This is a genomic window from Mesorhizobium sp. B2-1-3, from assembly GCF_006442495.1.
Taxonomy (GTDB): Bacteria; Pseudomonadota; Alphaproteobacteria; order Rhizobiales; family Rhizobiaceae; genus Mesorhizobium.
On the sequence record NZ_VFWL01000009.1, the window covers coordinates 170478 to 228148 of the forward strand.

Consider the following 57671-nt stretch of genomic DNA (forward strand, 5'->3'; position numbering starts at 1 on the left):
GAGCAGAAGCTCTACGACGAACTGATGCTGCGCTTCGACCATGAGGTGGTGCGCACCACCGGACCGGAATATGTGCAGGCCAAGCTCGCCGAACGCGACGAGCGCCATGCCAAGGCCGGCGAAAGCCGCTATCTGGTCGAGCCCAACGTCAAGGACGGCAAGGGCGGCCTGCGCGACCTGCAGACGCTGTTCTGGATCGGCAAATATTTCTACCGGGTGCGCACCGGCGAGGAGCTGGTCGAGAAGGGCGTCTTCACGCAGGCCGAATACCGCGAGTTCCAGAAGGCCGAGGATTTCCTGTGGGCCGTGCGCTGTCACATGCATTTCCTCACCGGCAAGGCCGAGGAGCGGCTGCATTTCGACATCCAGCGCGAGATCGCGGAGCGGCTGGGCTACACCACGCATCCCGGCCTGTCGGCGGTCGAGCGCTTCATGAAGCACTATTTCCTCGTCGCCAAGGATGTCGGCGACCTGACCCGCATCTTCTGCGCCGCGCTCGAAGAGGAGCAGGCCAAGCATGTGCCGGGCTTCAACCGCATCTTCCTCACCTTCCAGCGCCGCAAGCGCAAGCTTGCCGGCACGTCGGATTTCATCGTCGACAACCACCGTATCAACATCGCCGACGACCAGGTGTTCGAGCGCGATCCGGTCAATCTGCTCAGGCTGTTCTGGTTCGCCGACAAGCACGGGCTGGAGTTTCACCCCGACGCGCTGAAGCTGCTCACCCGCTCGCTCGGCCTGGTCAACAAATCGCTCCGGCGCGACGAGGAGGCCAACCGGCTGTTCCTCGACATCCTGACCTCGGACCGCAACGCCGAGCTCAATCTGCGCCGCATGAACGAGGCGGGGCTGCTCGGCCGGCTGATCCCCGATTTCGGCAAGATCGTCGCCATGATGCAGTTCTCGATGTACCACCACTACACGGTCGACGAGCATCTGATCCGCTGCATCGGCGTGCTGGCCGAGATCGAGCGCGGCGACGGCGAGAAGGTGCATCCGCTGTCGCATTCGCTGATGCCGGGACTGAGAAAGAGCCGCGAGGCGCTCTACGTCGCCGTGCTGCTGCACGACATCGCCAAGGGCAGGCCGGAGGACCATTCGGAAGCCGGCGCCCGGATCGCCCGGCGCATCTGCCCGCATATGGGACTTTCGACCACCGACACCGAAACGGTGGCCTGGCTGGTCGAGAACCATCTGGTCATGTCGATGACGGCGCAGACGCGCGATCTCAACGATCGCAAGACGATCGAGGACTTCGCCTCGATCGTGCAGTCCGTCGAGCGGCTGAAGCTGCTTCTCATCCTCACCGTCTGCGACATCAGGGGCGTCGGACCGGGCGTCTGGAACGGTTGGAAGGGCCAGTTGCTGCGCACGCTGTACTACGAGACCGAACTGCTGCTCACCGGCGGCTTCTCGGAAGTGTCGCGCGCCCAGCGCACGGCGGCGGCGCGCGAGTGCCTGGCCGAAGCGCTCGCCGGCTGGCCCGACAAGATCCGCAAACGCTATGTCGGCCTGCACTATGAGAATTACCTGCTGACCGTCGACCTGCCGGACCAGCTTCGCCACGCCGAATTCATCCGCGAGGCGGATGCGTCCGGCAACAAGCTTGCCACCATGGTCAAGACGCACCAGTTCGAGGCGGTGACCGAGATCACCGTTTTGGCGCAGGACCATCCGCGCCTGCTGTCGGTGATCGCCGGCGCCTGTGCGGCGGCCGGCGGCAACATCGTCGACGCGCAGATCTTCACCACCTCGGATGGCCGCGCACTGGACACGATCCTGATCTCGAGGGAGTTCGACCGCGACGAGGACGAGCGCCGGCGCGCCGAGCGCGTCGGGCGGCTGATCGAGGACGTGCTGTCGGGCAAGAGCTGGCTGCCGGAGATGATCGAGAAGCGCACCAAGCCCAAGCGCGGCGCCAAGGTCTTCCGGATCGCGCCGCGCGCCGAAATCCGCAACACGCTGTCGAACCGATTTTCGGTGATCGAGGTCGAGGGGCTGGACCGGCCGGGTCTGTTGTCGGAGATCACCGGAACGCTGTCCGACCTGTCGCTCGACATCGCGTCGGCCCACATCACCACCTTCGGCGAAAAGGTGATCGATACGTTCTATGTCACCGACCTCACCGGCCAGAAGATCGACAGCCCGTCACGCACCACCACCATCCGTAACCGGCTGACGGCGACGCTCGAGGGCACGGCCTCCGAACGCGGCAGCAGGACCAGGGCCGCCGCCGAGTGAGCGCCACCATCACTTTGTCCCAATCGCGCAGGCAGTCTCCAAACGCATGAGCCTCGTCAAGAAATTCGCTACGGTCGCTTCCGGCACGCTGATGAGCCGCGCGCTCGGTTTCGGCCGCGAGATGCTGATGGCGGCAGCACTGGGCACCGGGCCGGTGGCCGACGCCTTCAACGCCGCCTTCCAGTTTCCCAACACCTTTCGCCGGCTGTTCGCCGAAGGCGCCTTCAACGCCGCCTTCGTGCCGCTGTTCGCCAAGGAGATCGAGACGCACGGCACCGACGGCGCCAAGCGCTTTTCAGAGGAAGTGTTCGGGGTGCTGTTCACGGCGCTGCTGGCGCTGACCATCGCCATGGAACTGGCGATGCCGCTGATCGTGCGCTACCTGGTGGCGCCGGGTTTCGCCGACACGCCGGGAAAGTTCGAGACGACCGTCACTCTGGCGACGATCATGTTCCCCTATCTCATCTGCATGTCGCTGGCCGCCATGATGGCGGGCATGCTGAATTCGCTACGCCGCTATTTCGCCGCGGCGATCGCGCCTGCCTTTCTCAACATCATCCTGATCAGCGTGCTTGGCTATGCCTGGTATCATGGGCTGGATGCGCATGCCGTCGGCTTCAGCCTGTCCTGGGGCGTTCTGGCGGCGGGCCTCGTGCAGCTCGCCATCGTCTGGGTGGCGGTTCGCAACGCCGGCATCTCGATCGGTTTCCGCCGGCCGAAGATGACGCCGAACGTGAAGCGGCTCCTGATCCTGGCGCTGCCGGCGGCGATCACCGGCGGCATCACCCAGATCAACCAGCTGATCGGCACCGCCATCGCCTCGGCGCAGGACAGCGCCGTCTCCTCGCTCGCCTATGCCGACCGCGTCTACCAGCTGCCACTTGGCGTGGTCGGCGTCGCCGTTGCGATCGTGCTGTTGCCGGAACTGTCGCGGGCGCTGAAGTCGGGCAATCTGATCGAGGCGGCCAATCTGCAGAACCGCTCGGTCGAATTCACCTTGTTCATGACCTTGCCGGCTGCGGTGGCGCTCTGGGTCATGTCTGAGCCGATCGTGCGGCTGGTCTATGAGCGCGGCGCGTTCGCCGCCAACCATTCGACGCCTGTCGTGGCGGCGATCCTGGCGATCTTCGGGCTCGGCCTGCCGGCCTTCGTGCTGATCAAGGCGTTCACCCCGGGCTATTTCGCCCGCGAGGACACACGCACGCCGATGATCTTCGCCGCCATCTCGGTGGCGGTGAACGTCGCCACCGCGCTGACGCTGTTTCCGAGGATGGGCGCGCCCGGCATCGCCGTGGCCTCGGCGGTGGCCGGCTGGGTCAACGCGCTGATGCTGCTCGGGGTGCTGATCCGGCGCGGCCATTGGGGCCGCGACGTGCCTCTTTTGAAGCGCATTCCGCGTCTGGTGCTCTCGGCGGCGGTGATGGGCGTCGCCCTCTATTTCGCCGAACACTGGCTGAGCGCCAGGCTCGGCTCCGGCTCGCCGCTGGTCGTCAAGGCGACGACGCTGCTGGGGCTGGTGGCCGGCGGGGCGCTGCTCTACTTCGTCACGGCCTTTGCCAGCGGCGGCGCCGATTTCGGCATGATCCGCCGCAATGTGAAGCGCGGCTCAGGCAAAGCGACACCACCAGCCGTAAACGCCGAGCTGGACGAGTAGGCCGGGCAGCCCGACTGCAATAGCAGTCTTGATCGCAGCGTCATGTTCGTCCATAAGCGCGCCGTCGCAAGACTTTCGCCGCACGCGGTTTCCAGCCGCGTGATTGGCTCCGAAAAGTCTGCAACTTTTCGGAATCACGCTTATACGGCCCTCCACAAGCCACGAGGAAACCATGTCCGCCTTCAAGCCACTCGTCTTCTCCGGCGTCCAGCCAACCGGCAATCTGCATCTTGGCAACTATCTCGGCGCCATCAAGAAATTCGTCGCCCTGCAGGAGACGTCCGACTGCATCTACTGCGTCGTCGACCTGCATTCGCTGACGGCCCAGCTGGTTTATGACGACCTCAAGGACCAGACGCGCTCCATCACCGCGGCATTCCTGGCCTCCGGCATCGATCCGAAGAAGCACATCGTGTTCAACCAGTCGCGGGTGATGCAGCACGCCGAGCTCGCCTGGATTTTCAACTGCGTGGCGCGCATCGGCTGGATGAACAAGATGACGCAGTTCAAGGACAAGGCCGGCAAGGACCGCGAGAACGCCTCGCTCGGCCTGCTTGCCTATCCCTCGCTGATGGCAGCCGACATCCTGCTCTACCGCGCCACCCATGTGCCGGTCGGCGAGGACCAGAAGCAGCATCTGGAACTGACGCGCGACATCGCCCAGAAATTCAACAACGACTTTTCGGACCGCATCGCCGGTCTTGGCGTCGGCGTCGAGATGCAGGTCGGAGAGGAAATTGTGAACGGCTACTTTCCGATCACCGAGCCGGTCATCGGCGGGCCGGCGGCGCGCATCATGAGCCTGCGCGACGGCTCCAAGAAGATGTCGAAGTCGGACCCGTCGGATCTGTCGCGCATCAATCTGACCGACGATGCCGACGCCATCTCCAAGAAGATCCGCAAGGCCAAGACCGATCCGGAAGCCTTGCCGAGCGAAGTGGACGGCCTCGCCACCCGGCCGGAAGCGGAAAACCTGGTCGGCATTTATGCCGGTCTTGCCGACATATCGAAAGAGGCGGTGCTGAAGGAGTTCGGCGGCCAGCAGTTTTCGGTGTTCAAGCCGGCACTGGCCGACCTGGCAGTCGAAAAACTGGCTCCCGTCGCCGCCGAAATGCGCCGCATTTCCGATGACCGCGCCTATGTCGACGCGGTACTGCGGGACGGCGGCGAGCGCGCCGGCGTGCTGGCCGAAGCGACGATGAAGACGGTGCGCGACATCATCGGGCTGCTGCAGGACTGATCCGCATCCTTATGCCCCGCACCATACCGGCCAAAGACCGGCGGCTTGCCGCCGGTCAGCCGCAGTGGCAGATTGCGGCCGAAATGACATCGAGTAAATAGACATGGTCTCCAAACGCCTCAGCCGCGAAGCCGGACATCGCCGGAAGTTCCTGGCGATCATCGACGATACGCCCGAATGCGAGCGCGCCGTCGCCTACGCCTCGAAGCGGGCGCTGAGCACCAGCGGCGTGCTGGTGCTGCTCTATGTCATCGAACCGGACGATTTCCAGCACTGGCTGGGCGTCGAGAAGATCATGCGCGAGGAGGCGACCGCCACCGCACGCACCGCGCTCGACAGCTATGCCAACAAGGTGCGCCAGAAGCTCGGCATCGAACCGGAGATGGTGGTGCGCGAGGGCAAGCCCACCGAAGAGATCCACAAGCTGATCGAGGAAGACCAGGATATCGCCATCCTGGTGCTGGCGGCCGGCGCCGGCAAGGAAGGGCCCGGGCCGCTGGTCGGCGCCGTGGCCGGCAAGGGCGCCGCCTTCCCTATCCCGGTGACCGTGGTGCCGCAAAACCTGTCGGACGAGGAGATCGACAGCCTCGCCTGAAGCCCGCCAGGGATTTCGATCCCCAGCCAGCAAAAACATTCCGCCAGCCAGCCGTTCGGGCGACGCGTTTCGCTTGAATGTCCAGCCGATAGAGCTTATTTAGAATTATTCCAAACTATCTGCCCGAGACGGGCACGGAGACGGCCATGTTCATCCAGACCGAATCGACGCCAAACCCGGCGACGCTGAAATTCCTGCCCGGCAAGGAAGTGCTCTTGGAAGGCACCGCCGATTTCCGTGATGCCGACAGTGCGGCGACGGCCTCGCCGCTGGCCGGCCGGCTGTTCGAAATACCGGGCGTCACCGGCGTCTTCTTCGGCTACGACTTCATCACCGTGACCAAGGACGGGCCCGACTGGCAGCATCTGAAGCCAGCGATCCTGGGCGCCATCATGGAGCATTTCATGTCCGGCGCGCCTGTCATGGCCAATGCCGGCCCGGCCGCGGAGACCAGCCAGACCGGCGAGTTCTACGACAAGGCCGACGAGGAACTCGTCATCACCATCAAGGAGCTGCTCGACACACGGGTGCGCCCGGCAGTGGCCCAGGATGGCGGCGACATCACCTTCCGCGGCTTCGAGAACGGCACCGTGTTCCTGCACATGAAGGGCGCCTGCGCCGGCTGCCCGTCATCGACGGCGACGCTGAAGCACGGCATCCAGAACCTGCTCCGCCACTTCGTTCCCGAGGTCCAGCAGGTCGAACAGGTCGCCTGACCGTTCGCCTTCGCCGAAGGGGCGACGATTCTCAAATGCAAGCAACAAAAAACCGGGCCGAATTGCCCGGTTTTTTGTTGGGGACGTCCGTTGTTGCCTAGACGGTCCGCGTACGAACGGTTTTGACCATGAACCTCGCGGTCACGGTCAGAGAACGATGACCTTGGCGCCGACCTCGGCGCGATCGTAAAGGTCGATGATGTCCTGGTTCATCAGCCGGATGCAGCCCGACGACATCGCCTTGCCGATCGAGTTCCATTCCGGGCTGCCATGCAGGCGATAGCCCATGTCACCGCCCTTGTTGAACAGGTACAGAGCGCGCGCGCCGAGCGGGTTCTTCAGGCCCGGCTCCATGCCGCCGGCGAACTTGGCGAGTTCCGGCTGGCGCTTGATCATCTGCGATGGCGGCGTCCAGGTCGGCCATTCGCGCTTGATGGCGACATGGGCGGTGCCATGCCACTCGAAGCCCTCGCGGCCGACGCCGATGCCGTAGCGAATTGCCCGGCCGTCACCCTCGACGAAGTAGAGGAACTTGTTCTGCGTATCGACGATGATGGTGCCCGGCTTTTCCTTGGTGTCGTAGTTCACCTCCTGCCGGTGATACTTCGCGGGCACCTTTTCGATCGGGATGCGCGGCAGTTGGTAGCCGGCGTCGGTCACCGCGCCATAGTCGTTGGAGAATATCTGCCCGCCAATGGTGCTGCAACCGGCGAGTGCGGTGGACAGCGCCAGTGCGGCAATTACTGCAAGCGACTTCATGCGCATGAGGTGATCCGTGCCCCGCCAAACATCCGCGGCACGAGTCGGCCGCTTTCTTGCCATCATTCATGCTGGCATTTGCTTTGCTTGCCAAGTACGCGATGCCTATATGCAAGACCTCACCTGCCGGTAAGCCAGCAACTGCGGCATTTCGGCAACAGCCTTCACCGGATTGTGAAGGAAATTCAATGGCCATGACTCTCGGGCCAGCAGGAATCGAGGAACAACCATGAATGTCGGCGACGCCGCCCAGCGTTCCGGTCTGCCAGCCAAGACCATCCGCTACTATGAGGAAATCGGCCTGATCGCGCCTGCGCGTGCCGGCAACGGCTATCGCGACTATTCGGGCGACGACATCCATCGGCTGACCTTCCTGCGCCGTGCCCGCAACCTGGGCTTTTCCATCGACGATTGCCGCCAGTTGATGGCGCTTTACCAGGACCGCAGCCGCGCCAGCCACGACGTGCGCGAGATCGCCACCGCCCATGTCAGGGCGATCGAGGAGAAGGTGCGCGAGCTGCAGTCGATGCGATCGACCCTGCAGAAGCTCGTCCAGGCCTGCCATGGCGACGACCGGCCGGACTGCCCGATCATCGATGACATTGCGGGAACCGCGCCGCTCGGCGATAAAGCCGTCACGGTCGCATAGATCCGTGCCGGCCAGGCCCGACGCCTCTCGGCTACGGAGGGAGGATGCCGATGGCCTCGATGACTGTCGAACTGCACAATGTCGAAGGCACCGAAGCCGCCATGGGCTGGGCCGGCGGCCACACGATCGTCGTCGACCGGGCCGAGGGCAAGGCCGGCGGCATGGGCCTGGGCTTCAATGGCGGCCAGCTGCTGGCGCTGGCGATTGGCGGCTGCTTCTGCAACGACCTTCGCTATGTCGCCGACGAGATCGGCGTGAAACTCGGCAGGATCGCCGTCTCGGTGAGGCTTGATCTCGACGGCAAGCCCCTGCTGGCGACCGCAGCAAGGATGACGGTTTCCTGCGAGACCTTGGACGGGTCCGATCCCCAAAGGATCATTGACCGTGCCAGCGCGGTTTCGACGGTCAGCAACTCGTTGCGCCAGGGCGTGCCGGTTACGATCGAAACGACGGGGCCTGGTCGCTCATAAACGCCAGGACTTCTCCCGCGCCGTAGGTCGTCCCGCCACGTTCACCCATCACGGAAAGTGAAGGTGGCCATACGGTTCTCCGTGCCTGCTCATGCCATCGAGCACCCATTGATTTGGGTGGCCACCAAATGAGCGGTACGGGTTCAAATCGTGAACAAAATCTGGCATGGTCCCGTCATGCCAATCATCTCACCGATTCCCCTGAACCCGCTCATCGATGGCCGCCAGTCTGAACGCGCCATGCTGGTGCGGCGCGGGGTGCAGCGGCTGCTCCGCGAAATGGGCGCGCATGTGCTGCCCGAACTGTCCCTGGCGACCGGCCGCCGCGCCGACCTCGTGGCGCTGACCCGCCAGGGCGACATCTGGATCATCGAGATCAAGTCCTCGGTCGAGGATTTTCGCGTCGACCGCAAATGGCCCGACTACCGGCTGCACTCGGATCGCTTCTTCTTCGCCACCCATCCCGGCGTGCCGGCGGAGATTTTTCCCGAAGAATGCGGCTTCATCCTCTCCGACGGCTATGGCGCCGAGATTTTGCGCGAGGCGCCCGAGCACCGCATGGCGGCGGCGACACGCAAGGCGCTGATGCTGCGCATCGCGCGGGCCGGCGCGGCGCGGCTGCTGGCGGCGGAACTCGCCGGAGTGGCCGTGCCGGCGCTGGAGGGGGAGAGCGAATAGGCTGACAGGCAGGAGATAGAACGCAACCGACGGCGCCGCCCCTCATTGTCCTGCCGGACATTTCTCCCCGTATAGAGACGGGGAGAAAGGTGCTGTCATCGGCGATTCGCCAACTTATGGAAGAAAACGCCAAGGGGTCGCGTCACCCCTTCTCCCCGTCTCTATACGGGGAGAAGATGCCGGCAGGCAGATGAGGGGCAGCGCGACCTCGAAAAGAGTGCATTGAAGTCGCTGATACGCCCCTACTCCTCGCTTTCATCCACCTCAGTCGCCGCCGGCGCCATCAGCAGGACCGCCGCTCCGAGCAGCGCCGCGACCAGGGAGCCGGAGAGAATGCCGACCTTGACCGCGTCCTGCAGCGCCACGTCGTTGGCGAAGGCGAGCAGGCCGATGAACAGGCTCATGGTGAAGCCGATGCCGCACAGCAGCGAGATGCCGATCATGTGCAGCCAACCGGCATGGGCCGGCAGGTCGGCGAGACCGAAGCGGATGGCGAGCGCGGAGGAACCGAACACGCCGACCAGCTTGCCGACGACGAGGCCGGCGGCGACGCCGAGCGTCAGCGGCTCGAACAGCGCGCCGACGCTGAGGCCCGCCAGCGAAACGCCGGCATTGGCGAAGCCGAAGATGGGGATGACGACGAAGGGCACTATTGCGTGCAGGCCGTGCTCGAGCCGGTGCAGCGGCGAATGATCGAGATCGTGTTCGATGCCGGCGGTGCGTTCGAGCGGAATGGTCAGGGCCAGCGCCACGCCGGCAAGCGTGGCATGCACGCCCGACTTCAGCACCAGCACCCACAGGATCGCGCCGAGCACGAGGTAAGGCACGAGGCTCATCACCCGCATGCGGTTGAGCACGACAAGCGCGGCGATCACCGCGAAGGCGGCGCCCAAATAGGCAAGCGACAGACCGCTGGTGTAGAAGATCGCGATGATGATGACCGCACCGAGATCGTCGATGATGGCAAGGGCGGTGAGGAATATCTTCAGCGAGGCCGGCACGCGGCTGCCGAGCAGCGACAGCACGCCGAGCGCGAAGGCGATGTCGGTGGCGGTCGGGATCGCCCAACCGGACAGCGCGCCCGCGTTGTCACGGTTGATGGCGACATAGGCCAGCGCCGGCACCACCATGCCGCCGGCCGCCGCGATGCCGGGCAGCACCCTGCGCGGCCAGGTCGAGAGCTGGCCGTCCAGCATCTCGCGCTTGATCTCCAGGCCGACGAGCAGGAAGAACACCGCCATCAGTCCATCATTGACCCAATGCGACACGCTGAGCGGGCCGAGATAGGCGTGGAGGACGGCAAAATAGGTTCCGGAGAGCGGTGAGTTGGCGACGATCAAGGCCAATGCCGCCGCTACCATCAGCATGATGCCGCCGGCCGCCTCGCTGTCGAGAAATTCGCGCAAGACGGAAACCGGCCGCTGTTTCAAGTCCCGCATTTCACCCTCCGTTATGCCGCCTGTTCGGCAGGCTTATTGTCGAGGCCGGCGGCGCCCCTCATTGCCCTGCCGGGCATTTCTCCCCGTATAGTGACGGGGAGAAAGAGGCTGGCCGCAGCGTCGGCGCCTTTTTGCAACGCTGGTGGTTAGCGAAATCGGCGATGACAGCGCCCCTCTCCCCGTCACTATACGGGGAGAGGATGCCGGCAGGCAGGTGAGGGGCGGCGCCGAGTTCGACAATTGGATGCTTCCCCGTAAGCAGAAACCGGTCCGAAGGAATGCTCAGCACATCGCGCTCTAGCGCGGCGCGCGCTTGGCCAGGATGCGCTGCAGGGTGCGGCGATGCATGTTGAGGCGGCGCGCGGTCTCGGAGACGTTGCGCTCGCACATTTCGTAGACACGCTGGATGTGCTCCCAGCGCACGCGGTCGGCCGACATCGGATTTTCCGGGGGCGCGGCGCGCTCGCCGGCCGTGCGGGTTAGCGCGGCAAAGACGTCGTCGGCGTCGGCCGGCTTCGACAGATAGTCGACGGCGCCGAGCTTCACCGCCGTCACCGCGGTGGCGATGTTTCCGTAGCCGGTCAGGATGATCGCGCGGGAATCCTCGCGCTTCTCACGGATGGCGGCCACGACGTCGAGGCCGTTGCCGTCGCCAAGCCGCATATCGACCACCGCGTAGGCGGGCGGATTGGCGCGTGCCTTGCCGACCGCCTCCTCGACGCTCTCGGCCGTTTCGACCACGAACCCCCTGGTTTCCATGGCGCGGGCCAGACGGGTCAGGAACGGTTTGTCGTCGTCGACGATCAGAAGCGAGGTGTCCTCGCCCTCAACCATTGCGCCACTGTTTTCATCGCCTGTCATCGTCTTGAAATTCCTGCTGCCTTAATTTTACGCAGATATAGTTTTGCGTGGCGATTGTCCAATTTACGCGGTGTCAAACATCGTCGCGGGCGCCGATTCCGGGTTCAGGAAAACATTTCTGGGCCATGAAATCCGTACCATGGCGCCCTCGCCCAGTCCGCTCGAATTGCGAAAGTCGAGCGTGGCGCCCGATCGCTCGAGCAATGTCTTGGCGATGAAAAGGCCCAGCCCCAGCCCGCCGCCGGCCTCCGTGCCCTGGCGTGTCGACATATAGGGCTCGCCGATGCGGTCGATGATCTCGGGCGGAAAGCCGGGACCGTCATCGATGATCGAGAAGGTGACGGTGGCCTCGTCCCAGCTCCAGCGCACGGTGACGCTCTCGCGGGCGAAATCGACGGCGTTCTCCACCAAATTGCCAAGGCCGTAGATGACGCCGGGATTGCGGCGCCCGACCGGCTCGGGGCCGCTGCGCTCGCCGGGCCTGAGCTTGATCGAGATGCCGAAGTCGCGGTGCGGCGCGGTGACCTCCTCGACCAGCGAGGTCAAAGGCAGGCGGGACAAATGCGCCTCTCCCTCGGACGACAGGCTGGTCAGGCGCTTGAGGATCTCGCGGCACCGCTCGCTCTGGGAGCGCAGCAGCGTCACATCCTCCCCGTATTTCGCGTCCTTGCCGAGCGCCTTTTCCATCTCCTTGGCGACCAGCGTGATGGTGGCGAGCGGCGTGCCGAGCTCATGCGCGGCGGCGGCGGCCAACCCGTCGAGCGCCGACAGATGCTGCTCGCGCTGGAGCACCAGTTCGGTGGCGGCGAGCGCATTGGCCAGCAGGCGGGCTTCCGCGGCCACGCGGAAGGCGTAAATGGCGGTGAAGGCGATCGAAGACAGCACCGCCATCCACATGCCGGCAACATAGATGAAGGGCATCGCCAGCGGCGCGCCTTCATGCCAGGGCAATGGCAAGTGGAAGAAGACCAGCAAGGTCGCCGCCGTCATCACCAGCCCCCCAAGCACCGCGGTCAGGCGCAAGGGCAGCGACGTCGCCGAAATGACCACGGGCACCGTCATCAGCAGCGAGAACGGATTGGTAAGGCCGCCGGTCATGTAGAGCAGGCCGGCAAGCTGGAGGCTATCAAAGATCAGGATGCCGAAGGCCGCGAACGGCGTGAGCCGGTGCGCGGCCGGGAACCGAAAGGCAAGGAGCAGGTTCATCCAGGCCGAACAGGCGATCAGGGCAAAGCACAGGCTGACCGGCAGTGGGAATTTCAGGCCGTAGGCGACGAAAAGCACCGTCACGCTCTGGCCGACAATGGCAAGCCAGCGCAGCCGGATCAGCGTGTTGAGGCGCAGTCGCTGGCTCTGCTGGAAGTCGGGAGAACGCAATACATTGATCATGGCCATGAAATACAGCCGCGAAGCGGCGAGCGCTAGGTGGATGACGAAGCGATGGCGTTTGCGCCAATCGCCAAGCAACTACGTCCCGCGCGGCTTGGCGCGGCTGGTGGCGGCGGCGAGCAGCGGATTTTCCGGCCACACGTGCTTGGGATAGCGACCGCGCATGTCGGCGCGCACATCGGCCCAGGAGCCGCGCCAGAAACCGGGCAGGTCGCGCGTCGTCTGGATCGGCCGGTGCGCGGGCGACAGCAGTTCGAGCGTCAGCGGCACGGTGCCGCCTGCGATTGCAGGGTGCCGGTCGAGGCCGAACAGTTCCTGGACACGAACCGCCAAAACGGGCCATTCGCCGTCATAGCGGATCGGCACGCGACTGCCGGACGGCACGTCGAAATGGGTCGGCGCAAGCGCGTCGATCCGGCGCTGCAAATCGTGCGGCACAAGCGCCGTCAGCCCGGCCGGGACGACACCCGGATCGATGGCCGAGAAGGATGCGGCACCCGACAGGAACGGCAGCAGCCAGTCGTCGAGGCGATCGATAAGTGCCGTGTCGGACATATCGGGCCACGGCGCCCCAAGGCCGCGATGCAGCCAGGACAGGCGCTGGCGCAGCGTCTCGGCCTCCTTGCTCCAGCTCAGCAGCGAAAGTCCATGTTCGCGCAAGGCGTCAAGCATGGCGCGGTCGGCCTCATTGCCGGTTGGCGGAGGCAGCATGCGCTCGGCCAGCGTGATAGCGCCGAGGCGTACGGTTTCGCGCACGCGCACGGCGCGGCGCTCGCGATCGAAGCTCGTTTGCCTGCGGGTTTCGATCCTGTCCGCCAGTGCTGAACGAATATCGTCCTCGCTGATCGCCGCCGCCGCCGTGATGCGCGCATTCTGCGCCTTGCCCTGCAGATCGGCGACAACCAGAAACGCCTCGCCGGCAAGCGGATCGGCAGCATCGAGCATGGCACCGGAGCCGTTGGCCAGCACGAAACGCCCGCGCTCGCCGCGCGCCTTGGCGACCCGGTCCGGCCAGGCATGGATGAGGAGAGGACCAGCGCTGCCACCCTCCCCCTTGTGGGGAGGGTCGGCGCGTAGCGCCGGGGTGGGGGTGCGGCGCCAAAGCCCCCCGCCCCGCTCCGCTTCGCGGATCGACGTTCCGGGGCGAGCCACGGGTCTCGCCCGTCCTTCGGACCCCCATAAGGGGGAGGGTGAAGAGGCCTGCCTCGCCAGGCGTTCGGCGAGTTGCCGCGCGGCGGTGGCGCGCGGCGATCTTTCCTGGCGAAAGCGCATCAGCCGGCGTTCGAGATCGGCGCCGTCACCGCCCAACCCGCGCTCGGTCAGCAGCACCGCGAGCATGGCCGCCTCGCCGGCATGGCCGCCGCGGGCCGCCTCGGCGACCATATGCGCCAGCCGCACCGGCAGAGCGAGCTTGCGCATCGCGGCGCCCGCTTCCGTCAGCCGCCCCGCCTCGTGGACGGCGTCGAGCGCGCGCAGCAGCGCCCTTGCCTCGGTGAGCGCCGGGGCCGGCGGCGGATCGAGGAAGGCCAAGCTCGTCGGATCGGCGACGCCGAAGGCGGCGCAGTCGAGCAGCAGGCCGGAAAGGTCGGCCTCGAGGATTTCCGGCGGGGTGAAGGCTGGAAGCGACGCCGTCTGTTCGGCGCGCCACAGTCGGATGGCGACGCCGGCCTGCGTGCGTCCGGCACGGCCGGCGCGCTGGTCGGCGGAGGCCTTGCTGGCGCGCACCGTCTCCAGCCGCGTCAGGCCGCTGGCCGGCTCGTAGCGCGGCAGCCGCGACAGGCCGGAATCGATGACGACCCGCACGCCGTCGATGGTGATGGAGGTCTCGGCGATCGACGTAGCCAGCACCACCTTGCGGCGGCCCGCCGGCGCCGGCCTGATCGCCGCGTCCTGCGCCTTGCCGTCGAGCATGCCGTAGAGCGGCACGATATCGGTGTCGGCGCCGACCCTGCCGGCAAGCCGCTCGGCGGTGCGCTCGATCTCGCGCTGGCCGGGCAGGAAGGCAAGCACGCTGCCGCTTTCGTCGGCAAGAGCGTCGCGGATCGCCTTCGCCATGGCATCTTCGATTGCAGTGCCGGGCGGCCGTTCATCGTAGCGGATGTCGACGGGAAAGGCGCGGCCCTCGCTTTGGATCACCGGCGCGCCGGACAACAGCTTCGCGACTCGGGCGCCGTCCAGCGTCGCCGACATCACCAAGACGCGCAGGTCCGGCCGCAGCGCGCCTTGCACGTCGAGCGCCAAAGCGAGGCCGAAATCGCCGTCGAGCGAGCGCTCGTGGAATTCGTCGAAGATCACGGCCGAGATTCCGGGCAGTTCGGGATCGTCAAGGATCATCCGCGCCAGCACACCTTCGGTGACGACCAGTATTTTTGTCCGGGCCGAAGTGCGGTTCTCCATGCGCATGGCATAGCCGACGGTGGCGCCGGGCTCCTCATCAAGCAATTCGGCCATGCGGCGGGCGGCGGCGCGGGCGGCGAGCCGGCGCGGCTCCAGCAGCACGATCTTGCCCGTGCCCAGCCATGGCGCATCGAGCAGCGCCAGCGGCACCAGCGTCGTCTTGCCGGCGCCGGGCGGCGCCACAAGCACGGCGCCGTTGCCGGAGCCGAGCGCATGGCCCAGCGCCGGTAGCACGGCGGATACCGGAAGCTCCGGCAAGGCTTTTGTCGTCATCGCGCCCGCATATCAGCGCTCGTGGTCGCCATGCAACCGCATCCAGATCAAAGCCGGGTGCGCGAAAACGGGTTCCAGCGCACCGTGCCCAACCGTACTTCCTCGCGCACCATGGTGAGCAGGCCGGACCCGCCGACGACCGCGAGGCCGACCAGCGACAACCAGTCAGGATATTCCCGGAAGAACAGCGCACCGAGGATGACCGCCCAGACCATCTGCGAGTAATGCGTCGGCGCGATCCGGTTGGCGGGCGCGTATTTGACGGCCAGCAGCTGCAGCAATTGTCCGCATGCGGTGAAGGCGCCGGCCATTATCAGCCATGCAAGCTGCCTTGCGTCGGGAAGCGTGAACGAGGTAGCGGCGATGCCGATGCCGTTGAACAACAGGCCGTAGCCGATCAGCACGCCGAGCATGGTCGTGCGCTTTTCCTGCTTTGCCAGCGAGCGCATCAGGATGACGCTGGCGGCTGCCAGAAAGGCCACGCCAAAGGCGGCGAGGTGTCCAAGATTGAGTTCGCGAAACCCCGGTAGCACCACCAACATGACGCCGGCAAAGCCGGCGACCACCGCCAGCCAGCGCCATGGACCCACCTTTTCCTTGAGGACGACCGTGGAGAGGATGGTGACGCAGAGCGGCGCCAGGAAGACGAGCGCGTAGACTTCGGCCAGTGGAATGGTGGTGAAGGCATAGACGCTGAGCACGCCCGAGGCGATGCCGGCCCAGGCGCGCGCCTGCACCGCCCAGGGTCGTTTGGTGCGCCAGAAATCACGCCAACGCTCGTCCGCCGGCCGGGTGAAGAAGAGAAAGCAGCCGGCAAACAATATCGAGAAGAAACCGATCTCGAACACCGTGAACTGCCCACCCAGGCTTTTGACAACGGCATCGCTGCCCGAATAGCTTGCATAGGCGATCAGGGCGAGCAGGATTCCGTTCGTCACGTTTTTCCATTTCCGGGGAGAGAAGCGTTGAAAATACTGGCGCTCGGCGCGCATCCTGACGACATCGAGATATTCATGTTCGGTACGATGGCGGCCTATGCGGCGCAAGGCGCAGAACTGACTTTTGCCATAGCCACGGATGGTGCCAGGGGCGGCAATAGCGATCCCACGGTTCTCGCCCGTGTCCGTCGCGAGGAGGCAACGGCCGCGGCCGCGCTGCTCGGGGCGGCGCCGCGCTTCCTCGACTTTCCCGACGGCGGACTGGTGGCGGATAACGCGCTGATCGGCGCGCTGAAGACGCTGATTGGCGAGAGCGGACCGGATCTGGTGATTACCCATGCGCCCAACGACTATCACGCCGACCACCGCGCGCTATCGGACGCCGTGCGCATCGCGGCCTCGTTCGCCGTGCCGGTGCTGCATGCCGACACGATGGGCGGTACCGGATTCTCCCCGACCCACTATGTCGACGTCTCGGCCCACGCCGACATCAAGGCCAAGGCGATCCGCCTACACCAGTCGCAGGATCCGGAGCGCTTCGTCGACATCGCCCGCACGCAGAATTTTTTTCGCGCCGGCCAGTGCAACGGCGCGCCGGGATCACAGGCCGAAGCCTTCCGCTTCGAGCCGATGTTTCCGTTTGCAGACATTCGCGACCTGCTGCCGCCGGCGCCGCCGATCCGGCCGGTGATGGTGAGCACAAAAAGGATCGACTGACCCGGAAGACGGCTGCTCGATCGCGGTGACCATGCCCGACGACGAGACCACCGGCCGACGCGCCGGTGCACACGGCCACATGGGAACGCCCGGGCCGGACCGTTGCTTTTCTTCCCGGAGGGCCACGATGTCGCACCTTTGCGACCAGGACCGGACCGGATCAGACGAATTGAGGGAAGACATCGCCGGAAAAAACAGCATAGGCTATTGCCAAGACGGCAAATCTTCCTGGGGAGGAAACGGATGGCTTCACGCTATCACGAGGTCTATGACGGCTGGAAACGCGACCCGGAAAAGTTCTGGGCGGATGCGGCGAACGCCATCGATTGGTACACGCCTTACGACAAGGTGTTCGATGCGGAAGCCGGCGTTTATGGCCGCTGGTTTACCGGCGCCACCTGCAACACCTGCTACAATGCCCTCGACCGGCATGTCGCCGGCGGGCGTGCCGACCAGATCGCGCTGATCCATGACAGCGCCATCACCGGCACCGTGAAGACATTCACCTATGCCGAGCTCAAACGCGAAGTGGTGGCGCTGACCTCGGTGCTGAAGAACCGCGGCGTCGGCAAGGGTGATCGCGTCATCATCTACATGCCGATGGTGGCGGAAGCGGCCATCGCCATGCTTGCCTGCGCCCGCGTCGGCGCCGTGCATTCGGTCGTCTTCGGCGGTTTTGCCTCGCATGAGCTCGCCACCCGCATCGACGACGCCAGGCCGAAGGTGATCATTTCGGCCTCCTGCGGCCTGGAGCCCGGCCGCGTCGTCGCCTACAAGCCGCTGCTCGACAAGGCGATCGAAATATCACGCCACAAGCCGGACGCCTGCCTGATCCTGCAGCGCGACCAATTGCGCTGCGAGCTCAGGGACAATTACGACATCGACTATGCGGACTCGGTCGCGCGCGAGCGGGCGGCCGGCGCCAATGTCGACTGCGTTCCGGTGCTTGCCACCGACCCGCTCTACATCATCTATACGTCAGGCACGACCGGCCAGCCCAAGGGCATCGTTCGCGACAATGGCGGCCACATGGTGGCGCTCGAATGGACGATGGAAAACGAGTTCGGCGTCAAGCCCGGCGAAGTGTTCTGGGCGGCGTCCGACGTCGGCTGGGTGGTCGGCCATTCCTACATCGTCTACGGGCCGCTGCTGCATGGCTGCACCAGTATCCTGTTCGAAGGCAAGCCGGTCGGCACGCCCGATGCCGGCACCTACTGGCGGGTGATCGCGCAGCATGGCGTGGTCGCCCTGTTCACCGCGCCGACGGCGTTCCGCGCCATCAAGGGGCAGGATCCCAGGGGCGAATTCGTCGCCAGATACGACCTGTCGAAATTCCGAACGCTGTTCCTCGCCGGCGAGCGCGCCGATCCCGAAACCATCAAATGGGCGGAGCAGAAACTGAACGTGCCGGTCATCGACCATTGGTGGCAGACCGAGACCGGCTCGCCAATGACCATCAACCCCGCAGGCCTTGGCCTGCTGCCGGTAAAATACGGCTCACCCGGCGTGCCGATGCCCGGCTACGACATCCGCGTGCTCGACGATGCCGGCCACGAGGTGCCGCGCGGCACGCTCGGCAATGTCGTGGTCAAGCTGCCGCTGCCGGCGGGCTGCCTGCCGACGCTGTGGAACGCCGACGCCCGTTTCCGCCAAGCCTATCTCGACGAGTTCCCCGGCTTCTACAAGACCGCCGATGCCGGCATGATCGACGATGACGGCTACCTCTACGTGATGGCCCGCACCGACGACATCATCAATGTCGCCGGCCACCGGCTGTCGACCGGCGCCATGGAAGAGGTGCTGGCAACGCATCCCGATGTCGCGGAATGCGCCGTCGTCGGCATCGCCGATTCGATGAAAGGCCAGGTTCCGCTCGGCTTCGTCGTGCTCAACGCTGGTGTCTCGCGCGAGATCGGCCTCATCGAGAGCGAAGTGGTGGGGCTGGTGCGCGAGCGCATCGGCCCGGTCGCCGCCTTCAGGACGGTGGTGACGATCAAGCGGCTGCCGAAGACGCGGTCGGGAAAGATCCTGCGCGGCACCATGCAGAAGATCGCCGACAAGGAAGACTGGACCATGCCGGCGACGATCGACGACCCGGCCATCCTCGAAGAGATCACGGCCGTGCTGAAGGAGCGCGGCATCGGGGTCTAGCTAGATGATCGGGCGCAGCAGAGCCGATCCTTCCGTTTGTTGAGCGGTCGGCGCCAACTGTCACATCTGGCCAATCTTTTGTTGTGCAATGCAACAACAGACTCTAGGGTTTGGCTTGGGGGGCCATTCCAAAGGCACGGCATGGCTCAGCACAAGGCGACATTCGGCGGCGTCGACATATTGCGTTTCCTGGCCGCCGTCATGGTGATGTTCTATCACTATGGCTTCTGGGTATGGGCATTCCCTGACGGGGTTTCGGCGCGCGCGACCGGCGGCATCCCGCCCCATCCCGAAATGGCCTTGGTCGGCTCCGGCTGGGTCGGCGTGCAGATATTCTTCGTCATCAGCGGTTTCGTCATCGCCTTCAGCGCCGAGAATTCGACGCCGCTGCGGTTTTTCGAGGCAAGGGTGAAAAGGCTGGCGCCGGCGGTCTGGATCTGCGCGCCGGTGACCGCGGCGGTGCTGCTGCTCACCGGTCTGAGCTGGCCAACCGATGCCGTGATCAGGCTCGTTCGCACCGGCCTTTTCGCGCCCTACGGCCCTTGGGTGGACAGCGTCTACTGGACGCTCGGCATCGAGATCGCCTTCTACGCTGTCGTCTGGATCCTGTTGCGGCTTGGCCGCTTCCACCTGATGGAGACGGTGGCAGTCGTGATCGGCCTCGTCAGCACGCTGTTCTGGTGCCTCTATTATCCGCTCGGCTGGTCCGACCTCGCCGAGACACGCTGGCTGCAGCTCGTCCTGGTGCACCATGGCTCTTTTTTCGCCGTCGGCGTGCTCATCTGGCTGATGCGGTTCAAGGCGGTGACGGCCTCGCGCCTGGCCTTCTGCCTGCTGTTCCTGGGCGGGGGCGTGCTGCAAATCGCCAGTTCGGTCGATGTCCACAGCGCCAAAGTCGGCGCCGCGATGCCCTATGCGCCGCCGATCCTTGTCTTCCTGGTCGCCATCGCCCTGATGGCGTGGTCACTGCGGCTCGACCTCAGCTGGAGCGGCTGGCGCCGGATCGGCTTGATGACCTACCCGCTCTATCTGATCCACGACGTCATCGGCGCGGCGATGCTCGGCGCGATGGTCCGCGCCGGGCTGCCTTATCTGTTGTCCATGGCAACGGTCGGCGCGACCATGATCGCGGCAAGCTGGCTGGTGGCGACCGAAGCCGAACCGCGCATCCGGCTGCTGCTCGACCACACGGTGTTCCGCTACCGGCTCAGGGCCGCGTAGTCGCGATCCTGTTGACCAATGAGGATTGACCAACGGGCACCTCGGTGCCTTCCTCGCAGGAGCGCACCGTCCAGCCGCAGGGTTCCGAGGCCTGGATAGTGAGACGCGGCCCTGTACAAAGTTAGGGACCAATCGATGCGGATCGTCAGGATAGCCGAACTGGAAATCGATCCTGACCAGATCGACAGCTACAAGGCCCTGATTGCCGAAGAGATCGAGGCCTCCGTGCGAATCGAGCCGGGCGTGCTTTTCCTTCATGCCGTGTCGGAAAAAGGTGCGCCTGAAAAGGTGCGCGTGATCGAATGCTACGCCGATCAGACGGCGTACGACGCCCATCTGACCACACCGCATTTTCTCAAGTACAAGACGCAAACGGCGAACATGGTGCGGTCGCTTCGGCTTATCGAAACCGACCCGATCGCGCTGTCTGCGAAACCCGGTCAGAACTCAAACTGACCAGGGCTTGGACCGACACCGCCGTCCATCCAGAGCGGACGATCGACCTGCCGTCGAAATCGCTGGCAAGCGAAATAGACTGATCTGCTCTGGGGCCGACCTGCTTCCAATCCATGTCGCCAACCTCAAAGTGCGTCGATTCTGCGCAATACAATATTGCTCCGGATGTCATTTCATAGACATCGCCAATCAGCCAAAGAAACCGGGCGTCACGGGCTAGCATGGGTCTTTGGATCGGGCGCGGCTGCTTGAATCCGCCAAGCAGTACGGAAGCTACCTCGTTATAAATTCGACCCTTGAAGATGCCCGTACTTGTTTCGCCGGCTTGTTCGCTTTACGAACGGCAATGACCCTCATCTCTCGCATTGCCGCCATTGCTTTGCTCGCCGTCATTGTCTTCGCGACACTGTCGCCAATCCAGATGCGGCCCCACCTGGGTGACCCAGATTTCGAACGCGCCCTCGCCTACGTTCTGTTCGGCGTGGCAATGGGGCTCGGCTTTCCAAACCGCTTGGCTGGAACTGTCACTATAGTTGTCGTCGTAGCCACTGTGCTGGAGCTGATGCAGCTCCTCGAACCCGGTCGGCATGCGCGCCTTTCGGACGGCTCACTGAAGGCTTTGGCAGGCATCCTCGGAATAGTTGTCGTCCATCTCAGTCTTTTGGTGGCGAGCCGCTATTGGCCGCGTAAGCTGACATTGCCTGCCGGATGATGCCCGGGTTTAGACTCCCATTGTAGCCCGCCGCGGCCACATAGGCGATGACCTGCCTCGTCACTCAGGCACGGAAATCGCCACGGTTGAACTCAGACCGTTGTCTTGCTGCGCACTTCGGTCTTGTCGAGATAATAGCTCGAGTACTGGCCGAAGAATTTTTCGGACGCTCCGAACGAGCCGTATTTGGCGAGCTTCTTGAGATCGACCTTGTTCAGCACCGCGCCGACGATCTTGTTGGCGACATAGGGTTCGGATTCGAGCATCGATCTCACCATCGCGCGCGGCGTGCGGCCCCATTCGGTGACCAGCACGAAGCCGTCGACAAGCGGCGCGAAGGCCTTGGCGTCGACCACCGGCCCCAGCGGCGGCAGATCGACGACGATGTATTCGAAGGTCTCCTTGGCGTTGTCGATGAAGCGCCGCATGCCGGCCGAGGAGAGAAGCTCGCTGGTATGCGAGAAATTGCCGCGCAGCACGGCCGGAATGATCGCCAGCTTGGTCTGCCGGTCGATCTTGCCGACCGACTGCCAGGTCTGGCCGCTCACCACCGCTTCCATCAGTCCCTGCTCGGCCTCCATGCCGAGGCTGCGGCTCAAGCCCGGATTGCGCAGGTCGCCGTCGATCAGCAGCGTCCTGGCGCCGTTGGCGGCGAGCAGTCCGGCCAGATTGGCCGCGACCGTCGACTTGCCTTCGCCGGGAAGGACCGAGATGACGCCGATGACGCGGCTGCCCTGCCCTTCCATGACGACGTCGAAGGCGATCTTTGCGCTGCGCAGCGTCTCGGAGAACATCGACGCCGGAGCATCGACGCTGACGCGCATGCGCGCGCGCTTTTCGGCGGCGGCCGGCGATTTGGCGGTTTTGAGATCCGGGTCGGCCGGCTTTTCCTCCCTGGCGGTCTTGCCGCCGATGACAGGCAGATAACCGAGGAATTTGAGGCCGACGCGGTCGCGGACATCCTCGCCGGTCCTGAAGAAACGCTCGTTGAATTCGTTCAGGCCGCCGAGCCCGGCACCCATCAACGTGCCCAGCACAAGCGAGAGCGCCAGCACAACCACCGTGCGCGGGCTGGAGGCGCTGAGCGGCGTCGATGCATCCGAGATGATGCGGATCTTGCCGACCGGGAAGGATTGCTGCTGGGCGGCTTCCTCGTAGCGGCCGAGGAATGTCTGGTAGAGCGTGGAGAGCGCCGTCGCCTTCTGGTCGAGTTCACGCAGCTTGACCTGCGACTGGTTGTCGATGGCGCTCTTGCCTTGCGCCGCGGCGACATTGGCCCTGAGCGCGGTCTCGCGCGCCAGCGCCACTTCATATTCATTGCGATAGCTTTCGGTCAGCTGCTTCAGCTCGCCGAATATCTGCGCCGATATGTCGGCCTTCTCCTTGGCGAGCGCCACCGCCTGCGGATGCTGCGGCCCAAAATTGGCCTCGACATCCTGCTGCCGCTTGGCGACGGCGAGATAGCGCGTCTTGAGCGCCGCGATGACCGAGCTGCTCGGCTGGTCGCTCGATATGGCGGCATCCTTGAAGGCGTTCTCCGAACCGCTTTCGACGATGGACTTGTATTGCTGGTAGCGGGCGCTGGCCCGGGCCGTATCGGCCTGCGCCACGATAAGCTGGGCGTTGAGGTCGGCTAGCTGCTTGGCGCTCATCAGCTGGCCGTCGCTGTTGGCGGACAGGCCGTGCTCGGCCCTGAATTTCTCGACCGCGAGCGATGCCGCCTGCGAGCTTTCGCGCAGTTCCGTCAGCCGGCCCTGCAGCCAGACCGCTGCGCGCTCGGTGGCATCGAAGGAGGCGTCGAGCTGGTCGGCGAGATAAGCATCGGCATAGGCCTTGGTGATCGCGGTCGCCAGTGCCGGGTCCGTCGCCTGGTAGCCGAGCGCGATGACATAGCTTCGCCCGACGCGCTCCGCCTGCACCTCGTTCTGCAATTTGAGGATCGCGTAGTCGCGACGTGAGGTCGCGATCAGCGCATCGCGGGTGGCGGGGTCGAGCTTGGTGACGTCGCCGACGCCCGGCATGGGAGGACTGGGGCGAACATACTGGATCAGGCCGCGGATCAGGCCGATGCCCTGGGCGAGCGCCGACTGGGGCGGGTTCATGAACGCGTCGTTGCGGTCCAGCTTCAGCTTGTCGACGACCACGGCGGCAAGCCGCGTCGAGGTCAGGATTTCGATCTGGCTCAGGATGGCCGAATCGGTCTGCATGGTCGTCGACGCCGCCGAAATGTCATCGACGATCTTGTTCAGCCCCTCATCGATCAGCACGCTCGAGACCGATTGGTATTTGGGCGGCGTGGTCTGCAGATAGAGCAGGCCCAGGACAAGACCAATGACCGCGCCCAGGACAACCACCTTGGCCTGCCGCGCTGCCATGCCAAGCAGCCGCTCGACATCGATGAAGTCTTCGCCGTCTCCTGCTTCCGAATTCGGCAATGGCATCCTCTTGTCGAGAGGAAAGTTGGCATAGTTCATCTTCGGTCCAATTCCAGAGCCCGTCCATCCCAATCATCGGGATGGGCTCTATCTCACTGTTTGAACATGATCTTTTCCGAAAACCGCCTTGCGCTTTCCGGGATCATGCCTTGGCTCCCAGGCACGTCGAAGATCGGGAGCATTGCCAAAAAGCAACGCAAGTTCCATGCCGGACGCCACAGGGCCTTCCGCGCATCGCACCGTCAGCCGTCCGACAATGCTCCCGAAACATGGGCATTATGCGGCTTCTTCCTGTCGTTCATGCGACCGGACGAACTCCTGGAGCATCTCGAAAACCGGACCCTTCATGTCGTCGCGCGCCAAGGCGAAGGCGATGTTGGCCTGGATAAAGCCCTCCTTCGAGCCGCAGTCGAACATGCGGCCCTTGAAAGGCTGGGCAAAGAAGGACTGCTCCTGCGCCAGGCGGACCATGGCGTCGGTCAACTGGATCTCATTGCCCGCGCCGCGCTGCTGGTTGCCGAGCAGGGCGAAGATCTCGGGCTGCAGGATATAGCGGCCGTTGATGTAGAAGTTCGACGGCGCATTGGCCGGCGCCGGCTTTTCGACCATCGCCGTCACCTCGAAACCGCCGCCAATGTCGGCGCCGCGGCCGACAATGCCGTATTTGTTGGTCTCGGTCGGGTCACAGCGCTCGACCGCAATGACGTTGCCGCCGGTCTCGGCATAGAGGTCGGCGACCTCGGCCAGGCAGCCGCGGCCGCCGAACGAGACCATGTCAGGCAAAAGCAGGGCGAAGGGCTCGTTGCCGATGACCTCGCGCGCGCACCAGACGGCGTGGCCAAGGCCTTGCGGGGATTGCTGGCGGATGAAGCTGGTGGCGCCGGCCACCGGCAGCAGGCTTTCCAGCGACTGCAATTGCACCTTCTTGCCGCTCTGCTCCAGTGTTCCGATCAATTCCGGATGCAGGTCGAAATAATCCTCGATAACCGCCTTGTTGCGGCCGGTCACGAACACGATGTGCTCGATGCCGGCCTCGAAGGCCTCATCGACGGCGTATTGCACGACGGGCCGGTCGACGACGGGAAGCATTTCCTTCGGCATCGACTTGGTCGCCGGCAGGAACCGCGTTCCAAGCCCCGCCACCGGTATCACGGCCTTCCTGATTTTCTTCATCGCAAATTCCTTCTGAGGAGATCGACTTCAGTCCATTCGCAGGCCAGGAAAAATCCCTCCATGTGCCTGCATCTTCACCTCCCCGCCCCCACGGCAAATTGTGCCGCTACTCGTCGCAACCGCACGGCGATCGGCATGCCCATATGCCTGACCGCCGCCGGGTCGCTGAGCGCCGTCCGGATCGCCTTGAGCGGGGACCGCGCCTTGATGTGCTGGACCATCGACAGGAACGAAGCCGCCTTGCGCAGGCTGCGGCTGCGCCGGGCGAAGGCCGCTTGCGTGGCCGCGTCCATCTGATGGCTTTGAGCGAAAATCGCATCGGCCTTGCGCATCGCCTCAACGTGATGAGGCTCGAGCACGCGCGAAATGGAGCCGCTGCGGATGTGATAGACATAGCCGATGTCAGGCTCGACCACGCACCTGCCGCCCTTGGCCAGGGCGTTGGCCAGGAAAATGTAATCCTCGCCGATGATCAGGTCCTCGTCGTAGCGAAGTCCGTTTTCTTCCAGGAAGCGGCGCTCGAAGATCGGCTTGAGATAGCCGAGATTGAACTTCGATTCGAAGACGATGTTGCCGGCGATATAGCTGGCCAGCGAGATCTCGCCCAATTCCTCCAGATAGCGCGTCGGGAACATCGCATCCTCGATCACGCCGTCCTCGCGGACGACCTGGAGGTTGTCGACGGCGATTTGCGCGCCCGCCCTTTCAGCCCGCGCGATCATGGCGGCGATGCGGCCGGGATAGACCGCGTCGTCGGAATCGAGGACCGCGACCCAGCGGCCGCGGGCAGCCTCGAGGCCGGCGTTCCTGGCGCCGCCGGGGCCCCTGTTCTGCGCGAGCGCCACGACGCGCACGATGTCTTGCGGATAGGCCCTTGCCACGTCGAGCGTCGCGTCGCGCGACTTGTCGTCGACGACGACGACCTCGACGCTGACACCCTTCTGCGCGATGGCGCTGGCGATCGCCCGGTCGAGGGTCGCCTCGGCGTTGTAGGCTGCAATGACGAAGGAAACGTCCGGGACGAAGCTGACGTCAGGCTGCACGCTTGCCTCCTTCCTGTGGCGAGGGCTGGCCGTAGAGACGAATCTCGCGGATGCCGACAAGGCCGCTGACGACGCCGACATGCATAATGCCGCGCAGCACGCTGCGGTTCCGCCGCACGGGGCTGGCAAGGAAGGGAAACGCCGCGGCGAAGCAATAGGCTGCCTTTGCCGAGGCAATGGCGACCTGTTTGAGCAGGCCAATGCCGCTCGCATTGCGCCCCAGGAGATGGCCATGCGTCTGCCCGACGCGGAAGCGGCGGCGGCCAAGCCAGTCGAACGCGGCCCTGGTCCGTGGCACGACCTCGTCCACCCAAGCCTCCGGAGAAAACGCGATCGTGCCGCCTGTCTTGTGCATCTGGTCGAAGAATTCGGTGTCCTCGCCGCCGGTCTGGCCACGCGCCAGGCTGAAGCGGCGCCCGCGCAGGCTGTCCGACCTCATGTCGAGCAGCACGTTGCAGGTGTAGCCGGTGCGGATCTCGCCGCGCACCCAGACCGGCAAGGTCGAATGGAAGTCGCCACGCCGCATCCAGTCCGGCGCATCGGCCCCATAGCGCGCCTTGACCGGGCCCAGCACGGCGGCGGCGCGACTTGCCTGGGCTGTTGCGACGAGCTCGGCAAGCCAGCGCGGCGAAGCCGTCTCGTCGTCGTCGATGAAGGCGACGAAATCCGACGTGCTGGCGTCAAGACAGGCATTTCGGGCGATCGAGATGTTGCGCGCCGGGCAGTGGTGATAGCTGATCGGCAGCGTCAGTTCCCGCGCCAGCGTCGTCACCAGATCCCTGGCGCTCGGCGTGTCGTCATTATCGGCGACGATGACCCGGACGTCGAAACCGGCCAGCCTGTCCATGGCGTCGAGCGAGCGCAGCGTGTGGGCCAATTCCGGCCGGCGGAACGTGCACACGCCGATATCGATGCTGCGGTTCTTGCCTGGAACCGCCATCACGCGACCCCGCGCTGTTTGCCAAGGCCGAGAAGCTGCAGCCAGAAACCGACGGACCAGCCGAAATGCATGACCATCGCCGAGACGCCGGCAAGCGCGATGTCGGCATTGCGCTGGCTTACCGCCGTCCACAGGCCATAGCCGAGGCATACGGATGCCCAGATCAAAAGCGGCACCGCCGCCAGCCAGTGCACGAAGGAAAAGGCCGCGAGCACCACCACCGGGAACACCAGCAGCGGCACCATCTGCCGGACCTTCGGGATGACGCGGTGCTTCAGGACATTCTTGGCGCGTCCGCGGCCGTAGCCGAGATACTGGAAATAGAGGCCGCTGAGCGACGCGCGCGGATAGTAGACCATCTGCGTCCTGCCGCTCATCCAGATCCTGTAGCCGGCCTGTCTCAGCCGGTAGTCGAGCTCGGCGTCCTCATTATGGCTGAACGTCTCGTCATAGCCGCCGACGGCCCGGAAGGCAGAAATCCGCATCAGCGCGTGATGGCCGTGATCGACCCATTCTCCGGCGGACAGATGCCTGTGCTTGGAACCGCCGGTGCCGAGCTTTGAATTCTGTGCCGCCGCGGCCGCCTTCTGCACGGTGCCGCTGCCGCTGGTCAGCATCGAGACCACGACAGAATCGGCGCCCGTGGCCAGCGCTTCCTCGACCAGCCGGTCGCAATAGTCGGCGGGATAGCCGCCATGGGCATCGATGCGGATCAGATATTCGGCACCATCGCCGAATCTGGCGACGGCAAGATTGATCGCCGCGCTCTGGATGCGCTTTTCATTGTGGAGCAGGATGATGCGGGGATCTTCCTTCGCACGCTCGCCGACAATGGCCGGGGTACCATCGGTGCTGCCGCCATCGGCAACGACGATCCTGGCGCCGAGCCTCGCGGCCGCGGGCCTGAGCTGGTCGAGCAGCACACCGATATGGGCTGCCTCGTTGAGGCAGGGAATCACGATCAGGCTGGAGGGGAGCGCTTGCATCATCGGGCGATCTCCATCCTAGGCCAAAGCCTCGGCCGCGAAGGGTTGGCGCATGGCGGCCAGGCTGCGAAGCTTGTCGACCAGCGCCTGGCAATCGCTGCGATCATAGCTCCATATCCTGGGGTTGCGCGACAGAACGCGCTCCTTCAACGTGCTGAAGCGGCGCTCCTCCATCTTGCCGATGGCGGCTTCGAGCGCGTCGGGTGAGGCTTCGGGCAACAGAATGCCGATGCCTTGCCGGCCGAGGAACCGCCCAGTTTCCGTGTTGGCCATCGAGATCGGCACCGCGCCGAATCGGCAGCCTTCATAGAGGCGATTGGGCAGCAGCCATTCGGAATTCTGGCCCGCCTCGAAGAAATCGATCGCCCAGGAGAAATGCACGTCCCGGTAGATCGCCGCCATGTCCTCCGGGTTGCGGTAGGGTCCGCGAAACGAAAGCCAGGGCTCCGCCTCGACGAAGGCGTGGAAATCCGGGAATTCGGTCAACGCCGGGCGGCCGCGCAGCACGATCTCGAACCGGCCGTCGGCGCGGCGCGAGAAATCGGCCAGGAGTTCGAGCGAGCGGCGGCAGCGCAATGCCCCGAACCAGCCGATGCGCCAGGGTGGCGCGACAGGCGCCTCGGCCATCTCATGCTCGGCCGGCAGGATCGCCGCTGCCTCGAAATATTTGTTTTCGACCAGTTCGACCGGCGCCGTCACCTGGCCGTACGGCTCGAAATAATTGGCGGTGAATGCGGGCGAGCTGGTCACCAGCAGCCTTACGTCCCTGGCAAGGTAACGTTCCGTGGCACGCAGCGCCTTGCCGACCGCATCGCTGCGAAGCATCAGGCGATGGATGTCGAGGCATTCATAGACGATCGGCACCGCGGCGCCGAATGCCGTGTTGGCGCGGCGGGCGAGCGCCAGCATTTCCAGGTTGCGCGCGATGATGAGATCGGGCCTCGGCATGCCGCGGAGCCTGGTGCCGATCGAAACCGCCGCCTTGGCGACTGCCGTCAGGCGCTGGGCGAATCGCCCGTCACGCGTCGCGCCGAGATCCAGCGGCCGCAAACCCTCGACGTCGGCAATGCGATTTGCCGTGCGGCGGAAGCCTGCGAGCGTGACCTGGGCGCCACCTGCCCTGAGCATTGTAATCCGCCGGCGCACTGCCGGGTCGGAAACGTCATGCACAAGGTACAAGACATTCAGCATGAAAACTCGACCGCTGTTGGCCCACCCACGGCGAACCTAGTACAGGTCTTGCTGCATCGCAACATTTTTGGTGCAGCGTAGCAAAATCCACGTTTTTTGTTGCACTGCAAAATAAATGCCGTAATTTGGCCGCGGCGGCGGTTGCAGGGTTCCTAGTCGGAACCTGCACAAGAATCAGGAATCCTGAATTTGGAAGCCAATCCATTCGATCCGCCAGAAGGCTCGCTGCGCAAATCGGTCGGGCGTGGCGCGGTCGTGACGGCCTTGTCGCAGTCCGTGCGGGTCGCCACGCAGATCATTTCCGTCATCGTGCTGTCGCGTCTCCTGTTGCCGCAGGATTTCGGCGTCGTGGCGATGTGCGCGCCGGTGCTGGCCTTCATCGCGCTGTTCCAGGATTTCGGCCTCACCCAGGCGACCATCCAGAAATCGGGCATACGGCACGACGAGGTGAACTACCTGTTCTGGATCAACGTCGCCGTCAGCGCCATCCTGGCCTGCGTGCTTGCCGGCGCGGCACCGCTGGTCGCCGCCTTCTACGGCGAACCGCGTGTGGCTGGCCTGGTGGCGGCGCTGGGCCTGCAGATCATGGCCTACGGCCTCGGTGCGCAGCATCTGGCGCTCCTGACCCGCCGCATGCAGTTCGGCCGCCTGGCCATCATCGATGTCGCAGGCGCCGTGGCTGGTCTTGCCGTGTCGATCGCCTGGACCTTCATCGACCGCTCCTACTGGGCACTTTTCGCCGGCACCTTGACCGGAGCCGTGCTGCCGACGCTGTGCTACTGGGCCAGTTCGCGCTGGCGGCCCAGCCTGCCGCGCAAGGTCGCCGGGATCAGCGAGCTGATCAATTTCGGCGCCGGCATAACCGGCTTCAACTTCGCCAATTTCTTTGCCCGTAATCTCGACAACGTGCTGATCGGAAAATACTGGGGCGAGGCGCAGCTCGGCCTCTATGACCGTGCCTACAAGCTGCTCCTGTTCCCGCTGAGCCAGATCACGAACCCGCTGTCGAAGGTGATGGTGCCGGCTCTTTCCAGGCTGAAGGACGAGCCCGACCGCTACCGCAGCGCCTATCTTCGCGTCATGCCGCTCATCCTGCTGGTGGCGCTTCCCGGCGTCGCTTTCGCCACCGCCATGTCGGACATACTCATCCCCTTCGTGCTCGGCGAGCAATGGCGCGCGAGCGCCTCGATTTTCCTGGCGCTTGGCTTCGCCGGGCTGCTGCAGCCGCTCAACAATCCGGCCGGATGGCTGTTCGTCAGCCAAGGCCGTTCCGGCGACTTCATGCGCTGGGGCATCATCACGGCGGTGACGTCGGTGCTCGCTTTCGTGCTGGGCCTGCCTTATGGCGCGCTCGGCGTGGCGATCGCCTATGCCGTCAGCGAATATCTGCGCACGCCTTTCCTGTGGCTCTATGTCGGCAGGAGCGGGCCGCTGCGGGCAAGGCACGTGCTTCGCGCGGCGACGCCGTTCGTGCTCGGCGCGCATGTGGCGCTGGCGGTGGTCTGGTTGGTCAAGCCGCTGCTGCCGCAGCAGCATGTCATTGCCTTGGCCAGCGGCGCGATCCTTGCCTATCTCATCACCATCGTCATCGCGCTGGCCTTCGCAGCCGGCCGTGAAGCCTTGCGCGAGGCCTTGAAAATGCTGCCGGCAAGGCCGCCGGCGGCAGCACCGCGCGAGGCGCAATAATTTCGGCGCTTTCGACCCTTACCGTTCACCCGAGCATCAGGCCTGATCCATGCATTACCGATCGATCTCAGACATGAACGACGCGATCGTGAGCAACCTTCACCGGTTGCCGCGCGACATCGACCTGGTGGTCGGCGTCCCCAGAAGCGGGGTGCTGGCAGCGACGCTGGTCAGCCTCGCGGCGAACATACCGATGACCGACCTGGACTCCTTCCTCGAGGGTCGCGTCTACACATCGGGCATCACCAAGCGCCGTGCGGTGCTCGACCGCAAGGTCGCGGAAATGCGCAAGGTGCTGGTGATCGACGACAGCGTCTCCGGCGGCAACGCCATGCGCGACGCCCGCGCCCGCATAGAGGGTGCCGGCATCGAGGCCGACTACACCTTTGCCGCCGTGTTCGGGCTTGAGCCGCAGCATGCCGAGACCGATGTCGTCTTCGAGGTCGTGCCGCATCCGCGCATGTTCCAGTGGAACTTCATGCATCACAAATTCCTGGCGCAATGCTGCGTCGACATAGACGGGGTGCTGTGCCTCGATCCGACCGAAGCGGAAAACGACGATGGTCCGGCCTACGAGAAATTCCTCAGCGAAGCGCGGCCGCTCCATACCGCGACCCGCAAGATCGGCTGGCTGGTGACCAGCCGGCTGGAGAAATACCGCGCCTTGACCGAGGCATGGCTGGCCAAGCACGAGATCAAGTACGATCATCTGATCATGCTCGACCTGCCGAGCAAGGCGGAGCGCCAGCGGCTTGGCGCGCATGGCAGTTTCAAGGCCGAATTCTACCGCAAATCCGATGCCATCCTGTTCATCGAGAGCGAGCACGAGCAGGCGCTGAGGATCACCGAGCTGTCGGGCAAACCGGTGCTGTGCGTCGAAACGCACATGGTCAGCTTTCCCAACGCGCTGTCGCTCCCGGCGCTCGGCCAGGCGGCGCGCAACCTGCCGGCCAGGTTGCGACAGGCCAAATCACAGGAAGGCCGCAAGGGCGCCGCCAAGGCCCTTGCCCGCGCGCTGCTTGGCGCCCGCGGCTACGAGACGCTGAAAAGCCGGGTCAAGCGCCTGGCCTGATCCGCCAAGGCTGCGAATCCAGATTAACGGGTTCCTTCGGAGTGTTTCGCCGGCGTGCCGGTCGAGAAGCATCAAACGAAAAACCCGCCTGTGCGGCGGGTTTCCGGCGCAACTCAGCACCATGACCAAAAATCTACCATAGCTGCCTTCACCCTGTCAAGAAAAAATTCCTATTACAGGGCTGCCGGGTCCGGTGCCAGCCTGAGCCCTGGCTACGCCGCCTGTCGCGAACGCTGCTGTGTGGCCTTGTCCAGTATGGAAAAGAAGGTGAGGAACTGGCGGTCCGGATCGAGCTCCGGACGCTCGGAGAAGCTGCGCGCCGTGGCCGAGAGCCGGTCATATTCCTGGCGGTCGTTCCACAGCAGCCTGACAGCCGCGATCCAGTCGGCGAGCGGCGCATCGTAATCCAGCACCACGCCGCCCGGGCCGATCGCTTCGGGCAGCCCGCCGCGCCGCGAGCCAATGACGGGAATGCCGCTGCAATGGGCTTCCGAGGCCACACGGCCCCAGGCCTCTTCCCATTTGCTGGGCGCCAGCAGGATCCTGGTGCGGCCATAGACGGTCTTCATGTCGCCGGTGCGGTTCTCCAGCCTGATGTTGGAGAACGGGGCGATGGTCTGCTCGATGCGGGCGCGATGATCGTCGGCGAGCTTCCAGCTCTCCACGAACAGGAACGGAATCTCGGGGCAGGCGCCGGCGATGCGCACGGCGAGCTCGAAGCCTTTCTCCTCGTACGGATTGATCAAGGTGACGAACTGGCCCGTGGTCGGCGTGCTGTAGAGGGCGGCATTGATGGTCGGCGGCAGCACCGCCGCATCGATGCCGAACTTCTGTTTGTAGGCGCGCGCGGTGAATTGCGAATTGGCGATGTAGAGCGCCGAATGCAGCTCGCGCAGATCGCCGCCCAGCTCATGGAACTCGACGTTCCTGAGATAGACGACCAGCGGCACGCCTTCGGCCTGCAGCGCCTTGCCCACCGGAACCGACTTGTGGCATTGGACGACGGCCACGTCCGGCTTCAATCTGCGGACGGCAAAGTCGGCCGCCTTCCAGGGAAACCAAGCCCGCACCACCGGATAGCCGGGAAAACTGTCGATGACCGCCGGCTGACGCAGCAGCTTCATCTTGGCGCGCGCCTTGAAGCCGAAGACACCGTCGCCGAACAGGGCGGCCAGTACGGCCGCCTCATGGCCGTGCTCGATCAACTGTTCCGCCAGATGATGGGTGCTCGACTGGACGCCGCCGCTGAATTCGGGCGTGTATCCGTTTCCGCCTGCAAAAAGAACTTTCATGGTCCTGGCTCCTGGTTCTTTCGCGTTTCGTTCAATGTGGCCGGAGAGCTTGCTCCGGCACCGCCTCAGGCACTCTGTTGCTCGAGATTGGCGAACGGATTGGTGCATGGCTGCCATCCGGTGAACCGGATCGGATCGCCCGGCGAACTGCGCCAGGCGTAGTCGGTCAGCATGTGGAATTCGGCGATCAGCCAGCGGTCGAAATGCAGGAGGTCCTGCTTCTTCTGCTCCGGCAGCAGAGCGCGGGCTTTGCCCAGCCTTGTCTCCTCGAGCAAGGTGACGGCGTCGCTGAGTTTCTTGCTCGGGAATATCCACGGGTTCCTGTCGCGGAACGCCAGGACAAACTGCTGCAAATGCTCGATGCGCATGTTGAGCTTGCCGAAATATTTCTCGAGCGTGACGCGCACCAGATCCTCATCCGAAAACGAGGATACTGCCGCGTAGGCAATGCCGGTCGACACCACCCCGCCCGCCATGACGGCCAGTGCGGAGCGTCGCGAGATCTCTATCATCTGGTTTGCTCCTCTCACGCCATCCGGCTCGCCGCCCGCAGGGACAGCGCTGCCGCGGTCAGGCTCGGATTGGCGCATGAACAGCTCGGATATGTGCTGGTGCCGACCACGACCAGGTTCCTGAGCTGGTGATGAATCATGCCGCTGTCGACCACCGAATCGGCCGGGCCCGTTCCCATCCGGAGCGTACCCTGGACATGCGATTCGGTTGGCCGGATGCCGCGATCGAAAAGCTGTTCGACCGGCAGCGGGGCGAGCAGCCCGGGCAGTTTCTCCAGCGCCCGCGCCATGCCCTTGACCGCGTAGTCCGACGGCGCCTTGAAGCTGACGAAGGCGTTGTCGTCCTCGTCGAGCGTGACGAAATTTTCATGGTCGAGCAGGTTCTCGGTCACCACGACAAGCGGCAGAGCCTGGCGCAGCCGTCCCTTCTCGGCGCGCATGCCGTGTTGCCAGCGGTTCTCGAAATAGACCAGCGCCGCGGCGTGCTCGGACCGGTGCGGACCGTCATAGAGACCGAAATTCAAGCCGGTGGTGATGGTGCTGCCGTCGAAATTGTCGACACCGTCGAGATAGACCTCGAAATTCCAGCCATAGGATTCATGCAGGCCGCGGCCGACGAATTCGCCTCCCAGGCCGGACCGCAGCATGATCGCCGCGCTCTGGATGGCATTGGCGCCGAGAATGAAGAGGTCGCCGCTGACCTGATATTCCTTGCCGCCATGGACGAAGGTGACCGAGCGGACCGTCCCGCCGACATGATCGAGCCTGCGCACTTCCGAACCGAGGCAGACCGACACGTCGGGATGCTCGAAGACATGCATCAGGCCATTGTTGGCGGTGAACTTGGCGTCGACCGGGCATAGCCAGCATCTGAGGTTGGCGCAGCACGAGGTGCGCTGCGCGGTCGGCACGCGGGCGCGCGCGGTGGGCATAACGAAATGCTGGCCTGGCTGCGCCGCCTTCATCATCCGGTCGGGCGTCGACATGCGGTGCGGCGGCTGCGGAAAGGGCTTCGAGCGCGGCAGCATCGCCGCCATGTCGGGATCGCCCGAGATCGACATGATGTCTTCGGCGTCGCAATAGAACGGCTCGACGTCGTCATAGCTGATCGGCCAGTCATTGCCGATGCCGTAAGTGCTTTTCAGCCTGAAGTCGTTGGGATGGAACCTCGGCGTCTGCGCGAACCAGCAGTTGGTGCCGCCGCCCAGCCCGATCGTGTAGTTCCAGGGCTTGTCGGAATTGGTCTTGTAGGTCGACTCGTCCTCGATGTCGGTGTTGACGTTCTGCTTGAGCTGCCATTCATGCGTGTTGTGGCGGCCCCATTCCAGAAGCAGGATGCGCGCCTTACGCCGCTTCGTGAATTCGTGCAGGAAGAAGGCCGAACCGAAACCGGAACCGATCGCGACAACGTCGAAGTGGTCCTTGGTGATCTGCTCCGGCTTTACGTCCAGCACCATCAGCCGCAACTCCTTTCCGGGTCTTGTGCGTTCGTCATGGCAAGCACACCGGCCGGCCGCGGCGATCCCACATTGGATTGCCCAAACCCGGTCTCATGCCGCCATCCTGCCGATCGAGTGATATTCGATGCCGTGGCGGGCGATGACCTTGGGATCATAGAGGTTGCGGCCGTCGAAGATGATCGGCGTGGTCAGCGCGTCCTTCAGCGCGTCGAAGGAAGGCGCACGAAAACTCTTCCACTCGGTGGCGATCAGCAGCGCATCGGCGCCGCGCAGCGCCGCTTCCTTGGTGCCGCACAGAAGCAGGTCGTCGCGCAGCCCATAGATGGCTTGGCATTCCTGCATCGCCTCGGGATCATAGGCCTGCACGGTGGCGCCGACGTTCCAGAGTGCCTCCATCAGCGTGCGGGCGGGCGCCTCGCGCATGTCGTCGGTGTTGGGTTTGAAAGCCAGGCCCCAGAGCGCGAAGGTCTTGCCCTTGAGGTTGCCCTTGAAATAGCGGTTCACCTTGTCGAACAGCACGGATTTCTGCTCGTTGTTGCGCTCCTCGACGGCGCGCAGCAGCTTGGCGTCGAACTTGACGCCTTCGGCGGTCTTGATCAGGGCGCGCACGTCCTTGGGAAAGCAGGAGCCGCCATAGCCGAGGCCCGGATAGATGAAGTGGTAGCCGATGCGCGGATCGCTGCCGATGCCCTTGCGAACCTCCTCGATGTCGGCGCCAAGCTGTTCGGCAAGGTTCGCCATTTCGTTCATGAAGCTGATCTTGGTGGCGAGCATGCAATTGGCCGCGTATTTGGTGAATTCGGCGCTGCGCACGTCCATCACGATCATCTTCTCGTGGTTGCGGTTGAAGGGCGCGTAGAGCTCGCGCATCACCGCCTCGGTGGCCTCGCTCGATGTGCCGACGATGATGCGGTCCGGCCTCATGCAATCGGCGACGGCGGACCCTTCCTTGAGGAATTCCGGATTGGAAGCGACGTCGAAGGTCAGGTCCTCGCGGCCTCTTTTCTTCAGCGTTTCGGCGATCCTGGCCTTGATCTTCTCGCAGGTGCCGACCGGCACGGTCGACTTGCCGACGACGATCTTGGGCGCATCCATTTCCCGGCCGATCGCCTCGGCGACCGCCAGCACATATTTGAGATCGGCCGAGCCATCCTCGCCGGGAGGCGTACCGACCGCGATCATCTGGATTTCACCATGCCTGACGGCGGCGGCCGCGTCGGTGGTGAACTTGATGCGGCCGGCGGCATGGTTCTCCCTGACGATGCTTTCCAGGCCCGGCTCGAAAATCGGGACGAGACCTTGATTGAGCCGCTCGACCTTGTTCGCGTCGATGTCGACGCAGACGACCTGATGGCCGACTTCGGCAAGCACAGCAGCCTGCACGAGACCGACATAGCCGATACCAAACACCGTCAAATTCATTCTGTTTTGTTCCTGTCCAGGGCAGCGGACCGTGGTCGGCCCGGCCGGTTCAAATCGACTTTCCCAATAGGTTCTACTTTACGCTGCATGCCAGCGATTCCGGAAACTGGCAGGGTTCGCCCTGCGCGGTGAAGGCGACGCGCTCGATCTGCAACGAAAGCTTGCGTCCGGGATCGGCGAATGCGCCCAACCATCCGGTCATCGTATCGCTGCCCCAGAGGCTGAAGAAGATCTTCTGAGCATGGCTGGGCAGCTTTGCCGGATCGGTGATGGTGTTCACCAGCTGGCCGTTGACGTACCAGCGCAAACTGTCCTTCTGCCAGACGAAGGCGTAGTCGTTGAAGGCCTTTTCCGTGCCGCCCGGCACGTCGACCAGCTTCTCGTTCTTGCCCTTGCCGGCGATGTATGCATTGACCTGCACCTTGGACGTGTCCTTGGTCAGGATCTCGAAGTCGATCTCGTCCCAGGGCTGCTTGTCCGACGGGCCGATATAGGAGAAGAAAGCCGCGTTGAGGCCGGGACCGGTGTCGGTCTTCATGCGCGCCTCGTAGGTGCCGTAGCCGAAGCGCTGCTTGGTCTGGATTTCGCCGCAAGCGTAGTCGCGGTCCTTCGTCTTCTGCTTCTCGAAACCCAATGACAGCACGCCGTCCGCCAGGCTGACCTGTCCCTTCGCCCAGGTGCAATTCTGATGGCCGCCATTCGTCCAGCCATCGGAGACATACCAGCGCTGGCGGTTGAAGCTGGTGAAATCATCGACGAATGAGGGCGCCGACTTCAGATCTTGCGACCAGGATGGCGCCGGCCCGGCGAACAGGCTAGCGAGAGCCAGCGCGACCAGGGCAGCCCTGCGTCCGGTGGAATCGCCTGGGCGGGCTTGCCTGGCCTGGCGCGTTGACGATATGCCGCGAACTGCGACGGTGAACGTGGTTCTCGGATCCGCATTCATACGAAACTCAACCTTTGCGCTGTGCATCCCCAACCCAAAGTAGCCATTCGAGCCGTTGCCAAACGGCGCTTTCTTTCTCTCGTCAGCCCCTCCCCAAGCTGCCGTCTCGCCTCGCGCCAAATCCACCCTTCAGCCTTCACCCTCTGCCGGCGCCTGCCAGTTTGGCGAGCCCCTCGCTGGCCGTCATATCGGACGACCCGTCCTCATCGAAAACCATATCCAGCGAATGACGAAGCTCCCGGACCATGCCGTTCTGGCGCGACAGCGCCGCGATGCGGCGCTCGCAATTCAGGATCGACGTCGTCAATTCATCGACCTCGGCGGAACGGCGCGCAGACGCCGAGCCGTTCTCCATGGCCTCGACCAGAAAGGCGGCGTTGGTGGCCGTCGCCTTGTAGCGATTCTCCAGCCCGTTTCGCTCGGCCTCGATCTCGGCCGCGATCTGCTCGAACAGCTTCGCCAGGCGGTCGAGGCGCGAGATGTCGGTCTGGCGGTCGCGGGCCGGATTCCTTGATCTGAAGCCGAATATCGAGGCCATGCGTTCAAAGTCCTGTGGTAGTCCGGCCGTCGGCCGGGCCCCTTACCGGTTCAATATCGGGCAGTCCGATCGGAGGCCGGTTCATTGGCCATCCTAATTGCTGCACCGCAACATAGACTGCCATCCTCCGGCCGGCTAGGCAACCACCCAATTCGTAAACTCATAAATCCGCCGGAAATGCTTTGCGCGACGGGCTGGCAAGAGCGCGGCCGGACGCCCGCATTCAAGGCTGCTTGCCCGTGCTGGTGCCGGCCATGAGAAAACGCATTGGCGGCACATGTTGACGACGGGAGGCGAACCCGACGCGGCGAAACAGCGCCTCGAGCTTGTCGGACGCCACGCCCTGGACGATGGGAACCAGGTTGGATTGGCTTGCGAAGGCATAGGCCGCGGCCGACGCCAGGCCCCGCTCGGCCTTGACGTCGAGGAAATTGCGCAGCCGGTATTTGTCGCGCACGTGGCGCTCGTGGCGGCGCAGCACCGCTTTGGAACCCTCAGGCAGGCTGTCGATCGCCAGCAGCGCCAGGTCGGCGTCGGCAAGACGCTTCAGGTCCTGGGTCTTGTGGCGGCCGCTCAGCGAATCGGCCCGCACGATGGCGCCGTAACCGCAGGAGCGGATGACCTTGAAGCGCGCGCCGCTGGCGACCGCGCGCGCGTAGAGTTCGTAATCCTCGCCCAGACGCAAGCTCTCGTCATAGCGCAAGCCGTGCCTGTCGAGAAAAGCGCGGCTGATCACCGGCTTGAGGAAACCGAGTTCGCCTCTGCGCACGTTGCGCCTGGAGATGTTGCCTTCGACGAAGCGCTCCAGGTCGAGGAATTCCGGCTCGGCCGCGAACTGCGGTGCGACGATCTGGGTGACATCGCTCAAGGCGTCGTCCCTGATGAGCATGATGTTGTCGGCCGCGAAATCCCAGTCCGCGCCGGCAAACAGATTGTGAAATCTGCCCGCGAGAAAGAAGTCGTCGGCGTCCAGAATGGCGATGAATGGCGATTGCGAGGCGGCGATGGCGGCGTTGCGGGCGAAGGAGGGGCCGCGATTGACGTCGAGACGGATCACCGCGAGCCGGTCGCTGCCGTCATCGGCGGCGCGGGCGACTTGGGCCGTGTCATCGGTGGAGGCGTCATCGACGACGACGACTTCGGCCACTTCCGGTTCGCGCAGCGCGGACGCGATGGCGACCGCGATTGTTCGCGCCGCGTTTCGGGCCGCGATGATCACGCAGACCTTTGATTCCGTCATCGACATGAATTTGCCTCTTGCACAGGTTCCATTCTGCCCTCGCCCTGTACGTGTTCGATGCCCGACAGGCTTCCCGTCACGGGCTGCCCTGCCGTTCGAAGATGCGGCGGCTGATGTCGGCCGATGCCGCCCAGCCGGCTTCCGCCAGATAGCGGACCGGCGCACGACCGCACAACTCCCACAGCACGGTGCGCCGCTGCGGCCATCGCAGGGATGACAGCCATGGCGCGATGACCATGTTGAGCAGATCCTCATTGCCGATGCGCGACAGCATCCGCGCGGCGCGCTGCGACAAGAGCGTGTCGGCGCCGCCGAGGAGCACGTCGGCGGCGCGCAGGCCAAGCAGCAGCGTGTCGTCCAGCCCCTGCGCCGCGGCGGCGTCGAGCAGGCGCTGCTGCTCGGCTTCGTCCAAGCGGTCGGCGCTGGCGCGCACGTCGCAGACGTAACCGGCGCAGGGTTCCCGGTTAAAAAGCGCCTTGGCGACGCTGATGCAGGACAACAGCAGAGTGTCGGCCACCGATGTGAACGGCACCTCGACGCCGGTGATCTCGACCTGCCGTTTGCGCCGCAGGAAGCCATCCGCGTCGCGCGGGCTGGGCGAGCCGGGTTGCTGGAGCCGATAATGCAGATCGACAGTGGATTGCGTCGGCCCGTCGCCGCGGATCATGTGCTGTTCGCCGAGGAAACGGACCCACCAGACGGAGCGCGACTTGCCGGCGATCTCGTATCCGATCGAGCGGAGCGCCTCGCGCGCCCTGAAAAACCCGGCCGGCGCCACCAATATGTCGACATCGCCCGAAGGCTTCATGAAATGATCGTCGTAAAGCAGATGCTGCTGGAAGGGACCTTTCAGGAAAACGAAATCGATCTGCCTGTCGCGCAGCGCCGCCTGGATCGCCATCGAATCCATGATGCAGGACGCGTTCATCGAAACGGTCTTCCGGCGGTAGGCGTCGAGCCATTGGGAGAGCTGGGCCGGCGGCCCGTTCGCGGGTGCGCTCGACAGCACCTTGAGGATAAAGGTCGCGACCTTGTTCAACCTGGCTATGTCGGTGACATTGGTTACGGAGAGGCCGGAGGCATCGCCGGGCGCGGCGCCGGATCGCGCCGCGAAGAACAGCCGCAGACAGGCCTGCACATAGGCGATCTCGCTGGCGCAATCGGCGGCGCGCAGTCGCTCATATGAACGTTCGGTCAGGGCCATCGGGCGCACGGTTCTCCAGAAGCGATCGGCGCGACGCCTATGCTGCAGGTGCGAAGCAAAGCATCGCCAAAAACTTTTGCGCCGTCCAGTTTTTCCTTTTGCAGCGCAAAAATCCGGCCCCGACGTTTATCGAAACCGGCTCGGGCGAACGATGAGGAGAACTGCTGGACCACAAGGGACGAGTGGCCTTTTCGGCGTTCCGTAGCAAACCTACCGGGAGACCCGGTGCTAGGGCATTATTGTCGCCATGCCTTGAAGTGACAGGGCTTAAAAAGTTTATATATGCAAATCAATTTCTTATGCTGACCTAGTGCATTAGGCCCATATGCAGGGATCTCGAGGCGATCAAGGCCAAAGCTTGAGATCGTTACTCACGACTGTGTCTGCGCGCGCAGTCCATAATTGATTAATGCGCGGTAAATCAGGCTTGACTCATAAATGCTGCCATGCAGCTATTGCATCGCAGCATGAAAGTGCCGCCGGCAATCGACAGGCCGTTTCCAGTCCTTGATGGAGTGTAAAATGGAACAGAATGTTGAAAAACAGGAGTACGAAACGCCCAGCCTGACGGTTCATGGTTCGATTGAAACCATCACTCAGGGCGGTGGCGGCAACACGGCGCTCGACGCAGCATTTCCTGCGCACACGCCGATTGGCGACCTGACGTTCTCCTGAACCTGTCCTGATTCTGGAGGGACACGTTGGGCCTCTGGAATCCAAGAACCATAAAGGGAGTCGGGGTGAAAATCCCGGCCTCTCTTCATTGCCTGACCCGGCTTTTCTTCATCGCCAGAATGGTCGGCACGCATTGCGGACAGTGTGTAGCAAACGAGGTTTTCGGATGAACTGGAACCCATCTGACCACGATCGCGTAAGTGCGACCAAGGAAGCGGTTGCCTGCGAATTCGGCAATGGCCTGGCGCTTCTCAACCTGAAATCCAACATCTACTACAGCCTCAACGGGGTAGGCACGTTCATCTGGGAGCTGATTCAGGAGCCGAAACCAATTGCCGAAATCCGCCGGGCCGTGCTCGCGCGCTATGATGTCGACGCCGAGCGCTGCAGGGCCGATGTCGACGCGCTGTTGAAAGGTCTGGCCGATAGCGGACTTGCGAGGCTGCATCATGAGGAACCTGTCTAGGCAGGTTCCGCAAAAGCGGGTCACGGTTTTGCGGCAAGAACCTGCGACGGAGAAAAGTCCCGACCAGACGAAGCACCGGCGGCGTCGGCTTCGAGCTCTCTCCCTGAGTGGCCCGGAAATGCTGTTCCTCTGCCGCTGCCTGCTGGTGGTCGCGGCCGTTCGCCTGGGGCTGACCCTGTTCTCCTACAACCGCCTTCGCGGCATCGTCACCCGGCTGGAGGCGCGTGAATGCGCCAGCACGGGAGAGCTGCGCCGTGTCGCCTGGGGCGTTGCCGCCGCGGCCCGCCTGGTGCCGCGCGCAAGCTGCCTCACCCAGGCGCTCGCCGGCCAGTACATTCTCGCCCGCCAGGGCAACGCCTCGAAGATCCGCATCGGCATCGAGCGCGACACCGGCCGGCAGCTGAAGGCGCATGCCTGGCTGATCAGCGGCAACCATGTCGTCCTTGGCGGCTCGATAGACAGGTTTGTCCCTCTCGTCGACTATGGTCAATGACTGATGAGCGGCGTGGCCGGTATCCTGCACGGGCACGAGGCGCCGGAGTCCGCAGCCGATATCCAGCGCATGCTGGCCCGCATGCGTCATCGCGCCCGCGACGGCAGTTCGTGGTGGACCGACAAGGCTGTCGCGCTCGGCCACGCCTGGCTCAACACGACCGATGAAGCCGGCCCCGGCCCGCTGACGATGGCGGGCGGCAAACTGGCCGTCACCGCGGATTGCCGCCTGGACAATCGCGACGAGCTGACGGCACGGCTCGGCGTCCGCGACGCATCGGTTGCCGACGCCGTGCTCCTGATGTGGGCCTATCTGCGCTGGGGCGAAGCCTGTCCCGTGCACCTGCAAGGCGACTTCGCCTTCGCCATCTGGGATGCCGAGCGGCAGGTGCTGTTTTGCGCGCGCGATCATTTCGGCGTCAAACCGTTCTACTATCACGCGGACGGGCAGCGCTTTGTCTTTGCCTCCGAGATCGGCCCGATCCTTGGCGTCACCGGGGCCGGCGCCCGCCTCAGCGAACATCAGATCTCGGGTTTCCTGGCAGGGCTGCCAGACGATCCGCAAGCGACGCCTTATACCGATATTTTCCGCCTGCCGGCGCGCCACAGCCTCACTGTGACGGGGCAGCGCGTGACGCTGCAGCGATACTGGCAGATCGAGCCGTCGTCGCGGCCTATGCGCCCGGACGCCGCCGAGGAATTCGCCCACCTCTTCTCGCAGTCCGTGCGCAACCGCATGCGCGGAAGCGCGGCGGTCGGGGCCATGCTGAGCGGCGGCCTGGACTCCTCTTCGATCGCCTGCGTGGCGGGCCGGCAAAACCTGTCCGAGGGAAAGCCGAGGCTGCCCACCTTTTCGCTGGTTTTCGAACGCGGTTCGGCGATGGACGAAACCCCCTTCATAGACGCGGTGCTGGAACAAGGGCGCGTCGACGGCACGCTGATCCCGGTCGGCAACTACGCGCCGTTCGCGGAATTCGAACGGGTGCTGGAAGAGCAAGAAGGAACGTTCCTGGCGCCGGGCCTTACGCTCACCCGGGAGGTATACAGGACGGCGGGCGCCAAAGGCGTCAAGGTGCTTCTCGACGGCCATGGCGGGGACGAAGTCGTATCGCAGGGGCACGGCCATCTGCACGAGCTTGCCAACGCAGGCAAGTGGCTGGAGCTGTGGCGCGAGATCCGCAGCGCTTCCAACACCTATGGCGACGGCATGCTCGGCATGTATTTCCAGTTCCTGACCATCTACGGGCCTGCCTGGCGCGTGGCCAGGCTCAGGCACGCCGCGAACCGGCTCCTGCACAGGCTGCGAAAGCCGGCCCAGGGCGGAAGCTGGCGCGACCTGATCAATGCCGATCTTGCCGGCCGCACCGAGCTTATCGAGCGGGTTCACCGAGCCGGCTACAAGCCGCCCGACGTCAGCGCCAGCGAGGCGCTGACCCACCGCTGGATTCTTTCCAACGGCTATGTGCCGCATGCTTTCGAAGTCCTCGACAAGGCGGCCGCCAATTTCGGCGTCGAACCTCGTTATCCCTTCTGGGACAAGCCGCTGGTCGAGTTCTGCCTGGCATTGCCGGGCGAGGAGAAGCTCAGCCGCGGTTTTGGCCGCTACGTGCTGCGCCGCGCCATGCAAGACGTGCTGCCGGCGGCGGTCCAGTGGCGGCGCGACAAGATCGATTTCACCGGCAATCTCGTCAACGGCATGCTGCGCAACCACCGCGACCTCCTGGAACAGGTGCTCGGCCCGGACGCCGGCCGCATCGAACCCTACATAAACCTGCCGGCCGTGAAGGCTGCCTATGCCCGGCTGCTCAGTCGGCCCGACCGGCCGGCGCCGCTCGATGTCCAGTATGTCTGGCGCTCGGCGTCGCTGTCGCTGTGGCTGCGGCAGGTGCAGCGCGCCGGGAGTGCCGCATGACGCCGTTGAACGAGCCGCTGGCCCTCCGCCCGCGCGCGCAAGGCTGGCCGCGCGGACAGCGCCGTTTTTATCGGGCCTACGGCCTGACCATCGCTTCCGAGGTGACATTGCCAGAACTGGAGCCGGCCGAACCCGCAGCGGCGGATATCGTGATCAGTGTCGGCGCGATCGATATGCCGAAGCCTTCGCCCGAGGCCGCGACCATTTTCCGCTTCGAACCGGATCGGCAATATCTGGCATGGCACGCCGTCGCCGCGTTCCTGATCAGCGACGCCTGCCGCATCGAGGTCGAGCCGGCGCCCGGCATCGACGACGCACTGATCGCGTTCCCGCTGCTGGGACCGGTGATGGCGCTCATCCTGCACCAGCGGGGCCTGCTCGTGCTGCATGCCAGCGCCGTCGCGATTGCCGGCAAAAGCGCCATCTTCATGGGCGACAAGGGCGCCGGAAAATCGACGACGGCAAGCGCCATGATCCGTGCCGGACACGAACTGCTTACCGATGACGTCGTGGCGCTCGATCTCAGCCATCCGGACGAGCCGATGATCGTCCCGGGTTTTCCCCAGATCAAGCTGGCGGCCGACGCCGCTGCCGCGATTTCGCTTGAAGGGGCACAAGTGCGGCCGCAGGTGCATCCGGCTATCAACAAGGCCCAGCACCGATTGCACGGGGCGTTCTCGCGCGACAGGGTTCCGGCGACCCGCATCTATATTCTCGAGCGCGGCCAAAAGACTGAGATCTCGCCCATGCCCGGCATCGCCGCTTTGCCGGCCGTGATCAGATTTTCATATGTCACGCGCTTCGGCCGCGCCGCCCTGGTCGGCGATTTCGCGGCGGCGCATCTCGGGCATTGCGCACGGCTCGCCGATCGCGTCGGCGTGTGCAGGCTCGAAGTGCCGACGGGGCTCGACAGGATCGGCGAGGTCGTGAGCCTCGTCGAGCATGACCTGATGGCCGGACAGGGATAGCAGGAGATGTCGAAATCATCGCTCCTTCGCCCGTCATTGTTTCGGGAAATCGCCGGGTTCGGCGCCGTTATCGCCCAGATAGGCGGGCGGCGGGCCTGGACGGCGCTGCTCTTCCTGATCCTGGGCAGCCTGACCGAAGGCATCTCCATCCTGTTGCTGGTTCCGCTGTTGCAGCTGGTCGGACGCTCCGGCCAGGACTTCGCGATCAAGCTGCCCGACAATGATTTCATGCGCTGGCTGGTGCCGGACGGCACGCTGAAGCTGACCACGATGCTGTGCATGCTGGTGGCGCTGGTCGCGCTGCAGGCCGCCTTCAACCGCTTCAAGTCGGTCTACATGGCCAGTCTTCTCTTCGATTTCATCAACCGCCTGCGCATGAACCTGTTCGAAAGCATCGGCAAGGCACGATGGGGCGTCTTCACGCGCATGCGCGGCTCCGACCTCGACCATGCGCTGACCGGGGACATAGACCGCGTCCAGGGCGCGGCCTTCTCGCTGCTGATGCTGGTGCAGATCGCCGTGCTTCTGGCCGGCTATCTCGTGATCTCCATGTTCATTTCGCCGGTCATGACGCTGTTCGCCGTGGTCATTGGCATCCTGATGTTCCTCGCGCTGCGGCCATTCCGGTCGCGGGCGACCGCCTTTGGCCAGGTCCTGACCACCAACCGGCAGGATCAATACCGGACGGTCTCGGAATTCCTCGGCGGCATCAAGGTGGCCAAGAGCCTGAACATCGAGGCGACCTATTTCGCGCAGTTGCAGGCGACACTCGAAAGGATGAAGGCCGACAACATCGCCTATGTGCGCAACAGCTCGACCGGCACCGCCCTGTTCCAGGTGGCGAGCGTGATCGGCTTGAGCCTGTTCATCTATGTGGCGCTGGTTCGCTTCGACCTCTCACTGGCCGAGATCGTGGTGCTGCTGCTGGTCTTCATGCGCATCGCGCCGCGCTTCATGGACATGCAGACGCAAGCGCAGCAGGTCCTGATCAACCTGCCCGCCTATGCCGCGATGCGCAGCCTGCAGATGCGTTTCGACGCCGAGCGGGAACCTGGCCATGCCGGGATCGAGGACGCTCGAAAGCTGTCGCTCGATTTCGGACTGAATGTTCGCGGCGTCTCCTTCGCCTACGAGGACGGCGCCGCCAAGACGGTGGTGAGCGACATCACCTTCGGCCTTCCGGCCGGCAAGGTCACCGCCCTTATCGGCCCTTCGGGATCAGGCAAGAGCACGATCGCCGACATGCTGCTCGGCCTGCTCGAGCCGACAGCCGGCACGATCCTCGTCGATGGCGTCGAGATCGACGCCGCCAATCGCCGGGGCTGGCGCGACCAGGTCGCCTACGTGCCGCAGGACGTGTTTCTCCTGCACGACACGATCGCGGCGAACCTGCGCCTGGCCGCACAGCAAGCAAGCGACGATGAATTATGGGCCGCATTGCGATCGGCCCATGCGGCCGAATTCGTCGAACGGCTCGACCTCAAGCTCGAAACGGTGGTCGGCGACCGCGGCGTGCGGTTGTCGGGCGGCGAACGCCAGCGGATCGCGCTGGCGCGCGCCTTGCTGCGCAAGCCGTCGCTGCTCATCCTGGATGAAGCGACCAGCGCGCTCGACTGGCAAAACCAGGCGCTGATCGCGCAATCGATCGACGGGCTGCGCGGCTCGATGACGATCCTGACCATCGCGCACCGGCCATCGATGATCGCGTTCGCCGACTGGGTGGTCGCGATGGAAAACGGCCGTGTCGTCGAGGTCGGGCAATATCGGCGGCTGAAGGCGAAAGCAGGAAGCCGGTTGTCCCGGATGCTTTCGGGCGAACAATCTGAGTCCGAACCCGCCGACGTGGCCTGAGGCCAAGCCTGGTCTGGGTCAGTGAAGGCTTCGCCCGGCGCCGCCCAGCTTTTCACCCTCGGCCACCTCGGCCGAACTCAGCTTTCTTTCGGCCTCGCGTGTCCTGTCGGCCGGCGTCGGCGCGCTTTTGACGATCATGGCATAGACGAGCACGAAGTAGCCCGCCTGGATGACCACGGCACAAATGATGACGCGCAGCAGCGTCGTGCCTATTGAAGCGCCGCCCAGCCATGACCAGCCAACGACGATCGCAAGAGCGAAAATCATCCCAACGATGAATTTTGGAAGCGACATACCCAACAGCCCACAAACCGGCCCGGGTATATTCCAATCGTTGCCCCACCCGAGCGTCGTCCCTTGTTATGCGGGCTTGTTAAGTCGCCCGCTCCCGGCCGGTTGCTTCCGGCCTTTCAACCTGTCGCCACTTTGACAGGTATAATTTGCAATTCTATTAAGGCGAGCAAAAGGCCGCAAGGGCAACTGCATTTATTTTTAGGTGAGCTTTTGCGCTCGACTCGCTCATGCTGCAACGCACACGACGGGATTACGCGCAACTTCGGCTCTTTGGTGTTTTTCAGTAGAATCTACAATATTGAATAGTATTTTATGTGAATACGATCGAATATCATGCCACGCTAAAGCACCAACGAGCTCCACTCAGGGGCATAAAGAACGCCCCGCCTAGAAGTTGCCCCAAAAGCGCCTCTATTTTTCCCGCTATGCCCATTTATTGTCTTAAATGTGCTAAATATTCCGAAATTTGTGCAGGGCGCGCTTATTATTTAGTCAATTCATGACGTGACTATTTCAAAGGTGTGGGAAATTGTGTGTTGCGCTGCAACATTTTTTTGATATCGTGCCGTAAACCATCCGGTCAACGCATGGAGTTTTGGCATGAGGGATGTTGCCAAGTCGGCCACAGCGGAGTTTTCGCAGGCTGGCGTCGATTTTCCACCGCCGATCGGCGGCCTTATCAAGCGCAGTTTCGATATTGCCGGTTCACTGGCCGCCCTGATCGCTCTCAGCCCGCTGTTCGTGATGATAGCGCTGCTCGTCAAATTCTCCGATGGCGGATCGATTTTTTACGGTCACCGGCGAATCGGGCGTGGCGGACGGGTTTTCCCTTGTCTCAAGTTCCGCACCATGGTGCCGGACGGCGAAAGGGTGCTGGCTGCCTATCTGGCGGCCAATCCGGAAGCCAAGGCGGAATGGATAGCCACCCGCAAGCTGAAGAACGATCCGCGCGTCACCCGGGTCGGCGCGGTCCTGAGGAAACTCAGTCTCGATGAGTTGCCGCAGGTCATCAACATCCTTCAGGGCGACATGAGCCTTGTCGGACCTCGCCCGGTCGTGCGTGACGAACTGGAGATCTATGGCAGCGCCGCCGTGTATTACCTGAAGTCCCGCCCCGGCCTGACCGGCCTGTGGCAGGTCAGCGGCCGCAACGACGTCTCCTATGACAGCCGCGTCGCGTTCGATCGCCACTATGTCGAGAATTGGTCACTTTTTGAGGATATTCGCATCATCATCAAGACAGTTCCGGCTGTCTGGATGTCGCGCGGCTGCTACTGAGCGGTCGCGAACCGGATCGCACGCGGGAGATTTCTCCCGGCAGGCATCGGGCGCAGGCTCATCGGGCTGGTGGGGCCAAAGCGGATCGGAACATTCAGTTGAAGATAGACATGTTCGAAGTTTTTTGCAGCGGCCCGCATTCGGGCCGCTCGCGGCGTTTGCGGCTCGTGGCCAGCTGCCTGGCCCTGTCGCTCGCCCTGCCTCGGATCGCCATTGCCGACGAGTACCATCTCGGATCGCAAGACAAGCTCACCATCCGTATCGCGGAGTGGCAGACCGTCGAAGGCACGTTCCGCGACTGGTCGGCGGTGAATGGCGTATACACGGTCGGGCCGGCCGGAATGCTGTCGGTGCCTTTCGTCGGCGAGCTGCCGGCATCCGGCAAGACAACGGCCGAAGTCGCGGCGGCGATCGGCGAGGCGCTGCAGCACAAGCTCGCTTTGTCGGACCGGCCCGAGGCATCGGTCGAAATGGCGCAGTTCCGGCCGTTCTATATTTCGGGTGAGGTGCAGAACCCCGGCCAATTCCCCTATGTGCCCGATCTTACGGTGCTGAAGGCGGTCAGCATCGCCGGCGGCATCCGGCGAAGCGCCGACTACGGCCCGCAGCTCGGCAAGGACCTGGTCACCGCCAAAGGCAATTTCGACATATATGACGATCAGCGCGTTCGACTGATCGTCAAGCGCGCGCGCATCGATGCCGACCTTGCGGGCAAGTCGAGCTTCGACGTGCCGAAGGAGGTCGAGGGCGATCCGAGACTGCAGGCCATCGTCGCGGACGAGATGACGATCCTCACGGCTGACCAGAAGGCGCTGAAGCTGAAGCTCGAGGCGCTCAGCGACCTGAAAGGAGTTCTGCAGGCCGAGATCGAATCGCTGCAGAAGAAGATCGTCAACCAGCAGAAGCAGGTCGACCTGGCGCAGCAGCAACTCACCAGCATCGGTCCGCTGGCCCAGAAAGGTCTGGTCGCCAACGCAAGACTGCTGGATTCGCAACAGTCCGTCACCGACCTTCAGGGCAAGATCCTGGACTACGAAACGGCCATCCTCACCGCCAAGCAAGCGATCAGCAAGGCAACGCAGGATGCCATCGATGCCCAGAACACGCTGAGCTCGAGCCTCGCCGCCGACCGGCAGCAGACCGAAGCCGACCTGAACGAGGCCGCGCTGAGGGTCAACATGCAGAAAGGATTGATGGCCCAGGCCACCGATCCCGCCACCGTGGCCGCCAGCGCAACCAACGAAGAGCCCACCCTGATCTATTCACTGCTGCGCGCTGCCGACGGCAAGACGAGCGAGATTGCGGTCAAGGAAGACACGCCGGTGCTGCCGGGCGATGTGATCAAGGTCAAGCTGGCGCCAATGCCCAGCCAGTAGGCGATCGAACCGCCTAAGATAAGAGCAGTTCACCGTTCACGAAAAACCGCAAGCTGCTCTATCCCTTTGTTTTTGCGCAATTCCGGACGGAAAGCGCTGCGCGCGTTTCCCGGGGAAGCCGTACACACTTTCCTGAAATTGCTGGAGCGGGGCGGCGTTTGAGGGAATCGCCAGCCGCTCTATCGCCTTGCTTTGACGCAATCCCAAACGGGAAACCGATCGGTATTCATCGAGCGGCGTCCGTGCCAGGCTCGGGGCCGCTCCAGCCTCTGGCGGCATTTGCCTCTTCGACCCTTGCCGCAGACAGGCGAGGACGGGCAACGGGCAGTCGCGCCAGCTTGAAGAAGCTGAAATACATCAGGAAGGAACCCATGATGTAGGGGTTGAGGATCTCGACCTCGACGAAGGAGCGGATCAGGAGCAGCACCATGACGCCGGCCAGAACGACCGAATCCGCCCGCCATGTCCCGAACGCCACCGCCGAGACATGGCCGTAGAGCGTGCGCAGGATGACCAGCGAAACCAGCGTCGCCCCGACGAAGCCGAGTTCGACAAGGGCTTCGATGTAGGTGTTGTGGAAGTGGAAGCCGGTGCGGGTGGTGATGTAGAACTCGTTCCACAGGCGCTCGGCCTCGGCAAAGCCCTGGACCCAGTATGCGGCATAACCGACGCCGAGCATGGGCGCCCTCTGCGCGGCGTTCCAGCCCTGCTCCCACAGATAGGTGCGCCCGGTGAGCGTCGAATCCTTGCCGAACAGGCCGAGGACGAAGTCCATGAGGCCGAGATTCAGCGCCACAAGGATAGCGACGACCAGCATGCCTGTGCCGACCAGGAAGATCACCCGGCGGTAGCGTCGCGACAGCACCTTGCTCATGGCAAGCAGCATCACCAGCGCCAGCACCGCCGGTGTCGAGGCCATCGAGGTGGCCGAATGCGAGATGACCAGCAGATAGGCCGACAAAAGCACCACCGGCACGGTCAGGAACAGGCTCAGCCGGCCGTGCCTGAGGAAGGCGATGAAGACGACGCTGAAATAGATGCCGAGCGAGGCGACGAAGCCGATCTGGTTCTTGGAGGCGAAGGCGCCGACGAAATTATAAGTGCCGTCGAGGACGTCCTCGGAATAGGCCCCGACCTTGAGAGAGTAGAGCAGGACGACGAATATGCCGACCAGGGCGCCTATTGTCAGGGTCCGCACACTGACGGCTCGCGCCGCGACATAGGCGCAGGCGATGTGGGAGAAGTACTGGACGGCCGTTCTCGCGGTGATGCCGGGAGCGTCCGACCAGAAGACGGAGAAGCATACATAGGCCGCGAACGACAATGGCAGCCAGGCGCTGGACAGATGCCGCAGGAACCGCCTGTAGTCGACCATGATGAGGGGCAGCCACACCGCATAATAGGCCAGGATCAGCACCTGGCCGAATATGACGGAGTAGGAGAATGCCCAGACCGAGACGGCAACGGCAAAACTGCCGTAGACCGAGTTCCTCTCGGGATCGACCAGCAAGGACTTTGGAATCTTCATCTCAGGTTCTCGCCGAGCCTACCCCGGACCGCCGCGTAGCCGGCAGGCATCTCCGTAAGAAGGGTGCAATCGACGGCATCTCCATTGTGCAGTGCAATATAACCTATCGCGCCGCGCGCTCAATGGCAAATGCGGTCACCTTGTCTTACAGCCAGGCGAGCGCCGAGAGATCAGGTCCGGGACACGCCCGGACGGGATCGGACTTCTCTTTCCATTGCCGGCCTCTCCATCGACGCCGCAACCAGCCGTGCGCGCTACCAAAGTGCTCCGCCGGTGACCTGTATGTTTTCCATGGTGATGCCCTTGGCCATATCCGAGCAGAGGAACACGGCCAGCGCCGCGATCTCCTGCGGCTGGAGGATGCGCTGCTGCGGGTTGCCCCTGGCGATCTCGGCCATCGCGTCCTCGGCCGTGCGGCCCTTGCCCTCGTGCTCGACGACCTGCGCCACGTTGCGGCGCATCAGTTCGGTCTCGACCCATGTCGGGCTGATCATGACGCAGGTGACGCCATGCGCCGCCCCTTCGAGCGCCACGCAACGGGTGAGGCCGAGGAGACCGGCCTTGGAGGCGCAGTAAGCGGGATTGTCCTTCCAGCCGACCGAGGCGGCGGTCGAGCCGATGTTGACGATGCGGCCCCAGCCGCGCTCGATCATGCCGGGCAGCACAGCGCGGGTGGCGCGGAAGGCGCCGGTGAGATTGGTGTCGACGATCTTGTCCCACAGCGCGTCGGAATGGCCGCAGACCGGCTGCTCGGCCGTGGTGCCGGCGGCGTTGACCAGGATGTCGACAGGACCCACCGCCGCCTCGGCGTCGGCCGCGAAACGGTTCGTGACGTCGGTGTCGCGCACGTCAAGATGGGCGGCGTAAATCCTCGTTCCATGCGCGCCGAGAGCCGAACGCACGCGCTCTATCTCGTCAGCGCCGGGATAGTAGGCGGCGTCGGATCTCTCCACGCCGCCAGGTGCGACATAGGAACCGACGGCGACATTGGCGCCGGCCTGCGCCAATGCCGTGGCAATCGCCAGGCCCATTCCGGAGAAGCCACCGGTGACGATTGCGCCGCGGCCGGAAAGGTTTGTCATCGGGCATGGCCTCCGCACGGCACGGGACGGTCCATCAGTCCCGAGAGGATTTGAACTTCATAGGCCAACATAACCTCGATCGAAGCCCGTTTCGAAGCCGGTGACGAAACTTGTGTCCTTGGCATCAGCTTCCCTTGTCCATCGGCTCGAGCGGCTTGCCCAGCCAGTCGCGGTAGAAACCTTCCAGGTCGGGTTCGAAATCATGCACGATGGGATAACCCGGCGCCGCGGCCTCGACCTCGTGCAGCGTGCCGCATTGCGGGCAGATGAACTCGCGGATTTCCATCCATTCGGGATCCGGCAGGTCGCTGTTGGGATAGATCTCGCGCAGCGCCTCCTCGCTGTCGCGCACGAGGATCGAAGCCTTCAGCTTCCAGTTCTTGCGGTAGTCGCCGAAGGAATGGCCGCATTCGCAACGGGTTACCCGCCCATCGCCGCTCTGGCAGATGAAGAGGTGGTCGCCCACGGGGAGCAGTATCGGATCGCTCCAGCCGACGCGGTCCTGCAGCACCGCGACATATTTGAAGAACCGGTCGTCGTCCTTGTAGGCGCTCATGACGCGGCGCGTCTGCGGCCAAGGCAGGGTGCCCGCGACCAGATCGGCGATGACTTCCTTGCTGTATGAGGTCATGGTCCCTACTCCACGCCGAAGGTCGATTTGGCATCGACATCCCAGAAGGTTGAAAAATCCCTGGTGAAGCGCGGCGAAAGCTTGATGGCGCTGGCATACATCTTCTTCACCTCGGGCGCGAAATCGACCGCCTTCACCCGCTCGCGCTCCTTGGCCATCCACTCCGAGACCGACCTGGCCCGAGCGAGCCGGCGCGACCGCATCTCGGCGCGGTGGCGCTTGGTGGCTTCGAGATTGGCGACGGGATAGCCGTCCTCGTCCTCGTCAAGCACGATCCCGAAGACATTTTCGGCAGCTTCCCTGGTGAGATAGCCGTTCTCGACGTCCGATGCCGTCTTGAGCGGATCGCGCTCCAGCACGTCGCCATAGCCGCCACCGCCATTGTAGGAATGGGTGAACACGTCGCCGGTCTTGTGGGGCGCGGTGATATAGGGCCCTTCCATCGTCACGTGCTGGCCTTCGAGCCGGACCTCGAGTTCGGAACGATAAGGATTGGTGCCGGTATGGTGCGCCAGCGGCGCCCCCTTTTTTGCAAGCTCGAAGATGTTGCTGTCGCGCACCGCACGGTGTTTTTGGCAGGTCGGCGCCGGATACCCGCCGCAGAGCCCGCCATTGTCGAAGACGCGCGAGGAGTGTTCCGAGGTGACCAGCCGGAGATGGTCGGTCTTGCTGACCAGCCAGGTCGACAGGAAGGCGCAGCCGCCGCGATATTTGCCGGCGCCGCCGGAATTGGCAACGATCGAGCGGCCGATATAGACCATCGGCATGTTCTGTTCCCAGATCTCGATGTTGCCCATGTCGGATTCAGGATTCCAGCCGACATAGGCGGTGTCCAGCCCATCCTTGATGGCAAGCGCGCCGGAACCGGCGGCCGCGCATTCGAAATGCGCCATGCCGAACAGCGTGCCGTACTGGCTGGTTCCCCCCATCTCGATCATCGGGCTGTTGACCTGGCCGACGAAGGCCTCCTCGACGAAGCCGCGGGCGATGAATGATCTCGACAGGAGCCGCTGGAAGACGCCATAAGCCGGCAAGAGCAGCGCCCAGGACGTGGCGGTGGCCACCATCTCATTGTCGGGATTGGTCCAGGTGCCATGCGGCAGCTTCAGCTCCGTCGCCATCCAGGCGCCGTCATTGACCAGGCCTTCGAAATTCATGTGCTGGGTCAGCGTCACGAACATGCCGCCATCCATGCCGGCCGGCGTGCAGTTCATGGAATGGTAGCCCCAGGGCTGCGTGCCCTCGAAATCCATGATGATCTTGCCGCCCGTGGTGATCTCCATTTCGATCGGAATGTTGTAGAGCCAGTCGGGGTCGCCGAGCGGCTGGTAGCCCGGCTTGCCCTTGGTGACGTGACCGTAAAAAGTATGCCCCCGATAGATGCCGGGAACGGTCAGTTGCCGCGTGCGGGCGAGTTGCGCGCGGCGGCCCTCCTCGATGAATTCCTTGGACACCTTCATCCAGTAGTCGAGGCCGATCTCGTCGATCAGCGCCTTGACGCTTTCGCGCATGTCGATGCAGGAGGCGACCTTGGCCTTCTCGTCCAGCACCCAGTAGATGGGCATGCGCAGATTGCGCTCGCAGCGGATGACGTAGTCGCGCCGCAACTCGTCGTTCTGGCCGACTTTTTCGGCACAGACGAACAGGCCTTCGGTGAAGCGCTCCTGGGCCAGCGCCACGTCGCCGCCCGGCGTGATGCCGCCGGCCTCGAGTTCGTGGCAGACCGCGCCCGCCCAGCCGACGAGTTTGCCCGAGTGGAAGATCGGCACCACGTCCATCACGTCGGGCACCTGCACGGTGCCGATGAAGGCGTCGTTGTTGGCGAAGATGTCGCCGTCGACGATGCGGGGATTTTCCTCATAGCCTTGTCTGATCATCCATTTGATGAAGCGGCTCATCGTGTGCACATGCACCATGATGCCGTTGGAGAGCGCGATCGCGTCGCCCTCGGGCGTGTAGATGGCGACGACCATCTCGCCGACCTCGCGCACGCCGGGCGAAGCCGAGATGCGACGCGCCATCTCGCGCGCCGAGACGCAGTAGGCGCGCAGCTTGGTGTGCAGCGTCTCGAATTTCAGCGGATCCTGGTTGCGCAGTTCGAGATCGGTAATGCCGTCATAGCAGCCGGTCTCGTCCATGAGCCGTTCGGATTCGATCAGCCGCTCGCGGAGGCGCAGGGCGGAGGCGGGTTTGTCCAGCATGGCGTTCGCCCTCTCAAGCGTGGGAGTAGTGGAGCAGCGTCCATTCGTCGACGAAGACACGGTCCCGCGGATGGACGACGAGGGTGGTGGCGGGGTGTTCGATGATGGCCGGGCCGGTCACCTCATGCCCCGGCAGCAGAAGATCCATCTCGTAGAGATCGGCCTTGTGCCAGCGGCCGCCAATATAGGCCTCGCGCACGCCCTTGTGCGCGGATGCGGGGTTTGAGGGGCCGAGCGGCCGCTTGAGCAGCACGGGCTTGACCTTGTCGGCGGTGGCGATCAGGCCGAGCTCGGTGATCGAGAAGCCGGCTTCGCCATAACGCGAGACGCGATGGTTGACCTTGGCGTAGACCGCCTCGAACTCGTCGATGACCTTGCACATGTCGCCGGCCGAATTGATCGCCGAGAGCGGCGCCATCACCTCGACGTCCTCGAGCTGGCCGGTATAGCGCATCATCAGGAACGGCACCGTCCTGATCTTGTCCAGCGCATGACCGTCGGCCACCATCTCGTCGACCGCGGCCCTGGTGAGATCGTCCCAGACCGCAGTCACTCTGGCACCGAAGGCCAGCAGCTCGGCCTCACTCGCCCGCGCGCCGATGTCGATCTGGGTGGATACCGAATGCCGGCGCATGAAATCCGCCGTGGTGCAGCCGAAGGCGGAGAAAGCGGCCGCGAACTGGAAGGTGATGATATCCTTGAAGCCGATGCCCCTGGAACAGCCGGCCAGATGCAGCGGCCCCGAGCCGCCATAGGAAAGCAATGTGAACTCCGAAGGGTGGATGCCCTGGCCGGAGATGACGCGGCGCAGCGCGTTGTTGGCGTCTGCCTCCAGCATCTCGATCATGCCTTCGGCGGCCTCCTCCACGCCGACGCCGAGCAGGCTGGAGCACTTCTCCTCGAAGGCCTTGCGCGCCTTCTCGACCTGCAGCACGACCTTGCCGCCGAGGAAATAATGCGGGTTCAGCCGGCCGAGGATGGCGTCGCAATCGGCGATGGTCGGCTCGGTGCCGCCCCTGGCGAAGCAGATCGGGCCGGGATCGGCACCGGCGCTTTCCGGCCCGAGCGAGACTTTCTTCGTCAGCGGATCGACCTTGAGGACCATGCCGGCGCCGGCGCCGATCGTGTCGAGATGCAGCGTCGGCACATTCAGCTTGAACCGGTCCATCAGCGGCTCATTCTCGATCCGTGTCTGGCCGCGCGTGATGACGCCCATGTCGAAGGAGGTGCCGCCCATGTCCGAGCAGATCAGCGAGTCATTGCCGATCAGCTTGCCGACATAGGCCGCGCCCAAAATCCCGCCGATCGGGCCGGAGATCATGGTTTCGTGCAGGCGCGGATGGTTGATCGAGGTGAGGCCGCCGAAGGAGAGCAGCGTTTGCACGCCATATTTGAAGCCGTATTTCTTCGAGACGTCCTCGATCCCCTTGAGCTGCTTGCGGCCGCGCGAGGTGGCGTAGGCCTCGATCAGCACCGAGTTCAGCCGCGACTGCTCGCGGATGACCGGGCGCACCTCATGGCTGCTGTAGACGAGGATGTCGGCTCCGGCGGCGGCGATCTCCTCGCGGCAGATCTCGGCGATGCGCTTCTCATGCACTGGATTGACATGCGAGAAGATCGTCATGATGCAGACCGCCTCGACCTTGTCGGCGATCAGCTTTTTCGCCGCGGCACGGACCTCATGCTCATAGAGCGGCAGGATGATGTCGCCGAACTGGTCGATGCGCTCGGTGACGCCGTGAGTGCGGCGGCGCGGCACCAGCGGATCGGGATGATGATGCGTCACAGCGTGCAGCCGGTCGGCATAGGAATAGTCAGCCCAGGCCTGCAGGCCGCGACCCATCAGGATCATGTCCTCAAGGCCCTTGGTGGTGATCAGGCCGAGTTTCCTGCCGGTGCGCGACAGCAGCGTGTTGAGCATGCCGGTGCCGGAATAGAGCACCACATTGACGCCCGAAAACAGGGCCTCGAGCGAGATGCCCCAGGCGTCCGCCGCGTCCTCGGCCGAGGCGAGGAACCCCTCGGCCTCGTTCTTCGGCGTCGTTGCCGACTTGCCGATCTTGAAGCGGCCGTCCTGATCGACAAGGATGGTGTCGGTCATGGTGCCGCCGGCGTCGATGCCGATGACGATGGGATTGGTAGAGATATGGTCCACGGGTCGCCTTCCCTTGCCGAGCATGACCACAGGCTAGATTCGCGGGACCGGATCGCGCCATATGCC

The 57671-nt window shown here is 64.1% G+C and carries 49 protein-coding genes (1 of these 49 only partly in view); 23 read left to right on the forward strand and 26 right to left on the reverse strand.

The window, feature by feature from the left end; translation table 11 throughout:
- The 5 genes from FJ973_RS17015 to FJ973_RS17035 form a co-directional block, all read left to right on the forward strand.
- On the forward strand, nucleotides 1-2241 hold the 3' portion of the coding sequence (locus FJ973_RS17015; protein WP_140512962.1) for a [protein-PII] uridylyltransferase. It extends 561 nt beyond the left edge of the window; only the last 2241 of its 2802 coding nucleotides appear in the window; its start codon lies off the left edge, out of view; it ends in the stop codon at nucleotides 2239-2241.
- A gap of 46 nt (nucleotides 2242-2287) precedes the next feature.
- The gene (murJ, locus tag FJ973_RS17020; RefSeq protein WP_140556847.1) at nucleotides 2288-3895 is read left to right on the forward strand and encodes a murein biosynthesis integral membrane protein MurJ; all 1608 of its coding nucleotides are present in this window, start codon (nucleotides 2288-2290) and stop codon (nucleotides 3893-3895) included.
- A 172-nt stretch (nucleotides 3896-4067) separates the two neighbouring features.
- The gene (trpS, locus tag FJ973_RS17025; protein ID WP_140497129.1) at nucleotides 4068-5135 is read left to right on the forward strand and encodes a tryptophan--tRNA ligase; all 1068 of its coding nucleotides are present in this window, start codon (nucleotides 4068-4070) and stop codon (nucleotides 5133-5135) included.
- A 103-nt stretch (nucleotides 5136-5238) separates the two neighbouring features.
- Entirely contained in the window at nucleotides 5239-5730 is a 492-nt protein-coding gene (locus FJ973_RS17030; protein WP_140497131.1) for a universal stress protein, read from the forward strand.
- Nucleotides 5731-5876: 146 nt separating this feature from the next.
- Nucleotides 5877-6446: a NifU family protein gene (locus FJ973_RS17035; RefSeq protein ID WP_140497133.1), complete on the forward strand. Its 570-nt coding sequence runs from the start codon at nucleotides 5877-5879 to the stop codon at nucleotides 6444-6446.
- Nucleotides 6447-6593: 147 nt separating this feature from the next.
- Here the strand turns inward: FJ973_RS17035 and FJ973_RS17040 are convergent, their stop codons facing one another.
- Nucleotides 6594-7211 carry a L,D-transpeptidase gene (locus tag FJ973_RS17040; protein ID WP_140497135.1) on the reverse strand — a complete coding sequence of 206 codons (618 nt, stop codon included), beginning with the start codon at nucleotides 7209-7211 and terminating at the stop codon, nucleotides 6594-6596.
- Between the two features lie 223 nt (nucleotides 7212-7434).
- Here FJ973_RS17040 and cueR point away from each other — a divergent pair, with 223 nt between their 5' ends.
- The 3 genes from cueR to FJ973_RS17055 all read left to right on the forward strand — a co-directional run bounded on the left by cueR (nucleotide 7435) and on the right by FJ973_RS17055 (nucleotide 9002).
- A complete protein-coding gene (gene cueR / locus FJ973_RS17045) occupies nucleotides 7435-7854 on the forward strand; it encodes a Cu(I)-responsive transcriptional regulator (protein ID WP_140497137.1) in 420 nt (139 codons plus the stop codon).
- 50 nt (nucleotides 7855-7904) lie between these two features.
- Nucleotides 7905-8324 carry an OsmC family protein gene (locus FJ973_RS17050; protein ID WP_140556849.1) on the forward strand — a complete coding sequence of 140 codons (420 nt, stop codon included), beginning with the start codon at nucleotides 7905-7907 and terminating at the stop codon, nucleotides 8322-8324.
- A 177-nt stretch (nucleotides 8325-8501) separates the two neighbouring features.
- Nucleotides 8502-9002 carry an MmcB family DNA repair protein gene (locus tag FJ973_RS17055; protein ID WP_140513550.1) on the forward strand — a complete coding sequence of 167 codons (501 nt, stop codon included), beginning with the start codon at nucleotides 8502-8504 and terminating at the stop codon, nucleotides 9000-9002.
- A gap of 242 nt (nucleotides 9003-9244) precedes the next feature.
- Here FJ973_RS17055 and nhaA read toward each other — a convergent pair whose 3' ends face one another.
- From nhaA to FJ973_RS17090, 5 genes are all read right to left on the reverse strand, one after another.
- A complete protein-coding gene (gene nhaA / locus FJ973_RS17065) occupies nucleotides 9245-10441 on the reverse strand; it encodes a Na+/H+ antiporter NhaA (RefSeq protein WP_140556851.1) in 1197 nt (398 codons plus the stop codon).
- Between the two features lie 297 nt (nucleotides 10442-10738).
- The gene (locus FJ973_RS17075; protein ID WP_140497143.1) at nucleotides 10739-11302 is read right to left on the reverse strand and encodes an ActR/PrrA/RegA family redox response regulator transcription factor; all 564 of its coding nucleotides are present in this window, start codon (nucleotides 11300-11302) and stop codon (nucleotides 10739-10741) included.
- A gap of 63 nt (nucleotides 11303-11365) precedes the next feature.
- Entirely contained in the window at nucleotides 11366-12697 is a 1332-nt protein-coding gene (locus tag FJ973_RS17080; protein ID WP_140513548.1) for an ActS/PrrB/RegB family redox-sensitive histidine kinase, read from the reverse strand.
- A gap of 72 nt (nucleotides 12698-12769) precedes the next feature.
- Nucleotides 12770-15361, reverse strand: a complete 2592-nt coding sequence (hrpB, locus tag FJ973_RS17085; RefSeq protein ID WP_140556853.1) for an ATP-dependent helicase HrpB — start codon at nucleotides 15359-15361, stop codon at nucleotides 12770-12772.
- A gap of 47 nt (nucleotides 15362-15408) precedes the next feature.
- Nucleotides 15409-16299, reverse strand: coding sequence for a DMT family transporter (locus FJ973_RS17090; protein WP_140556855.1), 891 nt, complete (start codon nucleotides 16297-16299; stop codon nucleotides 15409-15411).
- A gap of 27 nt (nucleotides 16300-16326) precedes the next feature.
- Here FJ973_RS17090 and FJ973_RS17095 point away from each other — a divergent pair, with 27 nt between their 5' ends.
- From FJ973_RS17095 to FJ973_RS17115, 5 genes are all read left to right on the forward strand, one after another.
- Complete coding sequence (locus FJ973_RS17095) at nucleotides 16327-17016, forward strand: PIG-L deacetylase family protein (protein ID WP_140556857.1); 690 nt, start codon at nucleotides 16327-16329, stop codon at nucleotides 17014-17016.
- Nucleotides 17017-17259: 243 nt separating this feature from the next.
- Nucleotides 17260-19167, forward strand: coding sequence for a propionyl-CoA synthetase (locus tag FJ973_RS17100; RefSeq protein WP_140556859.1), 1908 nt, complete (start codon nucleotides 17260-17262; stop codon nucleotides 19165-19167).
- A 141-nt stretch (nucleotides 19168-19308) separates the two neighbouring features.
- On the forward strand, nucleotides 19309-20388 hold the full coding sequence (locus FJ973_RS17105) for an acyltransferase (RefSeq protein WP_140556861.1): 1080 nt from the start codon (nucleotides 19309-19311) through the stop codon (nucleotides 20386-20388).
- A gap of 135 nt (nucleotides 20389-20523) precedes the next feature.
- Nucleotides 20524-20844, forward strand: a complete 321-nt coding sequence (locus tag FJ973_RS17110) for a putative quinol monooxygenase (RefSeq protein ID WP_140556862.1) — start codon at nucleotides 20524-20526, stop codon at nucleotides 20842-20844.
- Nucleotides 20845-21190: 346 nt separating this feature from the next.
- Nucleotides 21191-21556, forward strand: coding sequence for a hypothetical protein (locus tag FJ973_RS17115; protein ID WP_181167622.1), 366 nt, complete (start codon nucleotides 21191-21193; stop codon nucleotides 21554-21556).
- A 92-nt stretch (nucleotides 21557-21648) separates the two neighbouring features.
- On the opposite strand, the gene FJ973_RS17120 is transcribed toward FJ973_RS17115, so the two are convergent.
- From FJ973_RS17120 to FJ973_RS17145, 6 genes are all read right to left on the reverse strand, one after another.
- Nucleotides 21649-24030 (reverse strand): polysaccharide biosynthesis tyrosine autokinase, encoded by a 2382-nt coding sequence (locus tag FJ973_RS17120; protein ID WP_140497157.1) that lies wholly within the window; start codon nucleotides 24028-24030, stop codon nucleotides 21649-21651.
- 237 nt (nucleotides 24031-24267) lie between these two features.
- Complete coding sequence (locus tag FJ973_RS17125) at nucleotides 24268-25164, reverse strand: UTP--glucose-1-phosphate uridylyltransferase (RefSeq protein ID WP_140556864.1); 897 nt, start codon at nucleotides 25162-25164, stop codon at nucleotides 24268-24270.
- 74 nt (nucleotides 25165-25238) lie between these two features.
- Nucleotides 25239-26207 carry a glycosyltransferase family 2 protein gene (locus FJ973_RS17130; protein ID WP_140556866.1) on the reverse strand — a complete coding sequence of 323 codons (969 nt, stop codon included), beginning with the start codon at nucleotides 26205-26207 and terminating at the stop codon, nucleotides 25239-25241.
- Nucleotides 26197-27147, reverse strand: coding sequence for a glycosyltransferase (locus FJ973_RS17135; protein ID WP_140556868.1), 951 nt, complete (start codon nucleotides 27145-27147; stop codon nucleotides 26197-26199). The genes FJ973_RS17130 and FJ973_RS17135 overlap by 11 nt, the downstream gene beginning before the upstream one ends.
- Complete coding sequence (locus tag FJ973_RS17140; protein ID WP_140556869.1) at nucleotides 27147-28136, reverse strand: glycosyltransferase family 2 protein; 990 nt, start codon at nucleotides 28134-28136, stop codon at nucleotides 27147-27149. Before FJ973_RS17140 ends, FJ973_RS17135 begins: the two co-directional genes overlap by 1 nt.
- A 15-nt stretch (nucleotides 28137-28151) precedes the next feature.
- Entirely contained in the window at nucleotides 28152-29324 is a 1173-nt protein-coding gene (locus FJ973_RS17145) for a glycosyltransferase family 4 protein (RefSeq protein WP_140497167.1), read from the reverse strand.
- A gap of 189 nt (nucleotides 29325-29513) precedes the next feature.
- On the opposite strand from FJ973_RS17145, the gene FJ973_RS17150 reads away from it, so the two are divergent.
- Together FJ973_RS17150 and FJ973_RS17155 are read left to right on the forward strand one after the other, a co-directional pair.
- Complete coding sequence (locus tag FJ973_RS17150) at nucleotides 29514-31010, forward strand: lipopolysaccharide biosynthesis protein (RefSeq protein ID WP_140556871.1); 1497 nt, start codon at nucleotides 29514-29516, stop codon at nucleotides 31008-31010.
- Between the two features lie 49 nt (nucleotides 31011-31059).
- Nucleotides 31060-32082: a phosphoribosyltransferase family protein gene (locus FJ973_RS17155; RefSeq protein WP_140497171.1), complete on the forward strand. Its 1023-nt coding sequence runs from the start codon at nucleotides 31060-31062 to the stop codon at nucleotides 32080-32082.
- 212 nt (nucleotides 32083-32294) lie between these two features.
- Here FJ973_RS17155 and FJ973_RS17160 read toward each other — a convergent pair whose 3' ends face one another.
- The 8 genes from FJ973_RS17160 to FJ973_RS17195 all read right to left on the reverse strand — a co-directional run bounded on the left by FJ973_RS17160 (nucleotide 32295) and on the right by FJ973_RS17195 (nucleotide 40696).
- Nucleotides 32295-33374: a glycosyltransferase gene (locus FJ973_RS17160; protein WP_140556873.1), complete on the reverse strand. Its 1080-nt coding sequence runs from the start codon at nucleotides 33372-33374 to the stop codon at nucleotides 32295-32297.
- A gap of 65 nt (nucleotides 33375-33439) precedes the next feature.
- Nucleotides 33440-33886, reverse strand: a complete 447-nt coding sequence (locus FJ973_RS17165; protein WP_140497175.1) for a hypothetical protein — start codon at nucleotides 33884-33886, stop codon at nucleotides 33440-33442.
- A 14-nt stretch (nucleotides 33887-33900) separates the two neighbouring features.
- The gene (locus FJ973_RS17170) at nucleotides 33901-35343 is read right to left on the reverse strand and encodes a GMC family oxidoreductase (RefSeq protein WP_140512929.1); all 1443 of its coding nucleotides are present in this window, start codon (nucleotides 35341-35343) and stop codon (nucleotides 33901-33903) included.
- A gap of 93 nt (nucleotides 35344-35436) precedes the next feature.
- Nucleotides 35437-36768: a UDP-glucose/GDP-mannose dehydrogenase family protein gene (locus FJ973_RS17175; RefSeq protein WP_140556874.1), complete on the reverse strand. Its 1332-nt coding sequence runs from the start codon at nucleotides 36766-36768 to the stop codon at nucleotides 35437-35439.
- 73 nt (nucleotides 36769-36841) lie between these two features.
- Nucleotides 36842-37714 (reverse strand): family 16 glycosylhydrolase, encoded by an 873-nt coding sequence (locus tag FJ973_RS17180; RefSeq protein WP_140556876.1) that lies wholly within the window; start codon nucleotides 37712-37714, stop codon nucleotides 36842-36844.
- Between the two features lie 136 nt (nucleotides 37715-37850).
- Nucleotides 37851-38252 (reverse strand): hypothetical protein, encoded by a 402-nt coding sequence (locus tag FJ973_RS17185; protein ID WP_140556878.1) that lies wholly within the window; start codon nucleotides 38250-38252, stop codon nucleotides 37851-37853.
- A gap of 223 nt (nucleotides 38253-38475) precedes the next feature.
- Nucleotides 38476-39498 (reverse strand): glycosyltransferase, encoded by a 1023-nt coding sequence (locus tag FJ973_RS17190; protein WP_140512925.1) that lies wholly within the window; start codon nucleotides 39496-39498, stop codon nucleotides 38476-38478.
- A gap of 70 nt (nucleotides 39499-39568) precedes the next feature.
- Entirely contained in the window at nucleotides 39569-40696 is a 1128-nt protein-coding gene (locus FJ973_RS17195) for a nucleotidyltransferase family protein (RefSeq protein ID WP_140556880.1), read from the reverse strand.
- Between the two features lie 522 nt (nucleotides 40697-41218).
- On the opposite strand from FJ973_RS17195, the gene FJ973_RS17200 reads away from it, so the two are divergent.
- The 6 genes from FJ973_RS17200 (at nucleotide 41219) to FJ973_RS17225 (ending at nucleotide 47060) form a co-directional block, all read left to right on the forward strand.
- A complete protein-coding gene (locus tag FJ973_RS17200) occupies nucleotides 41219-41371 on the forward strand; it encodes a lasso peptide (protein ID WP_140497189.1) in 153 nt (50 codons plus the stop codon).
- A 166-nt stretch (nucleotides 41372-41537) separates the two neighbouring features.
- Complete coding sequence (locus FJ973_RS17205; protein ID WP_140497191.1) at nucleotides 41538-41837, forward strand: PqqD family protein; 300 nt, start codon at nucleotides 41538-41540, stop codon at nucleotides 41835-41837.
- Nucleotides 41838-41955: 118 nt separating this feature from the next.
- Nucleotides 41956-42330, forward strand: coding sequence for a lasso peptide biosynthesis B2 protein (locus tag FJ973_RS17210; RefSeq protein WP_224618327.1), 375 nt, complete (start codon nucleotides 41956-41958; stop codon nucleotides 42328-42330).
- Between the two features lie 3 nt (nucleotides 42331-42333).
- Nucleotides 42334-44241, forward strand: a complete 1908-nt coding sequence (locus FJ973_RS17215; RefSeq protein ID WP_140556881.1) for a lasso peptide isopeptide bond-forming cyclase — start codon at nucleotides 42334-42336, stop codon at nucleotides 44239-44241.
- Nucleotides 44238-45209, forward strand: coding sequence for a serine kinase (locus FJ973_RS17220; RefSeq protein ID WP_140556883.1), 972 nt, complete (start codon nucleotides 44238-44240; stop codon nucleotides 45207-45209). Before FJ973_RS17215 ends, FJ973_RS17220 begins: the two co-directional genes overlap by 4 nt.
- Before the next feature lie 6 nt (nucleotides 45210-45215).
- The gene (locus FJ973_RS17225) at nucleotides 45216-47060 is read left to right on the forward strand and encodes an ABC transporter ATP-binding protein (protein WP_140556885.1); all 1845 of its coding nucleotides are present in this window, start codon (nucleotides 45216-45218) and stop codon (nucleotides 47058-47060) included.
- Nucleotides 47061-47078: 18 nt separating this feature from the next.
- Here FJ973_RS17225 and FJ973_RS17230 read toward each other — a convergent pair whose 3' ends face one another.
- Nucleotides 47079-47354, reverse strand: coding sequence for an exopolysaccharide production repressor exox (locus tag FJ973_RS17230; RefSeq protein ID WP_140512914.1), 276 nt, complete (start codon nucleotides 47352-47354; stop codon nucleotides 47079-47081).
- Between the two features lie 600 nt (nucleotides 47355-47954).
- Here FJ973_RS17230 and FJ973_RS17235 point away from each other — a divergent pair.
- A complete protein-coding gene (locus tag FJ973_RS17235; protein ID WP_140497203.1) occupies nucleotides 47955-48632 on the forward strand; it encodes a sugar transferase in 678 nt (225 codons plus the stop codon).
- A gap of 110 nt (nucleotides 48633-48742) precedes the next feature.
- Nucleotides 48743-50008 (forward strand): polysaccharide biosynthesis/export family protein, encoded by a 1266-nt coding sequence (locus FJ973_RS17240; RefSeq protein ID WP_181167418.1) that lies wholly within the window; start codon nucleotides 48743-48745, stop codon nucleotides 50006-50008.
- Between the two features lie 226 nt (nucleotides 50009-50234).
- Here the strand turns inward: FJ973_RS17240 and FJ973_RS17245 are convergent, their stop codons facing one another.
- From FJ973_RS17245 to FJ973_RS17265, 5 genes are all read right to left on the reverse strand, one after another.
- Entirely contained in the window at nucleotides 50235-51536 is a 1302-nt protein-coding gene (locus tag FJ973_RS17245) for an O-antigen ligase (protein WP_140556887.1), read from the reverse strand.
- 254 nt (nucleotides 51537-51790) lie between these two features.
- Nucleotides 51791-52618, reverse strand: a complete 828-nt coding sequence (locus tag FJ973_RS17250) for an SDR family NAD(P)-dependent oxidoreductase (RefSeq protein ID WP_140556888.1) — start codon at nucleotides 52616-52618, stop codon at nucleotides 51791-51793.
- Between the two features lie 124 nt (nucleotides 52619-52742).
- On the reverse strand, nucleotides 52743-53249 hold the full coding sequence (locus FJ973_RS17255) for an acetone carboxylase subunit gamma (RefSeq protein ID WP_140556890.1): 507 nt from the start codon (nucleotides 53247-53249) through the stop codon (nucleotides 52743-52745).
- A 5-nt stretch (nucleotides 53250-53254) separates the two neighbouring features.
- Nucleotides 53255-55450 (reverse strand): hydantoinase B/oxoprolinase family protein, encoded by a 2196-nt coding sequence (locus FJ973_RS17260; RefSeq protein WP_140556891.1) that lies wholly within the window; start codon nucleotides 55448-55450, stop codon nucleotides 53255-53257.
- A gap of 13 nt (nucleotides 55451-55463) precedes the next feature.
- Nucleotides 55464-57605 (reverse strand): hydantoinase/oxoprolinase family protein, encoded by a 2142-nt coding sequence (locus FJ973_RS17265; protein WP_281407019.1) that lies wholly within the window; start codon nucleotides 57603-57605, stop codon nucleotides 55464-55466.
- Nucleotides 57606-57671: the final 66 nt, after the last annotated feature.

Coding starts and splice junctions, on each gene's coding strand:
- FJ973_RS17115 (WP_181167622.1), top strand. CDS start 21,191: ATGACCCTCATCTCTCGCATTGCCGCCATTGCTTTGCTCGCCGTCATT.
- FJ973_RS17135 (WP_140556868.1), bottom strand. CDS start 27,147: ATGGCGGTTCCAGGCAAGAACCGCAGCATCGATATCGGCGTGTGCACG.
- FJ973_RS17215 (WP_140556881.1), top strand. CDS start 42,334: ATGAGCGGCGTGGCCGGTATCCTGCACGGGCACGAGGCGCCGGAGTCC.
- FJ973_RS17185 (WP_140556878.1), bottom strand. CDS start 38,252: ATGGCCTCGATATTCGGCTTCAGATCAAGGAATCCGGCCCGCGACCGC.
- FJ973_RS17030 (WP_140497131.1), top strand. CDS start 5,239: ATGGTCTCCAAACGCCTCAGCCGCGAAGCCGGACATCGCCGGAAGTTC.
- FJ973_RS17195 (WP_140556880.1), bottom strand. CDS start 40,696: ATGGCCCTGACCGAACGTTCATATGAGCGACTGCGCGCCGCCGATTGC.
- FJ973_RS17235 (WP_140497203.1), top strand. CDS start 47,955: ATGAGGGATGTTGCCAAGTCGGCCACAGCGGAGTTTTCGCAGGCTGGC.
- FJ973_RS17240 (WP_181167418.1), top strand. CDS start 48,743: ATGTTCGAAGTTTTTTGCAGCGGCCCGCATTCGGGCCGCTCGCGGCGT.
- FJ973_RS17200 (WP_140497189.1), top strand. CDS start 41,219: ATGGAACAGAATGTTGAAAAACAGGAGTACGAAACGCCCAGCCTGACG.
- FJ973_RS17145 (WP_140497167.1), bottom strand. CDS start 29,324: ATGCTGAATGTCTTGTACCTTGTGCATGACGTTTCCGACCCGGCAGTG.
- FJ973_RS17160 (WP_140556873.1), bottom strand. CDS start 33,374: ATGAAAGTTCTTTTTGCAGGCGGAAACGGATACACGCCCGAATTCAGC.
- FJ973_RS17125 (WP_140556864.1), bottom strand. CDS start 25,164: ATGAAGAAAATCAGGAAGGCCGTGATACCGGTGGCGGGGCTTGGAACG.
- FJ973_RS17225 (WP_140556885.1), top strand. CDS start 45,216: ATGTCGAAATCATCGCTCCTTCGCCCGTCATTGTTTCGGGAAATCGCC.
- FJ973_RS17165 (WP_140497175.1), bottom strand. CDS start 33,886: ATGATAGAGATCTCGCGACGCTCCGCACTGGCCGTCATGGCGGGCGGG.
- FJ973_RS17035 (WP_140497133.1), top strand. CDS start 5,877: ATGTTCATCCAGACCGAATCGACGCCAAACCCGGCGACGCTGAAATTC.
- FJ973_RS17140 (WP_140556869.1), bottom strand. CDS start 28,136: ATGATGCAAGCGCTCCCCTCCAGCCTGATCGTGATTCCCTGCCTCAAC.
- FJ973_RS17170 (WP_140512929.1), bottom strand. CDS start 35,343: ATGGTGCTGGACGTAAAGCCGGAGCAGATCACCAAGGACCACTTCGAC.
- murJ (WP_140556847.1), top strand. CDS start 2,288: ATGAGCCTCGTCAAGAAATTCGCTACGGTCGCTTCCGGCACGCTGATG.
- FJ973_RS17220 (WP_140556883.1), top strand. CDS start 44,238: ATGACGCCGTTGAACGAGCCGCTGGCCCTCCGCCCGCGCGCGCAAGGC.
- FJ973_RS17155 (WP_140497171.1), top strand. CDS start 31,060: ATGCATTACCGATCGATCTCAGACATGAACGACGCGATCGTGAGCAAC.
- FJ973_RS17190 (WP_140512925.1), bottom strand. CDS start 39,498: ATGTCGATGACGGAATCAAAGGTCTGCGTGATCATCGCGGCCCGAAAC.
- FJ973_RS17110 (WP_140556862.1), top strand. CDS start 20,524: ATGCGGATCGTCAGGATAGCCGAACTGGAAATCGATCCTGACCAGATC.
- FJ973_RS17050 (WP_140556849.1), top strand. CDS start 7,905: ATGGCCTCGATGACTGTCGAACTGCACAATGTCGAAGGCACCGAAGCC.
- FJ973_RS17175 (WP_140556874.1), bottom strand. CDS start 36,768: ATGAATTTGACGGTGTTTGGTATCGGCTATGTCGGTCTCGTGCAGGCT.
- FJ973_RS17180 (WP_140556876.1), bottom strand. CDS start 37,714: ATGAATGCGGATCCGAGAACCACGTTCACCGTCGCAGTTCGCGGCATA.
- trpS (WP_140497129.1), top strand. CDS start 4,068: ATGTCCGCCTTCAAGCCACTCGTCTTCTCCGGCGTCCAGCCAACCGGC.
- FJ973_RS17075 (WP_140497143.1), bottom strand. CDS start 11,302: ATGACAGGCGATGAAAACAGTGGCGCAATGGTTGAGGGCGAGGACACC.
- FJ973_RS17040 (WP_140497135.1), bottom strand. CDS start 7,211: ATGCGCATGAAGTCGCTTGCAGTAATTGCCGCACTGGCGCTGTCCACC.
- cueR (WP_140497137.1), top strand. CDS start 7,435: ATGAATGTCGGCGACGCCGCCCAGCGTTCCGGTCTGCCAGCCAAGACC.
- FJ973_RS17120 (WP_140497157.1), bottom strand. CDS start 24,030: ATGAACTATGCCAACTTTCCTCTCGACAAGAGGATGCCATTGCCGAAT.
- FJ973_RS17260 (WP_140556891.1), bottom strand. CDS start 55,450: ATGCTGGACAAACCCGCCTCCGCCCTGCGCCTCCGCGAGCGGCTGATC.
- FJ973_RS17105 (WP_140556861.1), top strand. CDS start 19,309: ATGGCTCAGCACAAGGCGACATTCGGCGGCGTCGACATATTGCGTTTC.
- FJ973_RS17255 (WP_140556890.1), bottom strand. CDS start 53,249: ATGACCTCATACAGCAAGGAAGTCATCGCCGATCTGGTCGCGGGCACC.
- nhaA (WP_140556851.1), bottom strand. CDS start 10,441: ATGCGGGACTTGAAACAGCGGCCGGTTTCCGTCTTGCGCGAATTTCTC.
- FJ973_RS17205 (WP_140497191.1), top strand. CDS start 41,538: ATGAACTGGAACCCATCTGACCACGATCGCGTAAGTGCGACCAAGGAA.
- FJ973_RS17100 (WP_140556859.1), top strand. CDS start 17,260: ATGGCTTCACGCTATCACGAGGTCTATGACGGCTGGAAACGCGACCCG.
- FJ973_RS17080 (WP_140513548.1), bottom strand. CDS start 12,697: ATGGCCATGATCAATGTATTGCGTTCTCCCGACTTCCAGCAGAGCCAG.
- FJ973_RS17250 (WP_140556888.1), bottom strand. CDS start 52,618: ATGACAAACCTTTCCGGCCGCGGCGCAATCGTCACCGGTGGCTTCTCC.
- FJ973_RS17230 (WP_140512914.1), bottom strand. CDS start 47,354: ATGTCGCTTCCAAAATTCATCGTTGGGATGATTTTCGCTCTTGCGATC.
- FJ973_RS17210 (WP_224618327.1), top strand. CDS start 41,956: ATGCTGTTCCTCTGCCGCTGCCTGCTGGTGGTCGCGGCCGTTCGCCTG.
- FJ973_RS17245 (WP_140556887.1), bottom strand. CDS start 51,536: ATGAAGATTCCAAAGTCCTTGCTGGTCGATCCCGAGAGGAACTCGGTC.
- FJ973_RS17055 (WP_140513550.1), top strand. CDS start 8,502: ATGCCAATCATCTCACCGATTCCCCTGAACCCGCTCATCGATGGCCGC.
- hrpB (WP_140556853.1), bottom strand. CDS start 15,361: ATGACGACAAAAGCCTTGCCGGAGCTTCCGGTATCCGCCGTGCTACCG.